Annotated in this window: 45 protein-coding genes, 1 tRNA gene and 1 pseudogene (1 of these 47 cut by a window edge); 16 read left to right on the forward strand and 31 right to left on the reverse strand. The window is 60.6% G+C overall.

From position 1 onward, the window contains the following. Positions 1-7: 7 nt before the first annotated feature. From QNH97_RS02750 to QNH97_RS02760, 3 genes are all read right to left on the reverse strand, one after another. On the reverse strand, positions 8-1,909 hold the full coding sequence (locus QNH97_RS02750; protein ID WP_283555497.1) for a PhoX family protein: 1,902 nt from the start codon (positions 1,907-1,909) through the stop codon (positions 8-10). Between the two features lie 66 nt (positions 1,910-1,975). Further along, positions 1,976-2,740, reverse strand: coding sequence for a TOBE domain-containing protein (locus QNH97_RS02755; RefSeq protein ID WP_283555498.1), 765 nt, complete (start codon positions 2,738-2,740; stop codon positions 1,976-1,978). Positions 2,741-2,796: 56 nt separating this feature from the next. Next, positions 2,797-3,537: a ComFC family protein gene (locus QNH97_RS02760; RefSeq protein ID WP_283555499.1), complete on the reverse strand. Its 741-nt coding sequence runs from the start codon at positions 3,535-3,537 to the stop codon at positions 2,797-2,799. Between the two features lie 90 nt (positions 3,538-3,627). Between QNH97_RS02760 and bioB the strand changes: the two genes are divergently transcribed. From bioB to QNH97_RS02815, 11 genes are all read left to right on the forward strand, one after another. Then, complete coding sequence (gene bioB / locus QNH97_RS02765; RefSeq protein WP_283555500.1) at positions 3,628-4,683, forward strand: biotin synthase BioB; 1,056 nt, start codon at positions 3,628-3,630, stop codon at positions 4,681-4,683. A 169-nt stretch (positions 4,684-4,852) separates the two neighbouring features. After that, a complete protein-coding gene (gene bioF, locus QNH97_RS02770; protein ID WP_283555501.1) occupies positions 4,853-6,031 on the forward strand; it encodes an 8-amino-7-oxononanoate synthase in 1,179 nt (392 codons plus the stop codon). After that, complete coding sequence (locus QNH97_RS02775) at positions 6,024-6,755, forward strand: alpha/beta fold hydrolase (protein ID WP_283555502.1); 732 nt, start codon at positions 6,024-6,026, stop codon at positions 6,753-6,755. Before bioF ends, QNH97_RS02775 begins: the two co-directional genes overlap by 8 nt. Beyond that, positions 6,748-7,560 carry a malonyl-ACP O-methyltransferase BioC gene (gene bioC, locus QNH97_RS02780; RefSeq protein WP_283555503.1) on the forward strand — a complete coding sequence of 271 codons (813 nt, stop codon included), beginning with the start codon at positions 6,748-6,750 and terminating at the stop codon, positions 7,558-7,560. Before QNH97_RS02775 ends, bioC begins: the two co-directional genes overlap by 8 nt. Continuing rightward, the gene (gene bioD / locus QNH97_RS02785) at positions 7,557-8,237 is read left to right on the forward strand and encodes a dethiobiotin synthase (protein ID WP_283555504.1); all 681 of its coding nucleotides are present in this window, start codon (positions 7,557-7,559) and stop codon (positions 8,235-8,237) included. The genes bioC and bioD overlap by 4 nt, the downstream gene beginning before the upstream one ends. Positions 8,238-8,358: 121 nt before the next feature. Further along, positions 8,359-8,655, forward strand: coding sequence for a pyrroloquinoline quinone biosynthesis protein PqqE (locus QNH97_RS02790; protein ID WP_283555505.1), 297 nt, complete (start codon positions 8,359-8,361; stop codon positions 8,653-8,655). A gap of 277 nt (positions 8,656-8,932) precedes the next feature. Beyond that, positions 8,933-10,738, forward strand: coding sequence for a phenylacyl-CoA dehydrogenase (locus QNH97_RS02795; RefSeq protein WP_283555506.1), 1,806 nt, complete (start codon positions 8,933-8,935; stop codon positions 10,736-10,738). Positions 10,739-11,068: 330 nt separating this feature from the next. Then, positions 11,069-12,358, forward strand: a complete 1,290-nt coding sequence (locus QNH97_RS02800; protein WP_283555507.1) for a GGDEF domain-containing protein — start codon at positions 11,069-11,071, stop codon at positions 12,356-12,358. A gap of 91 nt (positions 12,359-12,449) precedes the next feature. Beyond that, positions 12,450-14,246, forward strand: a complete 1,797-nt coding sequence (locus tag QNH97_RS02805) for an acyl-CoA dehydrogenase C-terminal domain-containing protein (protein ID WP_283555508.1) — start codon at positions 12,450-12,452, stop codon at positions 14,244-14,246. 247 nt (positions 14,247-14,493) lie between these two features. After that, entirely contained in the window at positions 14,494-16,272 is a 1,779-nt protein-coding gene (locus tag QNH97_RS02810; protein ID WP_283555509.1) for an acyl-CoA dehydrogenase C-terminal domain-containing protein, read from the forward strand. A 348-nt stretch (positions 16,273-16,620) separates the two neighbouring features. After that, a complete protein-coding gene (locus tag QNH97_RS02815) occupies positions 16,621-16,779 on the forward strand; it encodes a YqaE/Pmp3 family membrane protein (RefSeq protein WP_038436734.1) in 159 nt (52 codons plus the stop codon). Between the two features lie 141 nt (positions 16,780-16,920). Here the strand turns inward: QNH97_RS02815 and QNH97_RS02820 are convergent, their stop codons facing one another. The 9 genes from QNH97_RS02820 to QNH97_RS02860 all read right to left on the reverse strand — a co-directional run bounded on the left by QNH97_RS02820 (position 16,921) and on the right by QNH97_RS02860 (position 27,126). Beyond that, a complete protein-coding gene (locus QNH97_RS02820; RefSeq protein WP_283555510.1) occupies positions 16,921-18,750 on the reverse strand; it encodes a S9 family peptidase in 1,830 nt (609 codons plus the stop codon). Further along, positions 18,716-19,885: a pyrroloquinoline quinone biosynthesis protein PqqE gene (gene pqqE, locus QNH97_RS02825; protein ID WP_283555511.1), complete on the reverse strand. Its 1,170-nt coding sequence runs from the start codon at positions 19,883-19,885 to the stop codon at positions 18,716-18,718. The genes QNH97_RS02820 and pqqE overlap by 35 nt, the downstream gene beginning before the upstream one ends. After that, a complete protein-coding gene (gene pqqD / locus QNH97_RS02830) occupies positions 19,857-20,132 on the reverse strand; it encodes a pyrroloquinoline quinone biosynthesis peptide chaperone PqqD (protein ID WP_283555512.1) in 276 nt (91 codons plus the stop codon). Before pqqD ends, pqqE begins: the two co-directional genes overlap by 29 nt. After that, complete coding sequence (pqqC, locus tag QNH97_RS02835) at positions 20,129-20,881, reverse strand: pyrroloquinoline-quinone synthase PqqC (protein ID WP_283555513.1); 753 nt, start codon at positions 20,879-20,881, stop codon at positions 20,129-20,131. Before pqqC ends, pqqD begins: the two co-directional genes overlap by 4 nt. 11 nt (positions 20,882-20,892) lie before the next feature. After that, positions 20,893-21,804, reverse strand: coding sequence for a pyrroloquinoline quinone biosynthesis protein PqqB (gene pqqB / locus QNH97_RS02840; RefSeq protein WP_283555514.1), 912 nt, complete (start codon positions 21,802-21,804; stop codon positions 20,893-20,895). A gap of 80 nt (positions 21,805-21,884) precedes the next feature. After that, the gene (gene pqqA / locus QNH97_RS02845) at positions 21,885-21,959 is read right to left on the reverse strand and encodes a pyrroloquinoline quinone precursor peptide PqqA (RefSeq protein ID WP_003177660.1); all 75 of its coding nucleotides are present in this window, start codon (positions 21,957-21,959) and stop codon (positions 21,885-21,887) included. Between the two features lie 157 nt (positions 21,960-22,116). Then, entirely contained in the window at positions 22,117-24,546 is a 2,430-nt protein-coding gene (pqqF, locus tag QNH97_RS02850) for a pyrroloquinoline quinone biosynthesis protein PqqF (RefSeq protein WP_283555515.1), read from the reverse strand. Positions 24,547-24,636: 90 nt separating this feature from the next. Next, positions 24,637-25,431, reverse strand: coding sequence for a carbon-nitrogen hydrolase family protein (locus tag QNH97_RS02855; protein WP_283555516.1), 795 nt, complete (start codon positions 25,429-25,431; stop codon positions 24,637-24,639). Between the two features lie 12 nt (positions 25,432-25,443). Continuing rightward, positions 25,444-27,126, reverse strand: coding sequence for a flavin monoamine oxidase family protein (locus tag QNH97_RS02860; protein WP_283555517.1), 1,683 nt, complete (start codon positions 27,124-27,126; stop codon positions 25,444-25,446). 312 nt (positions 27,127-27,438) lie between these two features. Between QNH97_RS02860 and QNH97_RS02865 the strand changes: the two are divergent. Next, positions 27,439-27,754: pseudogene (locus QNH97_RS02865) on the forward strand (XRE family transcriptional regulator). Between the two features lie 56 nt (positions 27,755-27,810). Here QNH97_RS02865 and QNH97_RS02870 read toward each other — a convergent pair. Both QNH97_RS02870 and QNH97_RS02875 read right to left on the reverse strand, forming a co-directional pair. After that, on the reverse strand, positions 27,811-28,272 hold the full coding sequence (locus tag QNH97_RS02870) for an Lrp/AsnC family transcriptional regulator (protein ID WP_283555518.1): 462 nt from the start codon (positions 28,270-28,272) through the stop codon (positions 27,811-27,813). A gap of 35 nt (positions 28,273-28,307) precedes the next feature. Next, positions 28,308-30,755, reverse strand: coding sequence for a hypothetical protein (locus tag QNH97_RS02875; RefSeq protein WP_502944527.1), 2,448 nt, complete (start codon positions 30,753-30,755; stop codon positions 28,308-28,310). A 522-nt stretch (positions 30,756-31,277) separates the two neighbouring features. On the opposite strand from QNH97_RS02875, the gene QNH97_RS02880 reads away from it, so the two are divergent. Then, on the forward strand, positions 31,278-32,603 hold the full coding sequence (locus QNH97_RS02880) for an NAD(P)/FAD-dependent oxidoreductase (protein ID WP_283555520.1): 1,326 nt from the start codon (positions 31,278-31,280) through the stop codon (positions 32,601-32,603). A gap of 88 nt (positions 32,604-32,691) precedes the next feature. Here the strand turns inward: QNH97_RS02880 and QNH97_RS02885 are convergent. From QNH97_RS02885 to rpsU, 5 genes are all read right to left on the reverse strand, one after another. Then, positions 32,692-32,768 (reverse strand) — tRNA-Ile (locus QNH97_RS02885). 15 nt (positions 32,769-32,783) lie between these two features. Continuing rightward, positions 32,784-36,527: a bifunctional diguanylate cyclase/phosphodiesterase gene (locus QNH97_RS02890; RefSeq protein WP_283555521.1), complete on the reverse strand. Its 3,744-nt coding sequence runs from the start codon at positions 36,525-36,527 to the stop codon at positions 32,784-32,786. Positions 36,528-36,651: 124 nt separating this feature from the next. Continuing rightward, a complete protein-coding gene (rpoD, locus tag QNH97_RS02895; protein WP_283555522.1) occupies positions 36,652-38,499 on the reverse strand; it encodes an RNA polymerase sigma factor RpoD in 1,848 nt (615 codons plus the stop codon). A gap of 67 nt (positions 38,500-38,566) precedes the next feature. Beyond that, entirely contained in the window at positions 38,567-40,525 is a 1,959-nt protein-coding gene (gene dnaG, locus QNH97_RS02900; protein ID WP_283555523.1) for a DNA primase, read from the reverse strand. 472 nt (positions 40,526-40,997) lie between these two features. Next, positions 40,998-41,213 carry a 30S ribosomal protein S21 gene (gene rpsU, locus QNH97_RS02905; protein WP_002551877.1) on the reverse strand — a complete coding sequence of 72 codons (216 nt, stop codon included), beginning with the start codon at positions 41,211-41,213 and terminating at the stop codon, positions 40,998-41,000. A 199-nt stretch (positions 41,214-41,412) separates the two neighbouring features. Between rpsU and tsaD the strand changes: the two genes are divergently transcribed. Then, positions 41,413-42,438 (forward strand): tRNA (adenosine(37)-N6)-threonylcarbamoyltransferase complex transferase subunit TsaD, encoded by a 1,026-nt coding sequence (gene tsaD, locus QNH97_RS02910; protein WP_283555524.1) that lies wholly within the window; start codon positions 41,413-41,415, stop codon positions 42,436-42,438. Between the two features lie 8 nt (positions 42,439-42,446). Here the strand turns inward: tsaD and plsY are convergent, their stop codons facing one another. Beyond that, on the reverse strand, positions 42,447-43,016 hold the full coding sequence (gene plsY / locus QNH97_RS02915) for a glycerol-3-phosphate 1-O-acyltransferase PlsY (RefSeq protein ID WP_283555525.1): 570 nt from the start codon (positions 43,014-43,016) through the stop codon (positions 42,447-42,449). Between the two features lie 74 nt (positions 43,017-43,090). Here plsY and folB point away from each other — a divergent pair, with 74 nt between their 5' ends. Both folB and folK read left to right on the forward strand, forming a co-directional pair. Then, positions 43,091-43,444: a dihydroneopterin aldolase gene (gene folB / locus QNH97_RS02920; protein ID WP_283555526.1), complete on the forward strand. Its 354-nt coding sequence runs from the start codon at positions 43,091-43,093 to the stop codon at positions 43,442-43,444. Continuing rightward, positions 43,435-43,953: a 2-amino-4-hydroxy-6-hydroxymethyldihydropteridine diphosphokinase gene (gene folK, locus QNH97_RS02925; protein ID WP_283555527.1), complete on the forward strand. Its 519-nt coding sequence runs from the start codon at positions 43,435-43,437 to the stop codon at positions 43,951-43,953. Before folB ends, folK begins: the two co-directional genes overlap by 10 nt. A gap of 152 nt (positions 43,954-44,105) precedes the next feature. Here the strand turns inward: folK and QNH97_RS02930 are convergent, their stop codons facing one another. The 11 genes from QNH97_RS02930 to QNH97_RS02980 all read right to left on the reverse strand — a co-directional run. Further along, positions 44,106-45,332 (reverse strand): multifunctional CCA addition/repair protein, encoded by a 1,227-nt coding sequence (locus QNH97_RS02930; protein ID WP_283555528.1) that lies wholly within the window; start codon positions 45,330-45,332, stop codon positions 44,106-44,108. A gap of 63 nt (positions 45,333-45,395) precedes the next feature. Next, on the reverse strand, positions 45,396-46,961 hold the full coding sequence (locus tag QNH97_RS02935) for a SpoVR family protein (RefSeq protein ID WP_283555529.1): 1,566 nt from the start codon (positions 46,959-46,961) through the stop codon (positions 45,396-45,398). Beyond that, complete coding sequence (locus QNH97_RS02940; RefSeq protein WP_283555530.1) at positions 46,958-48,229, reverse strand: YeaH/YhbH family protein; 1,272 nt, start codon at positions 48,227-48,229, stop codon at positions 46,958-46,960. The genes QNH97_RS02935 and QNH97_RS02940 overlap by 4 nt, the downstream gene beginning before the upstream one ends. A gap of 119 nt (positions 48,230-48,348) precedes the next feature. Beyond that, entirely contained in the window at positions 48,349-50,271 is a 1,923-nt protein-coding gene (locus QNH97_RS02945; protein ID WP_283555531.1) for a PrkA family serine protein kinase, read from the reverse strand. A gap of 299 nt (positions 50,272-50,570) precedes the next feature. Next, a complete protein-coding gene (gene glpE / locus QNH97_RS02950; protein ID WP_283555532.1) occupies positions 50,571-50,900 on the reverse strand; it encodes a thiosulfate sulfurtransferase GlpE in 330 nt (109 codons plus the stop codon). Between the two features lie 33 nt (positions 50,901-50,933). Next, on the reverse strand, positions 50,934-51,809 hold the full coding sequence (locus tag QNH97_RS02955) for a symmetrical bis(5'-nucleosyl)-tetraphosphatase (RefSeq protein ID WP_283555533.1): 876 nt from the start codon (positions 51,807-51,809) through the stop codon (positions 50,934-50,936). Beyond that, complete coding sequence (gene apaG, locus QNH97_RS02960; protein ID WP_283555534.1) at positions 51,809-52,189, reverse strand: Co2+/Mg2+ efflux facilitator ApaG/CorD; 381 nt, start codon at positions 52,187-52,189, stop codon at positions 51,809-51,811. Before apaG ends, QNH97_RS02955 begins: the two co-directional genes overlap by 1 nt. Before the next feature lie 114 nt (positions 52,190-52,303). After that, complete coding sequence (rsmA, locus tag QNH97_RS02965) at positions 52,304-53,122, reverse strand: 16S rRNA (adenine(1518)-N(6)/adenine(1519)-N(6))-dimethyltransferase RsmA (protein ID WP_283555535.1); 819 nt, start codon at positions 53,120-53,122, stop codon at positions 52,304-52,306. After that, positions 53,119-54,108, reverse strand: a complete 990-nt coding sequence (gene pdxA, locus QNH97_RS02970) for a 4-hydroxythreonine-4-phosphate dehydrogenase PdxA (RefSeq protein WP_283555536.1) — start codon at positions 54,106-54,108, stop codon at positions 53,119-53,121. The genes rsmA and pdxA overlap by 4 nt, the downstream gene beginning before the upstream one ends. Next, positions 54,105-55,421, reverse strand: coding sequence for a peptidylprolyl isomerase SurA (surA, locus tag QNH97_RS02975; protein ID WP_283555537.1), 1,317 nt, complete (start codon positions 55,419-55,421; stop codon positions 54,105-54,107). Before surA ends, pdxA begins: the two co-directional genes overlap by 4 nt. Then, positions 55,402-57,671 carry the 3' portion of an LPS-assembly protein LptD gene (locus QNH97_RS02980; protein ID WP_283555538.1) on the reverse strand. Its footprint extends 529 nt past the window's final position, so the window shows 2,270 of its 2,799 coding nt (coding positions 530-2,799); the start codon falls outside the window, past its right edge; it ends in the stop codon at positions 55,402-55,404. The genes surA and QNH97_RS02980 overlap by 20 nt, the downstream gene beginning before the upstream one ends.

Genomic DNA, 57,671 nt, shown 5'->3' on the forward strand with positions numbered 1-57,671 from the left:
GGCCCTATCAGGCGCCGATGACCCCGCCATCGTCCCGGGTAATCACCATCACCGACGAGCGCGGCTTGCCGTTGGGCAGGTGCTCGGGGAAGGTCGAGCTGCCTTTATCCCCAGGATGCTGGATGCCGATGAACAGCGTCTTATAGTCCGGCGAGAAACTGATCCCCGTGACTTCGCAGCCCACCGGCCCGACCAGGAACCGGCGGATTTCGCCGCTGTTCGGGTCGGCGCAGAGCATCTGGTTGTTGCCCATGCCGGCGAAGTCCCCGGCGTTGCTCGAATCGCCGTCGGTCTGGATCCACAACCGTCCGTCCTTGTCGAAGCCCAGGCCATCGGGGCTGTTGAACATGTTCTGGGCGTTAATGTGGGACGAACCGGCTTTCGGCGTACCGGCGTGTACCGCCGGGTTGCCGGCGACCACGAACAGATCCCAGGCGAAGGTCTTGGAGGCGTGGTCGTCGCGCTCGGTGCGCCAGCGCAGGATCTGTCCGTAGACGTTCTTGGCCCGAGGGTTCGGCCCGCCCACCGGCTGGCCGTCTTCGCCGCGCTTGGCGTTGTTGGTCAGGGTGCAATAGACCTGGCCATCCTTCGGGCTGACCACGATCCATTCCGGGCGGTCCATGCGGGTGGCACCAACGACGCTGGCGGCCAGGCGCGCATGGATCAGCACTTGGGCCTGGTCGGCGAAGCCGCTGCTGGCGTCGAGGCCGTTTTTGCCGTGGGTCAGCTCGATCCACTGGCCCTGGCCTTTTGGATGGTCCGGGTTGCCGTCACCGGCATCGAAGCGGGCGACATACAAAGTACCGTGGTCCAGAAGGTTGCGATTGGCCTTGGGGCTTTTGTGGTCGATTTTGTCCCGGCTGACGAACTTGTAAATAAATTCACCGCGCTCGTCGTCGCCCATGTACACCACGGCATGACCGTCGTTGGTCTGGGCCAGGGCAGCGTTTTCGTGTTTGAAACGGCCGAGGGCAGTGCGTTTTACCGGGGTGGATTGCGGATCGAACGGGTCGATTTCCACCACCCAGCCATGGCGATTGAGTTCGTTGGGGTTCTTCGCCAGGTCAAAACGCGGGTCGTACAGGTGCCAGTCGATCTCGCTGCTGGTGACGGTGGCGCCGTAGCGCTTCTGCGCAGCATCGAACTGCAAATCCGCCCTGCTGCTGCCGAAGCAGTCAGTGAAGTTTTCTTCGCAGGTCAGGTAAGTGCCCCATGGCGTCATGCCGTTGGCGCAGTTCTGGAAAGTCCCCAGCACTTTCTTGCCGCTTTGGTCGGCGCTGGTTTTCATCAGGTCATGGCCGGCGGCCGGGCCACTGAGTTCAATCGGCGTGTTGCCGTGGATTCTGCGGTTGTAGCGTGATTCCTGAACGAATTGCCACTGCCCGCCCTGACGCTTTATTTCAATCACCGAGACACCTTCGCTGGCCTGGGCCTTGCGCACATCCTCGGCCGACTGCGGCTGGCCGCCGTGGGCAAAGAGGTAGCGATAGTTGGTGTATTCGTTGTTGATCGCCATCAGCGCCCGATCGTTGTCGCCAGGGAACGGGAACAGGCTCATGCCGTCGTTGTTGTCGCCGAACTGCACTTCCTGTGCCTGGGCGGTGCCGTTGCCGCTGGGGTCGAATGCCGGTGCATTTTTCTGCAGCGGCTGGCCCCAACTGATCAGTACTGAGGATTTGTAGCCTGGCGGCAGTGTGAGGGTGTCCGTCGTGGCGGCGGCAATGCTGTCAAAGCCCAGCAACTTGCTGTTGCCTTCGCTCACGGCGGCGGCCAGGGCGCTGCGACTCAGCAGGTTGCCGCCCAAAAACATCGCCGCGCCGCATAGGGCGCCAGCGCCGATGAAGCCGCGTCGGCTCAGGCCGACGATTTTTTCAAGGTCGGTGGATTGGTGTTCTTCTAATAAGCTCATCTCAGGCTCCCCGCTGGTTTTGGCAGTCACCTTAATGCGGGTCGATGAAGCTTTTGTTTCAGCGCGTTATAACGGCGTGCCGAGCAGCACGTTTGTCGGTGAAAACGCCACCTGTACCGGCGAGCCGGCTTCCAGGTTCTGATCGCGCAGTCGGAGCGGATCAGCCAGGGCGCACAGCGTCTGGCCGTTGGGCAGGCCGATGCGCACTTCACTGGGACCATCTTCGGCGGCGTCGACCTGTTCGATCACGCCGCGCAATGTATTGATTCGTGATTGTTCGGCTGGCTCGACAGCGCGCAATTCCAGCCAGCCGGCCTTGATCAGGGCCACCACTTCGGTGCCGATCTCCAGCTCCAGGCGCAACGTGCTGTCGTGGGTGATCTGTGCCTCGATGACCAGGCCCCGGGCCAGCTCCAGGCGCACCCGGTCGTTGTGGCCCTGGGCCTCGATCCCCAGGACCTTGCCATGCAGTTGATTGCGGGCGCTGGTGCGCAGCATCAGGCGACTCAATAGGCCCAGATCCCCGGCGTCTTCGCTGGCTTCCAGCAATTGCGCCTGCAAGGCTTGCAGCCGTTGATACAAGCGCAACACGCGTTGGCCTTCATCCGACAGCTTGGCGCCGCCACCGCCCTTGCCGCCGACGCTGCGTTCCACCAACGGTTGGTCCGCCAGGTTGTTCAACTCGTCAATGGCATCCCAGGCCGCCTTGTAGCTCAGCCCCGCGCTCTTGGCGGCGCGGGTGATCGAGCCTTGTTCGGCGATGTGCTGCAACAGCGCGATGCGCTGTGGGCGTCGAACGATGTGCTGGGTCAGAAGTGTGGGCAATGACATGACGGACAACTGCGGCAAGGGTCGATGTTGGACGTTGGCGCCTGAGACGCGGCGCGTCAAGCTGGCTCAGCGGGTTTCGGTGTGCGGGCCAGGCAATACACATCGACCCGTGCAGCGCCAGCATCGAGCAGCAAGCGAGCGAGCGCCTGGGCGGTGGCGCCGGTGGTGAGCACATCGTCCACCAGCGCCAGGTGACGGTTGCTCAATGCCGCGCCGGGCGCCAGGGCAAAGGCCTGGCGCAGGTTTCGCCGTCGGGCCTTGGCGTCGAGTGCCTGTTGGGCGGGGGTATCCTGGATGCGCCGCAGCAGATTTTCTTCGCAAGGAATCTGCAACGGCCCGCTGAGCCAGCGGGCGAGCAAAGTCGCCTGATTGAACCCCCGTTGGCGCAAACGCCGGGCAGCCAGGGGGACCGGCACCAGCGCGTCGGGCCGCTCCACGCCTTCATCGAAATGATGCTGCAGCGACTGCGCAAGCAGATCGCCCATCAGTCGACCAAGCGGCCATTTCGCCTGGTGCTTGAAACGGGTGATCAAGCTGTCCACCGGAAAGTCGTAGGCCCAGGGTGCCAGTACCCGCTCGAAAGCGGGTGGCTGCGCGGCGCATTGTCCACAACGCAGCCCGGCCATGGGCAGCGGCAGGGCGCAAACGTCGCATTGGTCGCCAAGCCAAGGCAACTCGCTTTCGCAGGGTGTGCAGATAGGTTGGGGTGTATCAGTGGCTTCGCCACACAACAAACAGAGTTGGTTGTTTTTTGACCAGATGTAAACCGGTCCTTCGTATCGTGGTTGACAGCGCATGGCTCTTCCTTAAATATGCCGAACATCCGTGTCGCGCCTGTGGGTATTCCGTGCCCCAGGTGCCAGCCAAGCATAATCAAGGAAATGCCCATGAGCGCCAGCACCACTGCCAACCTGCGTCATGACTGGTCTTTGGCCGAAGTCAAAGCACTCTTCGTCCAGCCATTCAATGACCTGCTGTTCCAGGCGCAGACCGTGCACCGCGCGCACTTCGACGCCAACCGTGTCCAGGTTTCCACGCTGCTGTCGATCAAGACCGGCGCCTGCCCGGAAGATTGCAAATATTGTCCGCAGTCCGGCCACTACAACACCGGGCTGGAAAAGGAAAAGTTGCTGGAAGTGCAGAAGGTCCTCGAAGAGGCCGCGCGTGCCAAGGCCATTGGTTCGACCCGTTTCTGCATGGGCGCGGCCTGGAAGCATCCGTCGGCCAAGGACATGCCTTATGTGCTGGAGATGGTCAAAGGTGTGAAGGCCATGGGCCTGGAAACCTGCATGACCCTGGGTCGCCTAGACCAGGAGCAGACCGCCGCACTGGCCCAGGCCGGCCTGGACTACTACAACCACAACCTCGACACCTCGCCGGAGTTCTACGGCAGCATCATCACCACCCGTACCTACGGCGAGCGTTTGCAAACCCTGGCCTACGTGCGTGATTCGGGGATGAAAATCTGCTCCGGGGGCATCCTGGGCATGGGCGAGTCCCTGGACGACCGCGCCAACCTGCTGATCCAGCTGGCGAACCTGCCGGAGCATCCGGAGTCGGTGCCGATCAACATGTTGGTCAAGGTCGCCGGCACGCCGCTGGAGAATGCCGAAGACATCGATCCGTTCGATTTCATCCGCATGCTCGCCGTGGCGCGGATCCTGATGCCCCAGTCCCACGTGCGCCTGTCCGCCGGTCGCGAAGCGATGAACGAACAGATGCAGGCCTTGGCATTCTTTGCCGGTGCCAACTCGATTTTCTACGGTGACAAGCTGCTGACCACCGCCAACCCGCAAGCCGACAAGGATATGCAACTGTTCGCACGCCTGGGTATCCAGCCAGAAGCTCGTGAAGAACATGCCGACGAAGTGCATCAGGCGGCGATTGAACAGGCGCTGGTGGAGCAGAAGAGTAGCGAGCAGTTTTATAACGCCGCTGTTTGACCACTCACCGATTCCCCGGATTGGAATGCAAGACCCTGTGGGAGCGAGCTTGCTCGCGATGGCGGTATAACAGCCGACAGAGATGTTGAATGTAATGGCCTCATCGCGAGCAAGCTCGCTCCCACAGGAGATCTCACTCCGTCCCTAAACGGTTCACCCCGAGGCCTGCATGCCCTTCGATCTCGCCGCACGCCTGGCTGCCCGTCGTGCCGAAAACCTCTACCGCCAGCGCCCGTTGCTCGAAAGCCCGCAGGGGCCGGAAGTGGTGGTGGACGGCCAGCCGTTGCTGGCGTTCTGCAACAACGATTACCTGGGCCTGGCCAATCATCCGCAAGTGATCGAAGCCTGGCGCGCCGGCGCGGTGCGGTGGGGCGTCGGTGGCGGCGCGTCCCATCTGGTGATCGGCCACAGCAGTCCTCATCACGCCCTGGAAGAAGCCTTGGCCGACCTGACTGATCGTCCACGGGCGTTGCTGTTCACCACCGGTTACATGGCCAACCTCGGCGCTGTCACCGCGCTGGTAGGGCAGGGCGACACAGTGCTGGAAGACCGGCTCAATCACGCCTCGTTGCTCGACGCCGGACTGTTGTCCGGTGCGCGTTTCAACCGTTATCTGCATAACGACGCCCAGAGCTTGGCCAACCGCCTGGAGAAAGCCACCGGCAATACCCTGGTGGTCACCGATGGCGTGTTCAGCATGGACGGCGATATCGCCGATCTGCCGGCCCTGGCCCGTGCCGCCAAGGCCAAGGGCGCCTGGCTGATGGTCGATGATGCCCACGGTTTCGGCCCGCTGGGGGCCAATGGCGGCGGTATCGTCGAGCATTTCGGCTTGAGCCAGGATGACGTGCCGGTATTGGTCGGCACCCTGGGCAAGGCCTTCGGCACCGCCGGGGCCTTTGTGGCCGGCAGTGAAGAACTGATCGAGAGCCTGATCCAGTTCGCCCGTCCCTACATCTATACCACCAGCCAACCGCCGGCCCTGGCCTGCGCGACCCTCAAGAGTCTTGAACTGCTGCGCAGCGAACATTGGCGACGTGAGCATTTGCAGGTGCTGATTCGTCAGTTCCGCCAGGGCGCCGAGCAGATTGGCCTGCACTTGATGGACAGCTTCACGCCGATCCAGCCGATCCTGATCGGCGATGCGGGGCGGGCGATGCGCTTGTCGCAGATGTTGCGCGAGCGCGGACTGATGGTCACCGCGATCCGTCCGCCGACGGTGCCGGCCGGCAGCGCCCGGTTGCGCGTCACCCTGACCGCCGCCCACAGCGAAGCCCAAGTGCAACGATTGTTAAGTACGCTGGCGGAGTGTTTTGCCCAACTGGGACCGGAGCCAAGCCATGCGTGATCGACTGATATTGTTGCCTGGTTGGGGCTTGGGCGTGTCGCCACTGGAGCCGCTGGCGGCAGCGCTGCAAGGCCTCGACGAACACCTGCGGGTGGAAATCGAGCCGTTGCCGGCGTTGGCATCGAGTGATCCCAATGAATGGCTCGAAGAGTTGGACGCCTCCGTGCCTCAGGACGCCTGGCTGGGTGGCTGGTCCCTGGGCGGCATGCTGGCCTCGGCGCTGGCGGCGCGGCGGGGCGAGCGTTGCTGCGGTCTGCTGACCCTGGCGAGCAATCCGTCCTTCGTCGCCCATGAGCAATGGCCGAGCGCGATGGCCGGCGAAACCTTCGAAGGCTTTCTCGCCGGATGCGCTGGCGATCCACGCCAGACCCTCAAGCGTTTCAGTTTGTTGTGCGCCCAGGGCTGCAGCGATCCGCGGGGGTTGTCGCGGTTGCTGCTGGCCGGTGCGCCGAATACTTCGCCGGAGGTGTTGATGGCCGGGCTCGAGGTGCTGGCGCAACTGGACACCCGCCAGGCGTTGCAGAGTTTTCGTGGCCCGCAACTGCATCTGTTTGCCGGGCTCGATGCCCTGGTACCGGCTGAAGCCGCGGGTGAGTTGCTGGTATTGCTGCCAGATGTCGAAATCGGCCTGATCGAACAGGCCAGTCATGGATTTCTTCTGGAAGATCCCCACGGTGTGGCGGGGGCGATCCAGGCTTTTTTGCATGAGTCCGGTGATGACTGATCTATCCCTGCCCAAATTGCCCGGCGCCTTGCCCGACAAGCGCCAGGTGGCGGCCTCGTTTTCCCGGGCCGCGGCCAGCTATGACAGCGTGGCCGAGCTGCAACGCGATGTAGGCCAGCAATTGCTGGCGCGCTTGCCTGTCTCACCTGTTCCGGGGCGATGGATGGACCTGGGCTGCGGCACCGGTTATTTCACCCGGGCGTTGGGCGCGCGCTTTGGCGAGGCGACCGGCCTGGCGCTGGATATCGCCGAAGGCATGCTCAACCACGCTCGTCCCCAGGGCGGAGCGGCGCATTTCGTCGCCGGCGATGCCGAGCGCTTGCCCATGCAAGCGTCGAGCTGCGACCTGGTGTTCTCCAGCCTGGCGGTGCAGTGGTGTGCAGACTTCACTTCGGTGTTAAGCGAGGCCCATCGTGTATTGAAACCAGGTGGCGTATTTGCCTTTACCAGCCTTTGCGTCGGCACGTTGTACGAGTTGCGTGACAGCTGGCGCCAGGTGGACGGCCTGGTGCACGTCAACCGTTTCCGCCCGTTCGAGACTTACCAACAACTGTGTGCGAACAGTGGGTTGAAGGTTGTCAGCCTGGAAAATTGTCCCCATGTGTTGCATTACCCCGATGTGCGCGGGCTGACCCACGAACTGAAAGCCCTGGGCGCCCACAATCTGAATCCCGGGCGGCCCGGCGGGTTGACGGGCAGGGCGCGGATCCTGGCGTTGGTTCAAGCCTACGAACAGTTCCGGCAGGCGCAGGGGCTGCCCGCGACCTATCAGGTGGTCTACGCCGTCTTGGAGAAACCGCTATGAACCAGGCCTATTTCATTACCGGCACTGACACCGACGTGGGCAAGACCACCGTTGCGGCCGGTCTATTGCACGCTGCGCGCCAGGCCGGCATGAGCACCGCTGCCGGCAAGCCTGTGGCTTCTGGTTGCGAGGTGACGCCCAAGGGCCTGCGCAATGCCGATGCATTGGCGCTGCTGGCCGAGTGCTCGGTGCCGCTTGAGTACGCGCAGGTCAATCCAGTCGCGTTCGAGCCGGCCATCGCGCCTCACTTGGCCGCTCGGGAAGCTGGCGTGGCGCTGACGGTGCAGTCGTTGCTGGGCCCGATGCGTGGCGTGTTGGCCCTGAAGGCTGATTTCACCCTGATCGAGGGCGCGGGCGGCTGGCGCGTGCCGCTGGCCGATCAGGCCAATCTCTCTGACCTGGCCATGGCCCTGGGCCTGCCGGTGATCCTGGTGGTGGGTGTACGCCTGGGCTGCATCAGCCACGCGCTGCTGACCGCCGAGGCCATTGCCCGGGACGGCTTGCAGCTCGCTGGTTGGGTGGCGAACATCATTGATCCCAAGACATCGCGCCTGGAAGAAAACCTCGCCACCCTGGCCGAGCGCCTCCCTGCGCCGTGTCTGGGGCGCGTGCCGAGAATCAAAAACGTGGCCGCCGACATCGTGGCCGAGCATCTGCACCTGGATTTACTGGACTAATATCCCGGGCGAAGGTTTTCACTATGACCAGGCACTGTGCCATTAGTGTTTTTGTCGGGTCTTTTCCCCTGGCTTCTGATTCAATGGCCACTGTCGACCCTTCAAGAAGACGAGCTCTGCCATGGAAATCTCAGGAAACACCGCGTTCTATGCCGGTCTGAGCACTATTCAGACAGGGCAGAACCGCGTCGATCAAGCGTCCAGCCAGATCGCCAACACCACGCTCGAGCGCTCGGTGACCAGCCAGTCGTCCGAAGTTCAGGTCGATCGCCTGCGTTCTGTGGACCGTAGCCAGCAATCGGACCTGTCCAGCAACATGGTCGATATGGCCCAAGGCAAGTTCCAGGTGCAGTTGGGCGTCAACGTCGCCAAGGCAGCCGACGAAATGCTCGGGACGTTGATTGATACCTTTGCCTGATCAGTATTTTCCAGACTTGCAAAAACGCCGCGATTATTCGCGGCGTTTTTGTCTCTAACGTCTTCTTGCTCAACTAATCTTTTCCTACGCGCATTGCGGATCCTTCACCGTAGTGGATTTCCTGTGTCCGACATTTTTTGCCGACTGATGACGAACGGCAAAAGATCGGCCCTTGACAAGATTTGAGCGTAAACGTATGTTTCAAACAACTGTTTGATCGCTACAACAAATCCACGCGGTCGCTCATTCCCGGTTACATCAGCAGAGGTTTATCGCTATGCCTGACTACAAGGCCCCCTTGCGTGATATTCGCTTCGTTCGTGACGAACTGCTCGGTTACGAGGCGCATTATCAGAGCCTTCCGGCTTGCCAGGACGCAACGCCAGACATGGTTGACGCCATTCTCGAAGAAGGCGCCAAGTTTTGTGAGCAGGTGCTGGCGCCGCTGAACCGCGTGGGCGACATCGAGGGGTGCACCTGGAGCGAGTCCGGCGTGAAAACCCCGACCGGTTTCAAGGAAGCCTACAAGCAATTCGTCGAAGGCGGCTGGCCAAGCCTGGCCCATGACGTCGAGCACGGCGGTCAAGGCCTGCCGGAGTCCCTGGGCCTGGCCGTCAGCGAGATGGTCGGCGAAGCCAACTGGTCGTGGGGCATGTACCCGGGCCTGTCCCATGGCGCGATGAACACCATTTCCGAACACGGAACGCCTGAGCAGCAAGAGGCTTACCTGACCAAGCTGGTGTCCGGCGAATGGACCGGCACCATGTGCCTGACCGAACCGCACTGCGGCACTGACCTGGGCATGCTGCGCACCAAGGCCGAGCCTCAGGCCGACGGTTCCTACAAGGTTTCCGGCACCAAGATTTTCATTTCGGCCGGCGAACACGACATGGCCGACAACATCGTCCATATCGTCCTGGCACGCCTGCCGGACGCACCGGCCGGTACCAAGGGCATTTCGCTGTTCATCGTTCCAAAGTTCCTGCCTAACGCCGACGGCTCCATCGACCAGCGTAACGCAGTGAGCTGCGGTTCCCTGGAACACAAGATGGGCATCCACGGCAACGCGACCTGTGTGATGAACTTCGACGCGGCCACCGGTTTCCTGATCGGCCCGGCGAACAAAGGCCTGAACTGCATGTTCACCTTCATGAACACCGCACGCCTGGGCACCGCGCTGCAAGGCTTGGCCCACGCCGAAATCGGTTTCCAGGGTGGCCTGAAATACGCCCGCGACCGCCTGCAAATGCGTTCCCTGACCGGCCCGAAAGCACCGGAAAAGGCCGCCGACCCAATCATCGTGCACCCAGACGTGCGTCGCATGCTGCTGACCATGAAGGCCTTCGCCGAAGGTAACCGGGCGATGGTCTACTTCACCGCCAAGCAGGTCGACATCGTCAAATACGGTGTGGACGAAGAAGAGAAGAAAAAAGCCGATGCGCTGCTGGCGTTCATGACGCCAATCGCCAAGGCGTTCATGACCGAAGTCGGCTTCGAATCGGCCAACCATGGCGTACAGATCTACGGCGGCCACGGCTTCATCGCCGAGTGGGGCATGGAGCAGAACGTTCGCGACAGCCGTATCTCGATGCTGTACGAAGGCACCACCGGCATCCAGGCCCTCGACCTGCTGGGCCGCAAAGTGCTGATGACCCAGGGCGAGGCACTCAAGGGCTTCACCAAGATCGTCCACAAGTTCTGCCAGGGCAACGAAGGCAACGAAGCGGTCAAGGAGTTCGTAGAACCCCTGGCTGCGCTGAACAAGGAATGGGGCGAGCTGACCATGAAGGTCGGTATGGCGGCCATGAAAGATCGCGAGGAAGTCGGCGCGGCGTCGGTGGACTACCTGATGTACTCCGGTTACGCCTGCCTGGCCTATTTCTGGGCTGACATGGCGCGCCTGGCAGCGGAAAAACTCGCCGCCGGCACCACCGAGGAGGCGTTCTACACCGCCAAGCTGCAGACCGCGCGCTTCTACTTCCAGCGCATCCTGCCGCGCACGCGTACCCACGTGGCAACCATGCTGTCGGGCGCCAACAACCTGATGGACATGAAAGAAGAGAACTTCGCACTGGGCTACTAAGCCTTAAGCGGTTCTTCACAAGCCGCTGCTTCCCTCGGGAGCAGCGGCTTTTTTCATGTCCGCACACCCCCCCTGTGGGAGCGAGCTTGCTCGCGATGACGGCGGTACATTCGGCATTACTGTCAGCAGAAGTACCGCTATCGCGAGCAAGCTCGCTCCCACAGGAGTGCTCGAAGTTCGTGAAACAACATTCATCCAACAAAGCACTAAGAAAACATCCCCTCCTGCCGTTACAGGGATGGCAGTGTGACATCGGTCACATCTCCAGTGCCTAACGCCTCAATAGCAGGCACAATGCCATCTTTGCTTGCCCGGTCGGAGCTTTTACCCTTGCCGCGTTCTTCCGCTGTACGTTTCAGCCATTTCCTACCGTCATTGTTGCTGTTGCTGGCAGGGCTCGCGGCTGCCTACGTCAAGGATCTCAACGTTTTCTTCACTTCGCTGTTCAACGTTCTTCCTACGCTGGTGTTGCTGCTGGGCGGTGCGTATTGCGCGGTCTATCGTCGACAACGTGAACTGTTCCTGATGGTCACGGTGTACATCGCCTACTTTTTGCTGGACACCCAGACCGACTTCTATCGCGACAACGGCAAGGTGCGTGAAGATGCGGCGGTGGTGTTCCACCTTGTCTGCCTGCTGCTGCCGCTGCTGTTCGGGCTGTTCGCGGCGTGGCAGGAGCGCACCCACCTGTTCCAGGACATGGTGGCGCGCTTCGCGGTGTTGCTGGCCTTTGGCAGTGTGGCGCTGGCCCTGGAGCAGAGTTTCCCCCAGGCGCTGCTGTTGTGGCTCTCGGAGATCCGCTGGCCGGCGTTGCATGGCGCCTGGATGAGCCTGATTCAACTGTCCTACCCGGTATTCATCGCAGTGTTTGTATTGCTGGCCTGGCAATACTGGCGCAATCCCCGCCCCTTGCACGCCGCGCAATTGGTGGGGTTACTGGGGGTGTTCTGGATGCTGCCGAAAACCTTCATCCTGCCGTTCACCCTGAACATCATGTGCAGCCAGGTGATGCTGATGATCGCCACTGCGGTCGCCCATGAGGCCTATCAAATGGCCTTCCGTGACGAGTTGACCGGTCTGCCGGGGCGGCGGGCGCTGAATGAACGCATGCAGCGCCTGGGCCGCAATTATGTGTTGGCGATGAGCGACGTGGACCACTTCAAGAAATTCAACGACACCCACGGCCACGACGTGGGCGACCAGGTGTTGCGCCTGGTCGCCAGCAAACTGTCGAAGATCGGCGGTGGCGGTAGGGCGTATCGCTACGGCGGTGAGGAATTCGCGCTGGTGTTTGCCGGCAAAACCATCGATGAGTGCATGCCCCATCTGGAAGTCATCCGCCAATCCATCGAGACGTACAGCATTCAGTTGCGCAATCCCGACAATCGTCCCCAGGATGATCAGCAAGGCCGCCAGCGTCGCGCCGGGGCCGGTGCGTCCAGTGTCTCGGTGACGGTCAGCATCGGCGTCGCGGAACGCCTCGAGCAACGCACTCCCGAAGAAGTGCTCAAGTCCGCCGACCAGGCGCTCTATAACGCCAAGGGCGCGGGGCGTAACTGTGTGATTGCCTTTGGGCAGCACCGCCGTGGCGCGGTGCGCATGGACGCCGCCGCGGGTTGAGTGATGACGGCGCATTCAGCGGCTGGACTGTGATTGTGGGCCTCGGTAGCCGGCAGTAGGTTGGAACGATCTGCTACCGGAGAAAACCACCATGCCCGAGTACAAAGCCCCGCTGCGCGACATGCGCTTTCTGATCGATCACGTCTTCGATTTCCATGGCCGCTATGCCGAGCTGGGCGCCAACGATGCCAGCCCGGACATGGTCAGCGCGATCCTCGAGGAAGGCGCCAAACTCTGTGAGAACGTGCTGGCGCCGCTCAATCGCCCCGGTGACGAAGAAGGTTGCCATTTCGACAACGGCGTCGTCACCACACCTTCAGGTTTCAAGCAGGCTTTCGCTCAATACGTGGAGGGCGGCTGGCACGGGTTGGCGGCGGATCCGGCCTATGGTGGCCAGGGCCTGCCCAGCTCCCTGGGCCTGGTCATCAGCGAGATGATCGGCTCCAGCAACACGTCCTGGGGCATGTACCCGGGCCTGACCCACGGCGCCATGTCGGCCATTCATGCCCATGGCACCGACGCGCAGAAACAGACCTACCTGAGCAAACTCACCGCCGGTCAGTGGACCGGCACCATGTGCCTGACCGAAGCCCACTGCGGCACCGACCTGGGCATCATCAAGACCCGCGCCGTGCCCCAGGCCGATGGCAGCTACGCGATCTCCGGCAGCAAGATCTTCATTTCCGCCGGCGAGCACGACATGAGCGACAACATCATCCACCTGGTGCTGGCCAAGCTGCCGGACGCCCCCGCCGGGACCAAAGGTATTTCGCTGTTCATCGTGCCCAAGTTCCTGCCCGACACCAGTGGCGAGGCGGGGGCGCGCAATGGCGTTGCTTGCGGTTCGATCGAACACAAAATGGGCATCAAGGCATCGGCCACCTGTGTGCTGAATTTTGATGACGCCAAGGGCTTTCTGATCGGCGAGCCGAACAAGGGCTTGAACTGCATGTTCACCATGATGAACCACGCCCGTCTCGGCACCGGCATGCAGGGCCTGTGTCTGGGGGAGGCGAGCTTCCAAGGCGCCATCAAATACGCCAATGACCGTTTGCAGATGCGCGCGTTGACCGGCCCCAAGGCGCCTGAAAAGGCCGCCGACCCGATCATCGTCCATCCCGATGTACGCAGGATGCTGTTGACCATGAAAGCCTTCAACGAAGGCAATCGGGCGCTGACGTATTTCACCGCGCAACTGCTGGACACTGCGCACCTGAGCCCGGACGAAACCGCCCGCCAAGAGGCTGAAGACCTGCTGGCGTTCCTCACCCCGATCTGCAAGGCCTTCATGACCGACACCGGGCTGGAGGTGACCAACCACGGCATGCAGGTGTTCGGCGGACACGGGTTTATCCGCGAATGGGGCATGGAGCAACTGGTGCGCGATTGCCGCATCGCGCCGATCTATGAAGGCACCAACGGCATCCAGGCCTTGGATTTACTAGGGCGCAAGGTGCTGGGCAGCCAGGGCAAGTTGCTGCGGGGTTTCACCAAAATCGTCCATAAATTCTGCGCTGCGAATGCCGGACATCCGCAGCTCAAGGATTACGTTGCGCAACTCAACGAACTCAACCAGCAATGGGGCGAGCTGACCACTCGGGTGGGCATGGCCGCCATGAAGAATCCGGATGAAGTCGGTGCCGCCTCCGTGGATTATTTGATGTACAGCGGTTACATCATCCTGGCCTACCTGTGGCTGCGCATGGCCTTGGTGGCCCAGTCGCAACTCGACAGCGATGACGGTGATGCAGATTTCTGCAGGGCTAAACTCGCGACCTGTGAGTTCTACTTCAAGCGCCTGCTGCCACGTACGACCGCCCATCGTGCCGCTGTCGAGGCTGGGAGCGACTGCCTGATGAAGCTGCCGGCAGCGTTGTTTGCCCTCTGACTGAGCCGGTGGAGAGGGAGCTTGCTCCCGCTGGGCTGCGTAGCAGCCCTCTTTTTGTGAGTGCTGCGCACTCAAGCGGGAGCAAGCTCCCTCGCCACGGCTAATCTCTATAACATTGGCGGTGACTAAAAATAACAAAACGGTCATGGGTTGACCCTATGTGTCGCAAAAGTTGTTGAGGTACACTCCGACCCATGCAAAAACCGTTTTCTTACGAACCAACTGTTTAGATCCTGCGAGGTTTGCCATGGCTGACTACAAAGCGCCCCTGCGCGATATGCGCTTCGTCCTCAATGAAGTGTTCGAGGTCACGAAACTCTGGGCCCAATTGCCGGCGTTGGCCGACACCGTAGACGCTGAAACTGTCGAAGCGATCCTTGAAGAAGCCGGCAAAGTCACCGGCAAAAGCATTGCCCCCCTCAGTCGTGCGGCTGATGAAGAAGGGTGTCACTGGGCCGACGGCGCTGTCACCACGCCGGCAGGTTTCCCACAGGCCTACCAGACTTACGCTGAAGGCGGCTGGGTCGGTGTCGGTGGCGATCCGGTTTACGGCGGAATGGGCATGCCCAAGGCCGTTTCAGCCCAGGTCGAGGAAATGGTCAACTCCGCCAGCCTGTCCTTTGGCCTGTACCCGATGCTGACCGCCGGGGCTTGCCTGTCGATCAATGCCCACGCCAGCGAAGAGCTGAAAGCCGCGTACCTGCCGAACATGTACGCCGGTGTCTGGGCAGGCTCCATGTGCCTGACCGAGCCGCATGCCGGTACAGACCTGGGAATCATCCGCACCAAGGCCGAACCCCAGGCCGACGGTTCCTACAAAGTCAGCGGCACCAAGATCTTCATCACCGGCGGCGAGCACGATCTCACCGAGAACATCATCCACCTGGTGTTGGCGAAGCTACCGGACGCGCCAGCAGGGCCGAAGGGCATTTCGCTGTTCCTGGTGCCCAAGTTCATGGTCAATGCCGACGGCAGCCTGGGCGCGCGTAATCCGGCCAACTGCGGCTCGATTGAACACAAGATGGGGATCCAGGCGTCCGCCACTTGCGTGATGAACTTCGATGAAGCCGTGGGTTACCTGGTCGGCGAGCCGAACAAAGGCCTGGCGGCGATGTTCACCATGATGAACTACGAGCGCCTGGGCGTCGGTATCCAAGGCCTGGCCTCCGGTGAGCGTTCCTACCAGAACGCCATCGAATACGCCCGCGACCGGCTGCAAAGCCGCTCGCCAACCGGTGCGCAGAACAAGGATAAGGTGGCCGACCCGATCATCGTCCATCCGGACGTGCGCCGGATGTTGTTGACCATGAAAGCCTCGAACGAGGGCGGCCGGGCATTCTCCACCTACGTGGCGATGCAACTGGACACCGCCAAGTTCAGTGAAGATCCGACCACCCGCAAGCGCGCCGAAGACCTGGTGGCATTGCTGACCCCGGTGGCGAAGGCTTTCCTGACCGACCTGGGCCTGGAAACCACGGTCCACGGCCAGCAGATTTTCGGTGGCCACGGCTACATCCGTGAATGGGGCCAGGAGCAACTGGTCCGTGATGTGCGCATCACCCAAATCTACGAAGGCACTAACGGCATCCAGGCGCTGGACCTGGTGGGGCGCAAGATCGTCGGTACCGGCGGTGCGTTCTACAAGCTGTTTGCCGATGAGATTCGCCACTTCACGGCCACCGCAAGCAGCGAGCTGGCGGAGTTCACCAAACCGCTGAACGATGCGGTCGGTACGCTGGATGAACTGACTGAGTGGCTGCTGGACCGGGCGAAGAACAACCCCAATGAAATTGGCGCGGCTTCGGTGGAGTACCTTCAGGCATTCGGTTACACCGCTTACGCCTACATGTGGGCGTTGATGGCCAAGGCGGCCTTTGGCAAAGAAAACCAGGATGATTTCTACGCGAGCAAACTGGGCACGGCACGGTTCTACTTTGCCCGCCTGCTGCCGCGCATCCACTCCCTGAGTGCTTCGGTGAGAGCGGGCAGCGAGTCGCTGTTCCTGTTGGAGCCAGGGCAGTTCTAAAAGCTGACATTGTGTAAGCAAACGCTTACACAATGTGCTGGCGATTTCCCTCTATCGGCAGATTGGATCCAGGGCTAATCTACTTCACATGGACGCCGCGCAGGACGCGCAAAGTAACAACACGGACACGTAGGATTCTGCCAGGAAGGCGGAGTGAAATGGATGTCAGGGAAACAGTCTGCAAAGCCCCGCTTCGGCGGGGTTTTCTTTTGCCTGCGTTTTTTGTCGTTGCGCAAGCTCGGGCCGTTCGGGCCATCCTTCTTGATTGATTTTCACTGAACCCTGACGAGCGGTCGGAGGTCAATGAGCTGTATGGCAACGTAGCCATCGCCAATCAGGGAGTCATCCATGGATATCATTCGAATCATCATCGCCATTCTGCTACCGCCATTGGGTGTGTTTCTGCAGGTCGGTTTTGGCGGGGCTTTCTGGCTGAATATCCTGCTGACACTGCTGGGTTATATCCCGGGCATCGTGCATGCGGTGTACATCATCGCCAAGCGCTGAGGTTCTGGCGCGAATTTGATTACAGGGTCTAACCCCCCTGTGGGAGCGAGCTTGCTCGCGATAGCGGTATATCAGCCATAGAGATGCTGACTGACCCACCGCTATCGCGAGCAAGCTCGCTCCCACAGTTTTTTCCTCTACCTACAGGCTGTCCTCGATCACCCTGCGATAAAACAACCACTCATGCTCCAGCGCATGAGCCTGGTTCACCGCCTTGCGAAAGCCATGACGCTCATCGGGGTAGTAGTGTGCTTCGACCGTAACGCCGTTCGCCTCTAAAGCGCTGACCATATCCCGCGTCTGCTGCGGCACGACCACGGCGTCCAACTCGCCTTGAAAGAAAATCATCGGTACGCGAATACGCTCGGCATGCAGCAGCGGCGTCCGTGCGCGGTAGCGCTCGGCATCCTGTTGCGGGTCGCCGATCAGCCAGTCCAGGTAATCCCCTTCGAACTTGTGCGTAGCGCGGGCCAGGGCGACGGGGTCGCTGACGCCATACAGGCTGGCACCGGCCCGGAACACGTCATGGAACGCCAGGGCGCACAGGGTGGTATACCCGCCGGCACTGCCGCCACGAATGAACGCACAGCGACCATCGATCAGGCCTTGCCCGTCCAGGTAGGCGACCACCGCGCAAGCATCCTCGACATCCACAACCCCCCAGTTCAAATGCAGCGCTTGTCGATAAGCCCGGCCATAGCCGGTGCTGCCACGGTAGTTGAGGTCGGCGACGGCGAAACCACGCTGGGTCCAGTACTGGATGCGTGGATCAAAGATGGGGTAGCAGGCAGAGGTGGGGCCGCCGTGGATAAACACCACCAGCGGTGGTTTCTCGGCAGCATTCATGGCCGGGTAAAAGAACCCGTGGGCTTCGCCTGAGCTCGAGGGGTAGCGCAGGGTGCGAGGGCGGCTGATCTGCTCGACGGGCAGCGGCGTGCCGCCACCGGCCAGCTCCGTTACTTCGTGGCTGTTCCGTTCAATCGCAATGACCGCCGACGGGTTGGTCGGGGAAGCAGCGATGGCATAGATGAACTGCTCATCCAGCGCCAGGCTGCGAAAGCGAGTGTAAGTGCCAGTAAAGTCCTCGTTCGCATCGCCGCTGCGGCGCAGACCTAGCCGCCCGAACCCCGCTTCGGTCCAACTCGCCAGGTAAGCCTGCTCATCCAGCGGCAGCCAGGTGCAGCCACCCAGTTGCCACGGCGCGGGCGCGTGATCGGCTTCGGTGGCAGGCAGCGGCTCCAGGCCGCGGGCCGACTCAACCCAGGGCTGCCAGTAACCACCGCGATCAGTCAGGCAATAAAGACGATTGGCGTCATCGAAGCGCGGTTGCTGGATGGACTCCTCTGCGGCGTTGCCCGCCACACAGCGTGGTTCAGCCCACCCCGAAGCATTGCGCTCAGCCAGCATCAAGCGCGTGGCCGTCCACGGCTGATGCGGACGACTCCATTCAATCCACGCGAGCCGCTGTCCATCCGGGCTCATGGTCGGCGAAGCATAGAAGTCCGCGCCTTCGGCCAGCAGATACTGTTGATGATCCGTCAGTCTGATCGACACCAGGCGATGCTGATTGGCCTGTTCCTCCACCGCCAACACCTGACCATCGGCGAAGCCAAGATCTCCATATCGACAGTCACCCGCGGTCAGCGCCACGGGGCGCTCATCGGTCAGCGACTGCCGGTACACCTGCTGGTCGGTCTCATTGACGAACAGCACGCCGTCATCGCTCAGGCAGAACGCGCCACCGCCATATTCATAGACCCGGCTACTTGCGCTGAACCCATCTGGCGTCAGGCAGCGTGCCTTGTCGGCTTGCCAATGCCAGATCCGGCAGGCGCCGTCTTCGGGACGGTATTCATTCCAGAACAGCCCAAGGCGGCCGAGCCGCAGTTCGGCGAAGTCGGTGCCGGCGGCAACGGCCTGGGCGGCGCTGAACGGATCAGCCTTTAACGATGAGGCGCGAGTTTCGTTCATTGCGGAAGGCCAGTTCTTCAATGGTTTGCGTGGCGTGCTCGGCGTCTTCGCGAGCCTGCAGGATTATCCCGTGATGTGCGGATTTGCTACACACCGGATCAGCATTGCTGGCGTCACCGGTGAGCATGAACGCCTGGCAACGACAGCCGCCGAAGTCCTTTTCTTTTTCATCGCAGGAACGACACGGCTCGGGCATCCAATCATAGCCGCGAAAGCGGTTGAAGCCGAACGAGTCGTACCAGATGTGCTGCATGCTGTGGTCGCGCACGTTGGGAAATTGCACCGGCAGCTGCCGGGCGCCGTGACAGGGCAATGCGGTGCCGTCCGGCGTGACGGTGAGGAAAATGCTGCCCCAGCCGTTCATGCAGCCCTTGGGGCGTTCTTCATAGTAGTCCGGCGTGACGAAGATCAGCTTGCACGGATTACCTTCGGCCTCCAGCTTGGCGCGATATTCGTTGGTGACGCGCTCGGCTCGCACCAACTGCTCCCGGGTGGGTAGCAGGCCGACGCGGTTGAGCTGCGCCCAGCCGTAGAACTGACAGGTAGCGAGTTCTACAAAGTCGGCTTCCAGGGCGATGCACAGCTCGATGATGCGGTCGATCTTGTCGATGTTGTGCCGATGGGTCACGAAGTTCAGCACCATCGGATAGCCGTGGGCTTTTACTGCCCGGGCCATTTCCAGTTTTTGCGCGAAGGCTTTCTTCGAGCCGGCCAGCAGGTTGTTCACCTGTTCGTCGCTGGCCTGGAAGCTGATCTGGATGTGGTCCAGGCCGGCTTTTTTGAAGTCGCTGATTTTCTGTTCGGTCAAGCCGATGCCGGAGGTGATCAGGTTGGTATAGAACCCCAGCCGGCGCGCCTCGCCGATCAGCTCGGCGAGGTCCTGGCGCACCAACGGCTCGCCGCCGGAAAAACCCAGTTGCGCGGCACCCATCTCCCGGGCCTCGCGAAAGACCTTGAACCACTGCTCGGTGCTCAGCTCCTTGCCCTGTTCGGCAAAGTCCAGCGGGTTGGAGCAGTACGGGCATTGCAGCGGGCAACGGTAGGTCAGTTCGGCCAGCAGCCACAGCGGCAGGCCGACTTCAGGTTTGGGCGGCAGCCCGGCGGGCTCAAGCAAGTTCGATCCAGTGCTGTGCACGGGCGACCTCCATGAATTGCTCGATGTCGTCACCGAGTTCCGGCACGTCGGGAAACTGCTTCGCCAACTCGCCGATGATGGCTGCGACATCCCGTTCACCGTCGATCATGCCGCCGATCAGCGCAGCGCTGTCGTTCAGCTTGATCATGCCTTCAGGATAGAGCAGCACGTGGCCTTTCTGTGCCGGTTCGTACTGGAAGCGATAGCCGGGGCGCCAGCGCGGGGTTTTGCTGCGGTCGAAACTCATAAGCTGATCCCTTTGTGCCACACCCGCTGCCCGGTCACGCTGTGGTAGGGCGGGCGGTTCAATTCGTAGGCCATGGTCATGGCGTCGAGCATGCTCCAGAGGATGTCCAGTTTGAACTGGAGAATCTCCAGCATGCGCTCCTGCCCTGCGCGGGTGGTGTAATGCTGCAAGGTGATCGCCAGGCCATGCTCCACATCACGTCGGGCCTGGCCCAGGCGGGTGCGGAAGTATTCGTAGCCGGCCGGGTCAATCCATGGGTAATGCTGCGGCCAGCTGTCCAGGCGTGACTGGTGGATCTGCGGCGCGAACATTTCGGTCAGCGAGCTGCTGGCGGCTTCCTGCCAGCAGGCCCGACGGGCAAAGTTGACGTAGGCGTCCACCGCAAAACGCACTCCTGGCAGCACCAACTCCTGGGAGCGCAGTTGATCAGGGTCCAGGCCCACCGCCTGGCCAAGCCGCAGCCAGGCTTCGATGCCACCGTCTTCGCCGGGGGCGCCGTCATGGTCGAGCAGGCGCTGGATCCACTCGCGGCGGATCTCCCGGTCCGGGCAGTTGGCCAGGATCGCCGCGTCCTTGAGTGGAATGTTCACCTGGTAGTAAAACCGGTTCGCGACCCAGCCCTGGATCTGCTCGCGAGTGGCGCGGCCTTCATACATCGCCACGTGGTAAGGGTGATGGATGTGGTAATAAGCGCCCTTGGCACGCAGGGCCGCTTCGAACTCGGCGGGCGTCAGCGGGGTGTCAGTCATTTCGGTTGCTCCTACAGTTCAATACTCATGCCGTCGTAAGCCACTTCGACATTGCGCCGCACCAGCTCGGCCCGTTCGGCGGAGTCTTCATCGAGGATCGGGTTGGTGTTGTTGATATGGATAAGGACTTTGCGCTGATTGGGCAGTTGCGCCAGCACTTCGAGCATGCCGCCGGGGCCGTTTTGTGAGAGATGCCCCATCTCCCGACCGGTGCGGGTGCCGACGCCACGGCGCTGCATTTCATCGTCGTCCCACATCGTGCCGTCCACCAGCAGGCAATCGCTGCCGGCCATGATCTCCAGCAACGGCTCGTCGACCTTGCCCAGGCCCGGGGCGTAGAACAGTTTGCCGCCGGTGCGCAGGTCTTCGACGATCAGGCCAATGTTGTCACCGGGGTGCGGATCGAAACGGTGCGGTGAATAGGGTGGCGCTGCGCTGCGCAGTGGCAACGGCGTGAAGCGCAGGTTCGGGCAGGCTGCAATGGTGAAACTCTGGTCGAGTTCGATGCGGTTCCAGCTCAGCCCGCCGTTCCAGTGGGTCAGCATGTTGAACAGCGGGAAACCGGTGCTCAGGTCTTCATGGACCATGTCGGTGCACCAGACCTGATGCGGGCAACCTTCCCGCAGGCTGAGCAGGCCAGTGGTGTGGTCGATCTGGCTGTCCATCAGGATGATCGCGCCAATGCCGGTGTCCCGCAGGGCCCGGCCCGGTTGCATCGGGGCGAAACCCTGGAGCTGGGCGCGAATGTCCGGAGAGGCGTTGCACAGCACCCAGTTCACACCGTCATCGGAAATCGCGATGGACGATTGGGTGCGCGCCTGGGCCCGCAGGCTGCCGTTGCGAAAACCTGCGCAGTTGGCGCAGTTGCAGTTCCACTGGGGGAAACCGCCACCGGCGGCAGAACCTAGAATCTGGACAAACATGGCTGCTCCATCTGCAAACCGAAATAAAAACGCCCCGGCTGACCGAGGCGTTGTGCTGCGTGTTCAAGTACCTGCAGCAATCAACGGCTGGCGAAGTACATGGTGACTTCGAAACCGATACGCAGGTCGATATATGCGGGTTTGGACCAGGACATGGGAATACTCCTTTGGTTGGGGTGAGACGGTTTGGATCTATACATATAGTCCACCTCCGTTCGGAGATGTTCAGATGCTTAGGCGGCTATGTTACTAAATCTGACAAATTCGTTCGCCGCGATTCTCGAAGAAAGCTCATTGCAGCCGCTGTAATGATCAATCTGCCGCTAGCCAGGGCGATCCTGGGCAGGCCCCGCTGGCCAGGCAATACCGGCCACCTTCAGCGTTAATCAACTGTCGGGCTGCGGCCAGTAACTGTTCGCGACCCACAAGCACGATGGTATCGGCCAACCTCTGGAGATAATCCGACGGGAGGCCAGCCAGTTTCGCGTGCCAGAGCAGTTCGGCCGCCTGGGCACTGGGCAGGGTGTCGATCTGAAGCTGTGTGGCGAGGGCATGCTGCTGGCGGGTCAGGGTCGAATCGTCAATCTGTTGGATCAGCTCCGGTAACCCGTTGAGGAATTGTTCGATGTGGTCGATCAGCTGCTCCGCCGAGGCCGCGGGCGATTGCACGCCAAACAACACACCGGTTTGCCCATTGATCTGTTTTAGACCGCAGAACACTGCATAGCCCAACTGCAATTCAACCCGCAGGCGCTGATAAAACGGGGTCTGGCACAGCTGCGCCAATAGTCGCCACGCCGCTTCGTCGGCCAATGCCTGGGTGGGCGAGGGGCAGAACAGCAAGACGGCCTGTTCATCGCCAGGGGTTTGGAGCCCACGCCAGATACGCTGCCGGAAAGGGGGTATCGGTTCGATTTCCTGGTCGGTCATCCCGGGCACCCGGGCCAGGGCTGGCCCCATGGCGCCCTGGGTGGCCACCGACAGGCCGATGGCCAAGCCGTCCCACTGGGCAGTCGCCCACACGCTGTCGGACAGTGGCAACGCCGGAGGCTGCACGCTCTGCTGACCATACTTCGGCAATTCCTTGAGCAGGTGTCGAATCGGCATCAGCGGCGCTTCGACCCTGGACTGGGCCGTCGGCAGTGGTTGGCCCAGTTTGGTCAGAATATGTTCGAGCACCAACGGCATAGGGGCCTGCAAGCCGACCAGCTTCAACAGCCATTGATTGCCTGCGGGCTCGAAGGTGACGTCCACGCCGGCCTGACGAGCGTCCTCGCGCAGGTCCTGTAGATGCCGGTCGAGCCTGGCTTGAAGATCGAGCGGTGCCTGGCTCGCCAACCGCCAACGCAGATACACCGCGCCTTCTCGGGTGTTGTCTGCCAGCGCCTGGCTGAATTGCATCGGTGAGCGCTCCCGGCGGCCCCGGGAGCGATCCTGGGCGAAGGTGCGCAAACCACGATGGGCGCTGGTCTGGCCGCGTATCAGCCCGGCGCGAGGTGGCTCGCTTGCCGATTGCAGGAACGGGTTGGGCGCGGGCAACTGCCATTGCTCGGTGACGGTATTGGCAGGGTGCAATTGCTTGACGATTGCCCTGAGCCTTACGAGGTCGTTTTCCGCCAGCGGCCCTTCGCGCTGTTCACTGTCCCAACGAGCCTGTTGAAGCGCGGTGCCGGTCTCTTGTCGACGCAGCAGCAGCGCGGTGAATTCCGCGCGCAACGTTGCCCAGTCGTCCTGGGCTGCAAAAAAGCCCAGCCAATCGTGCAGCAACGGCTGGATTTCGCTCGCCGCTTGATGGTTGTCGAGCTTGAACTCGATGTGCAACAGGGCCTGACCGGCAAACTCGTACAGCGGCGTGGCCTTGAGACTGTCGGCCAGGCCGCGCTGGCGCAACGTGGCGAGCAGGCCGTCCGGTTTGCTGGAATTCAGCCAATTACAGAGAAAGTCCATGGCTTGAGGCGAGGCGGCCGGTAGATCTTCGAAGGTGAACAGCAGATCCAGACAATCTTTTCGGGCCTGTTGATAATCGCCCTGGGACGACTCCATCAGCTCCGGTGGCGATAACCTGGCAACCGCTTCGCCCGCCGGCAGATTGTCGCCGAACTGTTCGGCCAGTGCTTTCAACGCCTCGACACTCTGCGGGCCGGCCAGGCTCAGGGTCATTTGGCCGCTCTGGTAGAACGTTCGATAGAAATCGTGCAATGCCGCTTGGAATTCAGGCTGCGACACGGCAAGGGTGTCGCGATTGCCGGCATGGAAACCGCGCAGCGGATGAGCCGCCGACAGTCCGTCATGCAGCGCCAGTTGTCGCTGGGCTGCCGCGTCCTGGGACCAGGCGATGAATTCTGCGTGCAACACTTCCCGTTCCCGCAACTGATCGGCTTCATCCAGGCGCGGATGAGCGAGCATGTCCCACAGCCGTTCCAGCCCGTCGGCGAAGGCGGCGGGTGGCAATTCGAAGAAGAAATCCGTGGTCCGTTCGCTGGTGCGGGCGTTGATCTGACCACCGTGCCGCTGCACGTAGGCCATCAGGTTTTCCCCAGTGGGAAACCGCTCGGTGCCCAGGAAGAAAAGATGCTCGAGAAAGTGCGCCAATCCCGGCCAGGCGAGGGGCACATCATGGCTGCCGGCCGCCACCCGAAGTACTGCAGCGCTGCGCTTGAGGCCGGGCACATGGCGCAATGTCACCTGCAAGCCGTTGGCCAGGGTTTCAGTGTGAGGACGAAGAAAATCGGGGGCCGGCATGAGCGCTTCCAGAACAGAGATGCGCTCATGCTAGCGGATTAGGGGACGTTCTCAATGAGTTTCCCCATCGCGTCGTGTTTCGAAACAGGGTCAACGCTTGTGCAGGTCGCCGTAGAGATCGGGACGACGGTCGTGCAGATAGTTATAGGCCGCTCGGGAGGTTTCCATCAACTGCCGGTCCAGCTCGCCGACGATCAAGGCCTCATCCAGCCCGGCCAGCGCGGGACGGCTGCCATCCGGTGCGGCGATGCTGCTTTGGCCGCAATACTGCAATTCGCCTTCGTGGCCGCAGTAATTGGCGTACGCCACGAAACACTGGTTCTCGATGGCCCGGGCGCGCACGGTGACATCGGCGATGAATTCGTAGGGCTGCATGTTGGCGGTCGGTACCAGGATCAGTTCGGCACCGGCCAGGGCCAGGCGCCGGGCATTTTCCGGGAACTCCAGGTCATAGCAGATCAGGAAGCCGAGCTTCCAGCCGTTCAGTTCGATGATCGGTAGCGCCGAGTCGCCAGGGCTGAACATGGCGTGATCGAGATCACCGAACAGGTGGCTCTTGCGGTAATTGGCCAGGCGCTCGCCCTGGGCATCGATCAGTTGCACCGCGTTGTAGATCTGCCCGTCTTCGTCGCGTTCAGGATAGCCATAGACAATCGCCAGGCCGGCCGCCTTGGCGATGCGGCCGATCTGCTGCGCCCATTCGCCGTTGTAGACCTCGGCCAATACATTCACCGCGTCGACGCCGATGTTGTAGCCGGTCATGAACATCTCCGGCAGCACCAGCACATCGGCGCCCCTGGCCTCCAACGCCACTTGATGCAGGCGTTGCAGGTTGCCGGCCGGATCCAGTGGCAACGGTGGGCATTGGTAAAGGGCTACACGCATCAAGAACTCCTTTTATTCGGGCAGGGCGATCGGACCGATCTCGTGGAACACATCACCTGGACCCGGGTTCTCGGCGTGAGTTTCACCGCCGAAGTGCTTCATGATTCCCCACACGGCATTGAGCGAGGTCTGTACCGCGCCTTCGACCCAGGCCGGTGTCCATGAGACGTCATCGCCGGCGATAAAGATCCCGCGTTGTTCGGCCGGCATGTCGTCCTGCATGAAATGCGCGTACATGCGCTGGTTGTATCGATAGTGCCCGGGCAGGGCACCCTTGAATGCGCCGAGGAAATGCGGGTCGGCCTCCCAGGACACGGTGATCGGATCGCCGATGATCCGCGCGGCGATGTCCACCTTGGGGTAGATTTTCTTCAGGGCATCGAGGGCCAGTTTCACGCGTTTTTCTACCGGATGCGGCAGCATCTTCAACGCATCGCTCATCCAGGAATACGACAGGCAGATCACGCCTGGCTTGTCATCGCCGTTGTCGAAAAGGTACGTGCCACGGGTGAGTCGATCCGTGAGGGTCATGCTCATCAGGTCGCGGCCGGTTTCCGGGTCCTTGTCCTTCCAGAATGGCCGGTCGACCATCACGAAGGTCTTCGACGATTGCATGTAACGGGTGCGGTCCAGGGCCATCCACATTTTTTGCGAGAACAGTGCCTCTTCACATTCGATCTGGGTGGTCAGCAACCAGCTCTGGCAGGTGACCAGCACCGCGGCGTACTCGCGGGTGTTATCCCAGACGTCGGTCACACTGAAGCGGCCATCGGCGGCGCGGGCGATGCGCTTCACACCGCTGCGGGGCGCGCCCAAGTGCAATGAACTCAGGCTGGTGCCCTCCGGCCAGTGCACGCAGCGTTCCGGCACGTGGCTCCAGATACCGTGGGGCACCTGCTCGACGCCACCAACTACCAGGTGCTGGTGGTCGTCGCAATTGGTCATCACGACGCGGAAGATTTCCAACATCGAATTGGGGAAGTCCGAATCCCAGCCACCGGTGCCGAAGCCGACCTGGCCGAACACTTCGCGGTGCTGGAACGAGAGTTTGGCGAACGCCTTGGACGTGGCGACGAAGTCGTAGAACGTGCGGTCGTCCCACAGTGGCACCAGGGTGTTCCACAGTGCCTTGAGACGTGGTACGTCTCGGTCGCGAATCGCCTGCTGGATCTCACCGAAGCGCGAACCGTCTTCCAGTGCATCGGCCCAGGCGTCGGCGACTTCCTGGAACAGGGCAGGAAGGTCGGCCAGTTTCTGTGCGTAGTAGGTCTGGCCTTCCAGATCGATGACGGTACTGCCTGAGGCCGGGGTTAGCGGGTTGGGGAACGGTTTTGTCTCCAGGCCCAGCTTGTCGACGTAGTGGTAGAACGCCGTGGACGACACCGGAAAGCGCATGCCGCCCAACTCGGCGATCACGCCTTCGGCGCCGTTGAACGCTTGTGAGCGCAGGCGCCCGCCCATTTTCGATGCTTCGTAGACCACCGGCTTGAGGCCCAGCTTCATCAACTCGTATGCCGCCACCAAACCAGCGATACCGGCCCCGACAATCGCCACTTCCGCACCGTGGTTGTGCGCCGGAATACTGCCCAGGCCGGCCGGATGTTCGATCCAGTCGTCAAAGGCGAAAGGAAAGTCCGGCCCGAAAATGGTGATGGGCTTCTTACCGTCTGCGGGGTGGCGATTGTTCTTGTTCATGGCGGACCTTGATGGACGACTCGACGCGGTGTTCGCGTCTGAGTATAGGAAAGATGCCAGCCATTCTAGGGAGGGTGAAATACGTTAATAAGACACAATGTGTCGTCGTTTTGAGCATAATCCAGTCGTTTTGGTCTATCCGTCAATCATAATGACGAACGCTGTCCCGTGTGGGAGCGAGCTTGCTCGCGATAGCGTCGGTTCAGTCAGCACTTTCATGGACTGACAGACCGCTATCGCGAGCAAGCGCGCTCCCACGGAAACGCCTCTATGACGAGCATTTGGAAGTATTGAAGAGAGAGGGCTTTGACAATGGCTAAGAAATTTTCCGACTTGATGGCGCGTCGGTCGCCTGACTCCCAGGCTCGTGCACAGGCTCTGTATCAGACGTTGCGTGCAGAAATGCCGTTGCACGAATTACGCCAGGCGCAGGAGTTGAGCCAGGAGGCCTTGGCCAAGGCACTGCATATCAACCAGGCGGCAGTCTCGAAAATGGAGCGCCGGACGGATATGTACATCAGCACGTTGCGAAATTACATCCGAGCCATGGGGGGGGGAATTGGAGATTATCGCGACCTTTCCAGAGGGGCAGGTCAGGATCGAAAATTTCTCCCATCCAACACCGTAACTGGCGATATTCCCTGTGGGAGCTTGTTCCCACAAGGTAAGTTGCATGTGTCGGCGCTAAACCGGCTGCCCCCGATCAATCTTGCTGCTGAGAATGATCGAGGTGGTGGTCTTCTCCACACCCTCCACGCTACCGATCTGGTCCAGCAGCTGATCCAGTTGCTCCGGCGAATCGGTGCGCAGCCAGGCCACGTAATCGAACTCGCCACTCACCGCACACAACTGCTGGACTTGGGCCATGGCGCTCAAGCGTCGCAGCACATCCTTGCCGGAACGCGGCTGCACCTTGATGCCTACGTAAGCCTGCAAACCACCATCAATCACCCGTTGTCCCAGCCGCACGCCGTATCCGGTAATGACTTTGGTTTTTTCCAGCCGCGCCAGGCGTGAGGTTACGGTCGTCCGGGCGATGCCCAACTGCCGGGCCAGCATGGCGACGCTTTCCCGGGCATTGATTTGCAGGGCCGCGATCAGTTGGCGGTCGATTTCGTCGAGGACGGGAGGGCGAATGTCAGGCAAGGCGGGCTCCAGCGTGGGCATCGGTGGCGAGCATGTTACAGGCTCTCGCGTTCGAAATAGCCAATGGCGGGCAAAGTCAGCGCTCGCCAGGCAGGGGCGAGGTGGATCTGCGAGGACCTGAGCCAGAAACCGTCCTGGCACACCAGCTGTTCAGCGGGCGCTTGCAGCAACAGGGTCAGTGGCAATGACTGTAGTGAACCTTGGTCGTCATCGTCTTCAGCTTCCCAATCGCGTTCAAAACACCGTACGCGCACCTGATCGTCGTCGAAGCCTTCAAACAGGGGCCGGTTACCCAGCCATTGCGGATGCACCCGCAACGTGTGCGCCTGGACATCCAGGAGCAACAACTGCCAGCCTCGATAGTTGCCACACAGCTCGGTCACGTCGGTAGCCATACAGGTCAGGGCCAGATAGCGGCCATCCGCCGACCAGATCATCGAGGGTGCCAGGTCGGTCAACGCGCAGCCTGATGCTGTCAGCAGGTACCCGCCAAGCCGGGGCGTCTGGGCACGCACCCAACTGTCGGCATATTCCGTCTCGCTGCCGAACAGCCAGGCGGCATCCTGCTGGTCGGGCGCGGGCAGGATGAAGTCACCGTCAGCGGTGGCTGCTTGCGGACGATCCACCAGGCGCCAAGGGGTAACGCTGTGCAGTTGTGAGTCGGTCACCTGCAGCTCCACGGTGTTGTAGAACAGCCGGGATTGTTCGTCGGGTTGAAAGAACGAAGGATTGCTGTCGATCTGCGGCGTGGGGGTGTTGAAACGTTGCAGCGCATTGCTGTCCAGGCCTTGATCCAGGCGACCGGCAACCACCGCCAGGCTCAGCCGGCCCTCACGAAAATCGAGGAGGCGAGCCACCCACATGTCAGGCCCTGCCAGCAGGCGTCGCTCCTTCAAGTCTGCAATCACCCCATGGGTCGCCACCGTCGTCGAACCTTCAAAGGGCAGCAGCGCCAGGTAGCGTCCGCAATCGGAAACCCGATGATCCAGCAACCAACTGCCTGGCAGGTGCCAGTCACCGATCTGGCAGCGATAGCCCCCGAGTCCATCGCGGTTATCGGCAAGCCAAATCAACCGGGCACACACGCCGTCCTGCATCGGTTGCGTCTCGATGTACGCGTCGCCGCGCAGGCCTCGGCTGTCCAACGGCATTGCAATGGCCGTGCGGGTCAATTTGAATTCGGCGACCTGCACGCGGCCTTGGGCGTCGTGACCGGCCTGGGTTTCGGTATCGCTGTGGATACTGTCCAGGCGGTAGCCAAAACGACCGGAGTCCGGTCGCGGATAGTCGAGGTACGAGCCGATATGCACATGGCTGGCGTCGAGGCTGAGTAACTCATGCCAATAGAAGGACGGTTCCGAGTCACTCTTCACCCAAGGCGAGGGCAATGCGCGCCAGCCCTTGTCGATCTGCCACAGCCAGTATTGGTCTCCATCTGCATGAGGGGCTTGCGCCTGGGCCAGGCACACCAGGGCGCGTTGATCGCTGCTCCATACCAACGGCGCATCGGCCGCCATCAGCAGGCCAGACGGTTGCCCGTTGGCGCTGATGGTATAGCGCGGCGAAAGCAGCGGTTCCAGCGGCTGGGCCAGGTCGCGAAAGGTCGCGGGCAAGACAATGTCGCCCCGCAGACATTGCTGGCCATCGGCGGAGCGCCGTTCGAACGTCTGCTGAACACCCGCAGGATGCCAGTCGGGTTCCAGCCACAAGTCGGCGACGGGCACCAGGCTGGTCACGCTGGCCGTTTTCAACAGCTCATCCAGACGGGTTTTGCGAACGCTGTTGTCCACCAACGGACTATGGCGGCCGCTCAACAGGTCGAGGTCAAACGTGTCCAACTCCCAGAGCTCGCTGTCGGCACAGCGGTACAGCTGGCGCTGTTGACGATCGAGGACGACCAGTCCCCAGTTCTGTCGGGACGGCACCGTCGCCGCAAAATAGCGTCCGTCGCGGGAAAACAGTGATGAAGAACCCAGGCCTTGCAGGAGCACACCATCGGGGAACAGATAGTCGCAATAAGTGGGGCCACCCATGGCGATTTCACCGTGGTTGAACACCCGGATCGGCTCGCCTTCAGGCGTCAGTTGCGGCTCGCTTCCACCCCAGGCACTGGCGCCCTTGCCGGAAACGGGCGCCAAACCCAGGCGCCGCTCCCAAGTGCTGACGCACGCCAGCCCACCGCCGATGCTGGCGATGGCTGCCAGGATGCCCCACCACTCAGGCAAGGCCCGGCCCACGCTGAAACCCAGGCCGAACACGGCGCCGACGATCAATCTGCCACAGACTCGCCCGACCGACAAAAAGCCGAATCTCGCGGCGAGTCCCATCAGCAGGCCGAAGAACAACACCGCCAGCAGCGCCAGCGGCGGAGGCAATATCGTGACGAAAAAAGCCGGCAGCAGCAGGATGCCAAGTTGCCAGAACAGTTCAAGAAACAGTCGGGAGAGGCTGGGGCTGGCGATGATGGTTATCTCATTGGGGATTCAAGGGGCAGGCTGGGTATGGGGAATCAGGTGCTGATTCATGACTGTATCCGCACGCGCCGTTTGTTTCAGGGCGCTAATGGACAATGTTGCACTACTGTTGGCTCGCTGACCTCATCTTTCAGGATCGCCGTCGTTCTAAATGCGCTCGTAACAGCTTTGGACTCAAGTTTTTTCCGAGTTGTAAAACACTGCCAGCTTCATCGGCAAAGTCTGCCGAGGTCGGCCTGTTAAACGGTGATTTGTATCGGATAGCCCGTACTTTTAACCGTTTATGCATGGCTTCATGGTGTTGTAATAAATCTACGATGCCCGATGCCTCAGCGCTGAGTAGCTGCTTGCTCCGTATGACCTCAACACTCATTGAGGACTGCATTCATGAGCGGCCTGGCGGACTTGGTCGGGCTTTAATCCCAGGACATTTTTCAAGGCAAAAGGAACCAGGCCGGATTGAGGCGAATCCGGTGTTGCCCGATGTGCTGCCGCCTACTCCATTACCGACCCGCGACGGATACCCAGAACATGCCAGCACCATTAATCCCCGTAGAAACCTCTCCCGATCTGCCGACGGACGCTGATGTAGTCGTGATTGGCGGCGGCATCATTGGCGCGTTTACGGCCTATTACCTGGCCAGGCGCGGCATGAAGGTTGCGCTGGTCGAAAAGGGCCGTATAGGCGCTGAGCAATCGAGTCGCAACTGGGGCTGGTGCCGTCAGCAAAATCGCGATGCGCGTGAGCTGCCGATGGCCACCAAAAGCCTGGAGTTGTGGGAGCAGTTCGGCGCGCAAACGGGTGAGCAGACAGGGTTTACGCGGTGTGGCTTGCTCTACCTGAGCAACAATGAAAAGGAAATCGCAGGTTGGGCGCGTTGGGGTGAGTTTGCCCGCACCGTCAATATCGAGACCTACATGCTCACTGCGCAGCAGGCTGCTGAGCGGGGTAGGGCGACCGGCAAGCAATGGAAAGGCGGGGTTTTTTCACCCTCCGATGGCATTGCGGACCCGTCCCGCGCAGCCCCGGCGGTCGCTCGCGCCATCATGGCCCTTGGCGGTACCGTGCATCAGGGCTGCGCCGTCCGAGGCATCGAGACCCAGGCCGGGCGACTGTCGGCCGTCGTAACCGAAAAAGGCACCATCTCCACCCGGCTCGCGGTTCTCGCGGCAGGCGCCTGGGCGTCCTCGTTCTGTCGGCAATACGGCATTCGCTTTCCTCAGGCCACGATTCGTCAGACCGTGCTCTCTGTCTCTCCCCCAAACCATGAGATACCGAGTGCGCTGCACACGCCTGGTGTGTCCATGACGCGCCGTTTTGATGGCAGCTACACCCTGGCGATCAGTGGCAGAGGGCGTGTTGACCTGACCCCCCAACTGCTCGGTTTCGCCCCGCAATTCCTGCCGATGTTCCAGCGCCGGTGGCGCAACCTGGCGCCCGGCGGGCTTGAGGGCCTGCGCTCGGGCCACGAGAGCTGGAAGCGCTGGCGCCTGGATCAGCCGACGCCGATGGAGAGGATGAGGATCCTCGACCCTAGTGCTGACGCCGCGGCTGTTGAGCTGACTTACAAGCGTGCGGTGGAGCTCATCCCATTGCTGAAAGAGTCTTCCATCACGGCGTCTTGGGCGGGTTATGTGGACAGTACGCCTGACGGCGTTCCTGGCATCGGCGAGATGGCCAGCCTACCAGGTTTGGTATTGGCGGCCGGGTTCAGTGGACATGGCTTCGGTATTGGTCCGGGCGCCGGTCATTTGATTGCCGACATTGTCAGTGGCGTCGCGCCCATCGTCGATCCGCGACCGTATCACCCCGACCGCTTTCAGTCATCGGCCTGGGGCAAGGTTGCGGACTTCTGAACGTCTGCCGTCCATTTACGGACCCAAGGACTGTGTCTGTGGTGGTTGAGCGAAAACGCAAAAGCCGCGCAATGCGCGGCTTTTTGTATGGTGGGCCCACACGGACTCGAACCGTGGACCAAAGGATTATGAGTCCTCTGCTCTAACCAACTGAGCTATAGGCCCTCAGTAGGTCGCGGATTATAGCGACGGTTTCGCGGCTGTGCTATCCGAAAAATCCGATACGGTCATATGAAGAAACGTAGCCGCAAATTCATCCGCGCACAGCGGCAGGCTGACGATGTAGCCCTGGATCTGTTCGCAACCTTCTTCGGCCAGGAACTGTTGTTGGGCCAGGGTTTCGACACCCTCGGCGATGATGGTGAATTGCATGCTGCGCCCCAGGGCGATGATTGCCCGTACGATGGCCACATCGTGAGGGTCATCGGGCAGGCCGCGGACGAAAGACTGGTCGATCTTGAGGATGTCCAGCGGCAGGCGCTTGAGGTAGCTCAGGGATGAGTAACCCGTACCGAAGTCATCGATGGCCAGTTGCACGCCGAGTTTTTTCAGCTGGTGGAGTACCGTCAGGGCCTCTTCGGCCTGGCTCATGATGAAGTTTTCGGTAATTTCCAGTTGTAATAAACCAGGCTTGAGACCGTTCTCGCGCAACAGTTGTTCGATACGCCCCAACAGGTTCGGTTGGCGTAGTTGCGCGCCGGCCAGGTTGACCGACAACGGACCGAGGCTGTGGTAGGTGTCGTTCCATTCGCTCAGTTGCCGGCAGGCACGCTCCAGTACCCAGTCGCCGATTTGCAGGATCATCCCGTTTTCTTCCGCCAGGGGGATGAAGTGTTCCGGCGGCACGTCGCCAAACGTTGGGTGGGTCCAGCGAATCAGTGCCTCGGCACCCACCAGCCGGTTGCCGGCGAGGCTGATTTTGGGTTGGAAGGACAATGACAACTCGTTGCGCTCAATCGCCCTGCGCAGCTCATGCTCCAAGGCCACCCGCTCGCTGGCCTGGGCGGTCAGGTCGCGGGTGTAGCTTTCCACCCGATTGCGCCCCTTGGCCTTGGAGCGGTACATCGCCGCGTCGGCATTCTTGACCAGCGTGGCGACATCGCAGCCGTCCTGCGGGTAGAGACTGGTGCCGATGCTGGCGCTGATGAAGAACTCGTGCTCGCCGGCCTGGAACGGCGCGGTAAAGCAGTTCAACAGTTTCTGGGCGATGTGCTCGGCATCGCTGGGCTGCTGCAGACCCGGCAGCAGGATGATGAACTCGTCACCGCCCAGGCGCGCGACGGTGTCGATGTCGCGCAGTTGCTCGCGCAGGCGCACGGCAATGCCTTTGAGCAGCAGGTCGCCGACCGGGTGCCCGAGGCTGTCATTGATGTGCTTGAAGCGGTCCAGGTCCAGGAACAGCACCGCCCCCTGGCCGCCATTTTCCTGCTGGCTGTTCAGGGCTGTCAGCAAGCGGCTTTCGAACAGTGTGCGATTCGGCAAGCCGGTGAGCGGATCGTGGTGAGCCTGGTAGTCGAGCCTGGCCTGGGCGTGTTTGAGGCTGGAAATGTCGGCGAAAACGGCGACGAAATGGGTGATTTGCTGGTCCCGATTGCGCACCGCGCTAATGGTCAGCCAGCTGGGGTACAGCTCGCCGTTCTTGCGCCGATTGGAAATCTCTCCCTGCCAGTGCCCCTCTGCCGTCAGTTGATGCCACATCGCGGCATAAAACGCGCTGTCGTGCAGGCCGGAAGCCAGCAATCGAGGCGTATGGCCCAAGGCTTCGGTTTCGCTGTAGCCGGTGATTTCAGTAAAGGCCCGGTTAACAGCGCTGATGTGCTGCTGCGTATCGGTGATCAACACGCCTTCGGCGGTGCTTTCGAACACGGTGGCGGCCTGTTGCAGTTTTTCCTGCATCAGATGGCGTTCAGTGATGTCTCGGGCAATGGTCAACATACAGTCTTCGTTGCCGATGGGCAGCGGCCGGCTGGACACTTCGCAGAGCCGTATCTGCCCGTCGTTACGGCGGATATGGCAGCTGAAATCCCTCACGAAACCGTCCCGTTTCAGCAGGTCGAGCATCTGTTTGCGTTCGTTGAGATTGACCCAGATGCCCAAGTCCAGGGTCGAGCGGTCCACCGACAGGGCGCTGTTGAATCCGGTAATGCGGCTGAAGCCATCGTTGACTTCAATCAGCAAGCCGTCGCTTTGCCGGGATAACAGCAGGCCGTCGGGGGACGCGTGGAAAGCCTTGGCGAATTTTTCTTCCGACGTCTGCAGCTGCTGCTGGGTTTCCTTGAGCTGGCTGATGTCCCGCACCACTACGACCAGGGCAGGCGTCGTGTCGAGGTCGAAGGGTTCGGCGGAGATCAGCCCGGTGAACACCTGGCCGTTGTTACGGCGGAAGGGCATTTCCAGATTGCGGATGCTGCCGGCCTGCAAGCGTTGCAACAGACCCGGACCAACGCCCTGGATACCCCAGATATTCAGTTCGGTCGCATTGCGACCTACCACTTCTGCGGCGCTCAGGCCGATCTGCTCCTCGAAGGCCTTGTTGACCTCCAGCAGGCAGCCATCCAGCAGGCGTGCAATCACTAGGATGTCCGGGCACTGGCGGAAGACCGAGGCAAATTTCTGTTCCGAGAGGCGCAATGCTTCTTCGGTGCGCTTGGCTTCGCTGATGTCGATCATCAGCCCACGCATCACCGGTTCGTGGCCATGCTCGATCAGGCTGACGATGTCGCGCACCCAAAGGCAGCGGCCATCGGCGGTGATCACGCGGTAATCGATGCAGTGGTCGCGACCCGCCAGCACTTCGTGATCGCAATAAGTCTGCGCGCGTATCAGGTCGGCCGGGTGGATGATGTTGCGCCAGAAGCCCGGGATCAGCCAGTGGGAAAGGGGATAGCCCAATAGATCTTCGGCGTGGGGCGAGACATAGCTGTAGGTGAAATCACTGACCCTGGCTTCCCAGGCAATCGCCGAGAGGCTTTCTACCAGCCCACGGTAATGGTATTCGCTACTGCGCAGTTCCTGCTCCAGTTCGACCCGTCGGGCGATCTCTGAGCTGAGCCGGCGGTTGATGCGAATCACCACGGCCAGTATGCCGATAAAGAGGATCAGCGCAGGCACGCCATACAGCAACAGGTCGGACCAGAGCTGGCGGTAATCGTGCACGTTGCCGACCCACTTTTGCTGGATTTCGCCGATCTCGGCCGGGGTCATGTCCGCCAGGACCTTGTCCAGGATGCTCACCAATATCTTGTTGTCGCGAGGGACGGCCATTGCCAGTTGATAGCGATAAGGCGTCTCGCCGCTGACGTAAAGCCCTTCGAGCTTGAGTTGGCGCAGGCTCCAGACACTGGAAGCCAGGTCGCCCACCACGGCGTCTACTTCATCGGTTGCCAGCGCTTGCAGGGCTGAGCTGACGTTGGGCAGCGCCACCAGATTCAGGTCGGGATGGTGGTTGCGCAGCAGTTCGTGGGGCGCGTAGTTCTCCACCACGGCGATTTTCAGTCCGTACAGCTCTTTAAGGTTGTGAGGCTGGGCGGCGCCACGATGGGCCAGGATGACGATGGGGAAGTCGAGATAAGGTCGGGTAAACGCCAGGTAATTCTGACGTTCAGGGGTGGACATGATGCCTGGTAAAAGGTCGATCTTGCCCTGTGCGACCTGTTCCAGCACGGCGCTCCAACTGGCCGGCTCGATGGGTGAGAGCCTGACGGCCAGCCGCTCACGGATGATGTCGACGTAATCGGCGGCCAGGCCCTGATAGCGGCCTTGGTCGTCGCGAAACTCAAATGGCGGCCATGAAGCATCGACACCCAGGCGCAGGTCAGGGTGGTCCTTGAGCCAGCGGAGCTCCTCTTCGGTAAGCGTCAACGCGCCAGCTGTTGCGGTCCAGGTGATCAAGGACAGCAAAAGCGCGGCCGTCAGTCTGGGCATCAGTGTCTCGTCATGGCTTGGGGAGGATGTTTCGAGTGTAGACGGGCAATGGGGCGGGGGGACATAGCGGGGGGGATTTTATCTGTAGATAACAAAACCCCCGGCAGGGCCGGGGGTTTGAAGGTCACTCGTCGAGGAAGGAGCGCAGATGCTCGCTTCGCGTCGGGTGGCGCAGTTTGCGCAACGCCTTGGCTTCGATCTGACGAATCCGCTCACGGGTGACATCGAACTGCTTACCAACCTCCTCAAGGGTGTGGTCGGTATTCATGTCGATGCCAAAGCGCATGCGCAATACCTTGGCTTCACGCGCTGTGAGGCCGGAGAGTACTTCGCGAGTCGCTTCCTTGAGGCTCTCAACGGTGGCGACGTCGATCGGAGACTGCATGGTGGAGTCTTCGATGAAGTCACCCAGATGGGAGTCTTCGTCATCACCGATCGGGGTTTCCATGGAGATCGGCTCTTTGGCGATCTTCAATACCTTGCGGATCTTGTCCTCAGGCATTTCCATGCGTTCGCCCAGCTCTTCCGGAGTCGGTTCACGACCCATTTCCTGCAACATCTGCCGGGAAATACGGTTGAGCTTGTTGATTGTCTCGATCATGTGCACCGGAATACGGATGGTGCGGGCCTGGTCGGCGATCGAGCGAGTGATCGCCTGACGGATCCACCAGGTGGCATAAGTCGAGAACTTGTAGCCGCGACGGTATTCGAACTTGTCCACCGCTTTCATCAGGCCGATGTTGCCTTCCTGGATCAGATCGAGGAATTGCAGGCCGCGGTTGGTGTACTTCTTGGCGATGGAGATCACCAGGCGCAAGTTCGCTTCAACCATCTCTTTCTTCGCGCGGCGGGCCTTGGCCTCACCGATCGACATGCGACGGTTGATGTCCTTGATCTCGGCGATGGTCAGGCCGGTTTCGGCCTCCAGCGCGCTCAGTTTCTGCTGGCAACGAATGATGTCCGGTTGCAGGCGACCAATGGCTTCAGCGTATTTGCTTTTGCCTTTGGCCAATGCATCGGTCCAGCTTTCGTCGATTTCGTGGCCAGGGAACTGACGCAGGAAATCGGCACGCGGCATGCGGGCATCACGTACGCAAAGTTGCATGATCGCGCGCTCTTGCTGACGCAGACGATCCAAGGCACTGCGCACACGCTCTACCAGGCCTTCGAACTGCTTGGGCACCAGTTTGATCGGCATGAACAGCTCGGCCAGCGCCAACAGCTCGGCAATCGCCTGCTTGTTGTTGCGACCGTGCTTTTTCAGCGCCTTGCGGGTGATTTCCATCTGGTCGGACACGGCGCCGAAACGCTGTGCAGCGATGACCGGATCCGGACCGCTTTCGGCTTCTTCCTCGTCGTCGCTGGCTTCGGCGTCGTCGTCATCGGTTTCATCGTCGGCCTTGACGGCTTTCGGATCGATGGGCGGCGGCACTTCGGCGGCAGGCGGCGCAATACCGTCGTCCGGGTCGATGTAACCACTCAGGACGTCGGACAGGCGGCCACCTTCGGTGGTGACGCGGGTGTACTCGGAGAGAATATGGTCAACCGTGCCAGGGAAGTGCGCGATTGCGCCCATCACTTCACGGATGCCTTCTTCAATACGCTTGGCGATTTCGATTTCGCCTTCACGTGTGAGGAGCTCTACCGTACCCATTTCACGCATGTACATGCGCACGGGGTCCGTGGTGCGACCAATGTCGGTCTCGACCGCTGCCAACGCTGCGGCCGCTTCTTCAGCGGCCGCCTCGTCGGTATCGGCGTCGGCCAGCATAAGGGCATCCTTATCTGGAGCAACCTCGAATACGTTGATCCCCATGTCGTTGATCATGCGGATGATGTCTTCCACCTGTTCCGGATCTGAAATATCCTCCGGCAGGTGGTCGTTGACCTCCGCGTAAGTCAGGTAGCCCTGCTCACGACCCAATAGGATCAACTCTTTGATACGAGACTGCTGTTGCGCTTTTCCGGACATAACACCCTATCCACTGAAGGTCTTGGCGGGCAAAAAACAAGCCGAGGATTATACCTGAGCTGTGACCTCACGCGCCAGTTGAGGTCGGGTTTGATGCGCAAACATTGCGGCTGAGTAAGTCGCGCAATTGGTTTTTCTCTTCGCTGGTCAACTCGCTCTGGCGAGCTTTTCGCAGAAGTTGTTCCAGATTTCGCTCGCGTTGGCGGGCGGACAAGCTAGTAATGGTGTCGAAAAACTGTTGTTCAAGGTTGTCTCCTTCAATCAGCCATTCCTTCTCGGCCAGGGCTTTCAACAGGCGCCCCTGCTCAGTGCCGTGCCACCGTGCAATCAACTGGAAAGAGTTTAGCTTGGGGTTCTTCTGCACGGCTTCAAGGAGTGCGACCAGCAATTGTGTATTGCTGTGGTCCTCGGCGGCGAAGTGTCCTGCGTCCTCGACTTTCTCAGCCAGTTGCGGGTGATGCAGCAAGGTGCGCAGGGCGGCCAGTGTTGGTGGTTCGACGGCGGCCGGCACGCGCGGGGCACGTGGCGCGTCGCGATCACCGCGTTTGCCATTCTTGTCCCAGGGTTTTTTGTCCCATTTCTTGCCGCCGCTACCGGGCTTTTTCGGCGTCCATTCCTGTTGCGGCGCGTAATCCTGCTGAGGTTGATGATAGTCGGCGAAGTCCGGCATCGCGTCGTAATCGATGCCCGGATCGTAAGCCGGCGGCGCTTCCTGGGGGGCGCTATGGACCAGTTGATTGACCGCTTCGCTGTTGAGGCCGGTGATTTCGGTCAGGCGCTGACGCATCAGTGTGCGCAGGTTGGCGCCGGGCACCTTGTCGATCAGCGGTGCTGCGAGCGTGGCCATGTGGGCCTTGCCTTCGAGGGAGCGCGGGTCGGCTTCTTCGGTCAATTGCTGGAAAAAATAATCGGCCAATGGTTGTGCATGCTGATTGATCCGCGCGCGGAACGCATCGGTGCCTTCGGAGCGAACCAGAGTGTCGGGGTCCTCGCCCTCGGGCAGGAACAGAAACCGTGCCCGACGCCCGTCCTGCAGGCACGGCAAGGTGGCTTCCAGTGCGCGCCAGGCGGCGTTGCGACCGGCCTGGTCACCGTCGAAGCAAAACAGCACGTTGGGCACGACGCGAAACAGGCGCTTCATGTGCTCTTCGCTGGTGGCTGTGCCCAGGGTCGCAACGGCATTACGCAAGCCTTGCTGGGCCAGGGCAATCACGTCCATGTAGCCTTCGACGACAATGATCTCGTCGAGGTTGCGGTTGTTTTTGCGCGCTTCGTACAGGCCGTAGAGTTCCTGGCCCTTATGGAATACCGGGGTTTCCGGGGAGTTCAGGTATTTGGGTTTGTCGTCGCCCAGCACCCGGCCACCGAAAGCAATGATCCGTCCGCGCGAGTCGCGGATCGGGAACATCACCCGGTCGCGGAAGCGGTCGTAGCGCTTGCCGGTTTCGGCATTCTCGATCAGTAGGCCAGCATCGATCATGGCGCGTTGCTGCAACGTGTCGCTGCTCAGGTGCTTATAGAGATTGTCCCAGCCGGGCGGGGCGAATCCGAGGCCGAAGTCGCGGGCGATTTCGCCGGTCAAGCCACGGCCCTTGAGGTAGTCGACCGCCGCCTTGCGTGCCGGATGGCTTTTGAGGGCCTGGCGATAAAAGTCGGCGGCCGCGGTCAGCAGCGGATAGAGCGGCGAGTCGGTCGGTTGACGCGGCTTGTGCTGTCGACCGCTCTCCTCGCGGGGAATTTCCATGCCGGCGGCTTTGGCCAGTTCTTCGACGGCCTGGGGGAAGTCCAGGTTGTCGTGGTCCATGATGAAGCCGAGGGCGTTACCGCCAGCGCCGCAGCCGAAGCAGTAGTAGAACTGCTTGTCGGGGCTGACGCTGAAGGAGGGGGTTTTTTCTTTGTGGAACGGACAGCAGGCCGTGTAGTTCTTGCCCGCTTTCTTCATTTGCAGGCGAGAGCTGACCACATCGACGATGTCGGTGCGGTTCAGGAGGTCGTCAATAAAGCTCTGGGGAATCAGCCCGGCCATGGCGTTCTCATCATCACTGCGCGAAATATGGACCCGAAATCAGCAGGCGTAACCGTTGAGGCACGGTAAATCGGTGGCTCGACCGGGGCGTCTGCATCATTACTGTCGGGAAGTGTATCTGCCGATAATCCACTGACGTTAATAACTATCAGTATTCGACTGTTTGAATGTGTTGCGCTGAGTCCGGTAACGGCCGGTCAGGCCTCGGATAGCTCATGAAGCGGGCACGCAAGCGGGTGCCTTGGGCTGATCGTCGTTAGAGGAATCAGGGGTGTGCTCGTCAGTAGCCTTGGTAGGCTCGTCAGAAGAGACGTGCACCGCTGGCAACAAAGCCAGGTCTGACGTGGGTGAAGCAGGTTGTCGTGGTCGCGTCTGCGACTTTGACGGTGAAGCATCAAGCGTTATTCCGCAAATGCCATAAGCCCGGCTTGAGGGCCGGGCTTGGCAGAAGCTTGCTACGGACGTCTGTGTATTAGTACAGGCGTACGGCGCGGCGCTGTTCGCGCTGAACTTTCTTGGCGTGACGCTTAACAGCGGCTGCTGCTTTACGCTTACGCTCAGAAGTCGGCTTCTCGTAGAATTCGCGGCTACGAACTTCAGCCAGAACACCGGCTTTTTCGCAGGAGCGCTTGAAACGACGCAGAGCTACGTCGAAGGGTTCGTTCTCTTTTACTTTGACGGCTGGCATCCAGAGCTACCTTCATTCATTACCGGGGTCAACATCCTCGTGGCAAAAGAGCACTTGAAGACGTCGGTTTTTAAGGGTTGCGGATGTTAACCCCTCATCGCTCGGAATGCAAAGCCTCTGATCGAAAACCGCTGGTCGGGGCACAACGTGGCGACTATTATGCGCGCCTTCGAATTCAGCCTCAACAAGGCGCAAACCCATGCTAGTACTGGGATTAGAAACCTCCTGCGACGAAACCGGCGTTGCACTCTACGACAGTGAGCGCGGCCTGCTGGCCGATGCGCTGTTCAGTCAGATCGACCTGCACCGTGCCTACGGCGGCGTGGTGCCCGAGCTTGCGTCCCGCGATCACGTCAAGCGCATGCTGCCCTTGATCCGTCAGGTCCTGGCCGAAGCCGACAGTGTGCCGACCGAGATCGATGCCATCGCCTACACCGCCGGGCCGGGCCTGGTGGGCGCGCTGCTGGTAGGTGCGTCCTGTGCCCAGGCGCTGGCGTTTGCCTGGGGCATCCCGGCCCTTGGCGTGCATCACATGGAGGGCCACCTGCTGGCACCGATGTTGGAGCCGCAGCCGCCGCAATTTCCGTTCGTCGCTTTGTTGGTGTCGGGCGGTCATACGCAGTTGGTCCGGGTCGATGGAATCGGCCAATACGCGCTATTGGGCGAAACCCTTGACGACGCCGCCGGCGAAGCTTTCGACAAAACCGCGAAAATGATGGGCCTCAATTATCCTGGCGGGCCGGAAATCGCGCGGCTTGCCGCCCGTGGCATTGAAGGGCGTTTCGTCTTTCCGCGTCCGATGTGCGACCGGCCAGGGCTGGATTTCAGTTTCAGCGGCCTGAAAACCTTTGCCCTGAACACTTGGCAGCAATGCGTTAGAGCCGGGGACGACAGTGAGCAAGCCCGTTGCGACATCTCGCTGGCGTTCCAGCAGGCCGTGGTGGAGACTTTGACCATCAAGTGCAAGCGCGCCCTGAAGCAGGCCGGGCTCAAGCGCCTGGTGATCGCCGGCGGGGTGAGTGCGAACAAGGCCTTGCGGGTATCGCTGGAGAAAATTCTCGGTGACATGAAGGGCGACGTTTACTACGCCAGGCCGGAGTTCTGTACCGATAACGGCGCGATGATTGCCTTTGCTGGCTGTCAGCGCCTGCAGGCTGGCCAGCATGAAAGCCTGGCGATCAGTGTGCAGGCTCGCTGGCCGATGGAGCAGTTGTCGCCACTGTGACGGGGCATTTAAAAATGCCGTTCGCGCCCGGCGAACAGGTCGCGTAGATTGCCCCGGTGGCGCCAGACGATCAATGCGACGAGTGCGCTCATCGGCAGCAAGGCCGCTGGTTCCTGCCAGGCCAGTAGCGGCAGGGTCAGCGGTGTGGCGATCAGCGCCGCCAGTGAGCTGGTGCGGGTCAGGTAGAACGTCAGCAGCCAGGCGCAAACCGCCAGCAGGGCGGCGGGCGGGTACAGGCCCAGCAGCATGCCGGCAGCGGTGGCGACACCCTTGCCACCGCGAAAGCGAAAGTAAAGTGGGAACAGATGACCGATGACGGCGCAGACGCCGATCCAGGCCTGTTGCTGCAACGAGAGCCCTGCAAGGCTGGCGATCAATACCGGGAAAAGGCCTTTGCAGAGGTCGCCAAGCAGGGTCAGGATGGCGAGTTTGCGTCCGGCCAGGCGCAGCATGTTGGTGGCACCGGCATTGCCCGAGCCACTCATTCGCGGGTCCGGGCGACCGGTCAGGCGGCTGAGCAAAATGGCAAAGGACAGCGAGCCGAGCAGGTAGGCGAGAATCGCCAGTAACCAAAACATGCTAACTATTCCGGGCGAGGACGCCCTGATTCTAACGGCGCATTGCGCCCTTGTCGTGCTGCGGAGAAGAGTGCTTGGACAGAGTGTTTATCGAGGGCCTGGAAGTCGACACGGTAATCGGTGCCTACGACTGGGAACGAGGCATCCGACAGTGTCTGCGGCTTGATCTGAGTTTCGCTTGGGACAACCGCCCGGCCGCCGCGGACGATGACCTGACCCTGGCGCTCGACTACGCCAGCGTATCGTCGCGCATCCAGTCGTTTGCCGGGCAGGCGCAGTTCCAACTGGTTGAAACCTTCGCCGAACGACTGGCCCAAGAGCTGATGGACGAGTTCAATATCACCTGGCTGCGTCTGAAGGTGACCAAGCCCGGCGCCGTACCGGCGGCCAGCGGTGTTGGCGTGGAGATCGAGCGCGGATGTCGCTGACTCAGGTTTTTCTCGGGCTCGGCAGCAATATCGAGCGCGAAACCCATTTGTGCGCCGGTCTTGAAGCCCTGGCCGGCTTCCTGGTGGACATACGCTGTTCGGCTGTGTTCGAGAGCCAGCCGGTGGGAATCAAAAGCGGGCCGTTCTTCAACTTCGTCGTGTCGGCCTTCACGGATCTGCCGCTGATGGAGCTGGATCGTCGCCTCAAGTTCATCGAGGCGGACAACGGGCGTTATGCGCCGGATCGCAAGGGGCTGCCGCTGGATATCGATGTGCTGTTGTATGGCGAGCGGGTCGGCAACTTCGACGGGCTCATCCTGCCGCGCGCCGAGATCCTCAAGAACGCTTTTGTTCTGTGGCCTTTGTCATTGATCGCGCCGGATCGAATTCATCCTGGCGTAGGCAAAAGCTTCGCCACTTTGTGGGATGAGTCGCAGATTGATCAGGTGTTGGCGCCGGTGGCCTTTGAGTGGCGGGGCCAGCCGCTCACGCCGTCGAATATGCTGTGAGGCGCCTGCCGTCATCGCGAGCAGGCTCGCTCCCACAGTAGATTTCAGTCGAACGCAAGACATGTGTTCGCTGAAAGTCCATGTGGGAGCGAGCTTGCTCGCGATGACGGCGGCACATCCACTGCTAATGCCAAGCTGACGCGAAGCTCCCGTCAGCTCGCTGCTTCCTTGTAGGCCTTCAATGCCTTGAGCCGCTCGCGCTTTATCGCCTCGCCCAGTTCCGGCCCCTTGAAGCCCTTCTCCAACAAAGGCTGCACCGCCACCCCGCGTGCCGCTGCTGCCGCACCGCGCAGATAATCAGCCTGTGGATAACTTCTATCTTCAAGCCCCTTGCGTCCCCGCGCATCCATCTCACAGGCCGCGATGAATTCCTCGAAGCGCTGGGGACGGCGGTACACATCAAAACTCTGCAACAGCTCAAGCAAGGTAGAAGCCTTCAGCTCAAGCGCGCGATGCCCATGGGTGTGGTACTGGCCGACCAGCAACGCCAACTCCTGACAGTCGCGGGGCGCCTTGAAGCGCTCGCTGACCGCTTTGATCAGCTTCAATCCTTTGTGCTCATGGGCGATGTGGCGTGGCCATTCATGTTCAGGTGTCAGACCTTTCCCCAGGTCGTGTAGCAGGCACGCCCAGCGGACTGTAAGAGGCTGCCGGTGCAACGCTGCCTGTTCCAGCACGCTCAGGGTGTGCAGGCCAGTGTCGATTTCCGGGTGATGGGCCTCAGGCTGTGGCACGCCAAACAGTGCGTCGACCTCGGGCATCAAGACCTTGAGGGCGTCGCAGTCGCGCAGGACCTGAATAAAGACGTGCGGCTGGTTTTCCATGAGGGCGCGGGAAATTTCTTTCCAGCTGCGCTCGGCGGTCAACGCTTCCAGTTCGCCGGAATCGCTGAGCTGGCGCATCAGCTCAAGGGTCTCGTTGGCCACCTTGAAGCCTTGGGGAGCATAGCGTGCGGCGAAGCGAGCAACCCGCAGGACTCGGAGGGGATCTTCGGCAAATGCGGGGGAAACGTGGCGAAGAATGCGGGCTTCGAGATCGCGCTGGCCGTGGTACGGATCAGTCAGATGGCCGTTGTCGTCTTCAGCCATTGCGTTGATCGTAAGGTCTCTACGGATAAGGTCTTCTTCGAGGGTCACTTCAGGGCTGGCGTGGAAAACAAAGCCGCCATAGCCCCGACCGCTTTTGCGCTCGGTGCGGGCGAGGGCGTATTCCTCGCCGGTTTTTGGGTCGAGGAACACGGGGAAATCAGCCCCCACGGGGCGAAATCCCTTGGCAAGCATTTCCTCGGCGGTGGCACCCACCACAACTCGATCAATGTCAGTGACGGGGATGCCCAGCAGGCGATCGCGAACGGCGCCGCCGACTTTATAGATCTGCATAAAAAACCTCCGTTGGTCCGACAGGATAACCTTTGCGCCGGACGTTCGGAGGCGAAAACGGAATCAAAGATGAATGACGGCCAGGTCCAAGCGGCCATAGTCTCCTTCGGTTTGCTCGGTTCGGGGCGGTACGTGATGGGTCTTCATCACTTGGTCGCCCTGCAGGGTTTCCAGATGGATGTCGAAACCCCAGAGACGGTGCAAGTGCTTGAGCACTTCATCGGTGGAGTCACCCAGCGGTTTGCGGTCATGCGCCTGGTGGCGCAGGGTCAGTGAGCGGTCGCCTCGGCGGTCGATGCTGTAGATTTGCACGTTGGGCTCGCGATTGCCCAGGTTGTATTGGGCCGCCAGGGTTTCGCGGATGATGCGATAACCGCCTTCGTCATGAATGGCTGGCACCAACAGGTCATCTTTCTGGTCGTCGTCGAGGATGCTGAACAGTTTCAGGTCGCGGATCACCTTGGGCGAGAGGTACTGCAGGATGAAGCTCTCGTCCTTGAAACTGCTCATGGCGAACTTGATGGCAGACAACCAGTCCGAGCCGGCGATATCGGGGAACCAGTGGCGATCCTCATCGGTGGGGTGTTCGCACATGCGGCGGATGTCCCGGTACATGGCAAAGCCCAGTGCGTAAGGGTTGATGCCGCTGTAGTACGGGCTGTCAAAGCCGGGCTGGAACACCACGCTGGTATGGGACGTCAGGAACTCCATCATGAAGCCGTCGGTGACCAAGCCCTCGTCGTACAGGTCGTTCATCAGCGTGTAGTGCCAGAAGGTGGCCCAGCCCTCGTTCATGACCTGGGTCTGGCGCTGTGGATAAAAATACTGGGCGATCTTGCGCACGATGCGCACGATTTCCCGTTGCCATGGCTCCAGCAGCGGCGCATGTTTTTCAATGAAATAGAGGATGTTTTCCTGCGGTTCGGCAGGGAAGCGCGCGTTGTCTTTTTCGCTGTACTTGTCAGCGCCTTTGGGAATGGTGCGCCACAAATCGTTGATTTGCTTTTGCAAATGCTCCTCACGGTCCTTTTGGCGCCGGCGCTCTTCTTCGGCAGAAATCGGATACGGCCGTTTGTAGCGGTCCACGCCGTAGTTCATCAAGGCGTGGCAGGAATCCAGCAGATCCTCCACCGCGTCGATGCCATGGCGCTCTTCGCATTGCATGATGTACTGCTTGGCGAACACCAGGTAATCAATGATCGAGCTGGCGTCGGTCCAGGTACGGAACAGGTAGTTGCCCTTGAAGAAGCTGTTGTGACCGTAGCAGGCATGCGCCACCACCAAAGCCTGCATGCAGATGGTGTTTTCTTCCATCAGGTAGGCAATGCACGGGTCGGAGTTGATCACGATCTCGTAGGCCAGTCCCATCTGGCCCCGGCTGTAGGACTTCTCGGTACTGAGGAAGTGTTTGCCGTAGGACCAGTGGTGGTAACCCAGCGGCATACCGACCGACGCGTAGGCGTCCATCATCTGCTCGGCGGTGATCACCTCGATCTGGTTCGGGTACGTATCCAGGGCATAACGGTCCGCGATACGGCTGATTTCGCGGTCGTAGGCCTGGATCAGCTCGAACGTCCATTCGGAGCCGGTGGAAATGGGCTTGCGCTTCTGCTCTTTTTTGGCGGTCATGTCACTAACCTGCGCTGGAAGAGTTCACGGAAGACCGGGTAGATATCCCCGGCCGAGACCAGTTGCTGTTGGGCAAATGTGTCGGAAAAAGCTTCGGCAATGCGTTCGTATTCGTACCACAACGCCTGATGTTCCCGTGGAGTAATTTCCACATAGGTGTAGTACTGGACGAACGGCATGATCTGGTTGATCAGGATGTCACGGCAGATCGGTGAGTCGTCGTTCCAGTTGTCGCCGTCGGACGCTTGGGCTGCATAGATATTCCACTCATTGGCGGGGTAGCGCTCCGCCATGATTTCCTGCATCAGTTTCAGGGCGCTGGAAACGATAGTGCCGCCGGTTTCCCTGGAGTAGAAAAACTCTTCCTCGTCCACTTCCCGGGCGCTGGTGTGGTGGCGGATGAACACCACATCGATCTTGTCGTAGTTCCGCTTGAGGAACAGGTACAGCAGGATGAAGAAGCGCTTGGCGATGTCCTTGGTCGCTTGGGTCATGGAGCCGGACACGTCCATCAGGCAGAACATCACGGCCTTGGAGCTGGGATTGGGCTGTTTCACCAGCAGGTTGTACTTGAGGTCGAACGTATCGAGGAACGGTACGCGATGGATGCGTGCGCTGAGTTTCTCGATTTCCGCCTCAAGGTCCTGAATGTCGCCGAAATTGTCAGGTTCTTCGCGCTTTAGGCGAGCGAGTTCTTCCTTGGCTTCCCTTAGCTTGGCCCGACTGCTACCTGACAGTGCAATACGCCGGGCATGGGCTGAACGAAGCGTTCGGATGATATTGATGCGTGAAGGATTGCCTTCGCTGCTGATACCGGCACGTACGGTCTTGAAGGTGTCGGTGCCTGTCAGGTTGCGCTTGACCAGGTTTGGCAGCTCCAGGTCCTCGAACATGAACTCCAGGAATTCCTCCTGGGTGATCTGGAACACGAACTCATCCATGCCCTCGCCGGAGTTACCGGCCTTGCCGGGCCCCTTGCCGCCGGCTCCACCCTGCGGACGAGGGATGTGCTCGCCACTGGTGAACTCCTTGTTGCCGGGATGCACCACGGTTTGTTTACCGCCGCGACCATGGTGAAGCACCGGCTCGTCGATGTCGCGGCCGGGAATGCTGATTTGCTCGCCATGTTCCATGTCGGTAATGGAGCGCCGGCTGACCGCCTCTTCGACGGCCTTCTTGATGTGGTCACGGTAACGCCGCAGGAAACGCTGGCGGTTCACCGTGCTCTTGTTCTTGCCATTAAGGCGTCGGTCGATCACATAGCTCATAGGTGGCCCTCCGGGCAGCTTCAAGTGGTGAGCTACAAGCTGCAAGTAGAAGCGGTTACCCGGATACCAGGTTCACCTGCTTTTTTCTTGCAGCTTGTCGCTTATAGCTTGCCGCTGCTTCACTGCGATTTCCGGACCCGCAGGTACCACTCGGAGAGCAGCCGTACCTGTTTGTCGGTGTAGCCACGTTCGACCATGCGTGTGACGAAGTCGTTGTGTTTTTGCTGGTCCTCCTTGCTGGCCTTGGCATTGAAGCTGATGACGGGCAGCAGGTCTTCGGTGTTGGAGAACATTTTCTTCTCGATCACCACCCGCAGCTTTTCATAGCTGAGCCAGGTTGGATTCTTGCCGTTGTTATTGGCGCGGGCCCGCAACACGAAGTTGACGATTTCGTTACGGAAATCTTTCGGATTGCTGATGCCAGCCGGTTTCTCGATTTTTTCCAGCTCCTCGTTTAGCGCTACGCGGTTGAGGATTTCGCCGGTTTCCGGATCGCGGTATTCCTGGTCCTGGATCCAGAAGTCTGCGTACAGCACGTAGCGGTCGAAGATGTTCTGGCCGTATTCGCTGTAGGACTCCAGGTAGGCGGTCTGGATTTCCTTGCCGATGAACTCGATGTAGCGCGGGGCCAGGTATTCCTTGAGGAATCGCAAGTAACGCTCGCGGGTTTCCGCCTGGAACTGTTCTTGTTCGATCTGCTGTTCCAGCACGTACAGCAGATGAACCGGGTTGGCGGCGATCTCATGGGGGTCGAAGTTGAAGACCTTGGAGAGGATCTTGAACGCGAAACGTGTAGACAGGCCGTTCATGCCTTCATCGACCCCTGCGTTGTCGCGGTACTCCTGGATCGATTTGGCCTTCGGATCGGTGTCCTTGAGGTTTTCACCGTCATACACCCGCATCTTCGAATAGATATTGGAGTTTTCCGGCTCCTTGAGGCGCGACAGCACGGTGAACTGGGCGAGCATCTTCAGCGTGTCGGGGGCGCAGTGGGCCTTGGACAGTGAGCTGTTGAACAGCAGCTTGTCGTAGATCTTCACCTCGTCGGTCACGCGCAGGCAGTACGGTACCTTGACGATGTAGATCCGGTCGATGAAGGCTTCGTTGTTTTTGTTGTTGCGGAAGGTATGCCATTCCGACTCGTTGGAGTGGGCCAGCAGGATCCCGGTGAACGGAATGGCCCCCAGGCCCTCGGTGCTGTTGTAGTTGCCTTCCTGGGTTGCGGTCAGCAGGGGGTGCAGCACCTTGATGGGCGCCTTGAACATCTCGACGAATTCCATCAGGCCCTGGTTGGCCCGGCACAGTGCGCCAGAATAGCTGTAGGCGTCGGCGTCGTTCTGTGGGAATTCTTCCAGTTTGCGGATATCGACTTTACCCACCAGGGCGGAAATGTCCTGGTTGTTTTCGTCCCCCGGTTCAGTCTTGGCCACCGCGATCTGGTTGAGGATCGAAGGGTAGAGCTTGACCACCCGGAACTGACTGATGTCGCCGCCGAACTCGGAAAGGCGCTTGGTGGCCCATGGCGACATGATGGTACTGAGGTAGCGGCGTGGAATACCGAAGTCTTCTTCGAGGATCGCGCCGTCCTCGGTGGCGTTGAACAACCCCAGGGGCGATTCGAACACCGGTGAGCCCTTGATCGCATAGAAGGGCACTTTCTCGATCAGTTGCTTGAGCTTTTCGGCCAGGGACGATTTACCGCCACCTACGGGGCCGAGCAGATAGAGGATTTGCTTCTTCTCTTCCAGGCCTTGGGCGGCGTGGCGGAAATAGGACACGATCTGGTCGATGCATTCTTCCATCCCGTGGAAGTCCTCAAAGGCCGGATAGCGGCGAATCACCTTGTTGGAGAAGATCCGCGAGAGCCTCGAGTTGGCCGAGGTATCCAGCAGTTCCGGTTCTCCGATTGCCAGCAACAGACGCTCCGCCGCGGATGCATAGGCACTGCGGTCCTGCTTGCAGAGTTCGAGGTATTCCTGCAGCGAGTATTCCTCCTGCCGCGTGGACTCGAAACGTTGCTGGAAGTGGCTAAAAATGCTCATGACGTCACCTCGCTCGATACGTGGAGCCGGTGGCGGATCAATCAGTCGATGCTGGTCGGCCGCTGGGAACCCAGCTGCCGCTTACCCCCCAGAATGCTTCCAGGAATACAGACTCCTGAACGCTTACTCCCGATGACCCGTGCGCCGGTGTACCGGCTCTCCCCTGTTTTGGATGGCCTGTGGCTAAGGATAGTTCGGAATCGGAGAGGTAAAGGTGGAATGCGTAATTAGTTATGGCAGACCGTTCGTCTGCCAGCGTCCAAGCCCACGGTTCACGTGGGCTTGGACGGCATAAAAAATTATTCCTGATTGCCTTGAGCTGTTTCTGAAGGATAAATCGTGCGCCACAGCTCAAAACCGCCGTCCAGGCTGTAGACGTCGCTGAAGCCTTGGCTGATCAGATAGCCGGCTGCGCTCTGGCTGGAGTTGCCGTGATAGCAGACCACGACGGTAGGCGCATCGAGATCGGCGGCGCGGATGAAATCGGCGATTGAAAGATTATCCAGGTGTTTCGAGCCCGGGATATGGTTAGCCGCGTAAGTCTGAGGGTCGCGCACATCGACGACGACAGCGCCTTGTTCACGCAGAGCCTGGGCCTGTTCCGGGGGAATACGCTTGAATTCGGTCATATAAAGCTCCTGTAGCCTGAAACGCGGCGCCGATTAAACGGTGGTGGTCGCCGCCAATGGTGCGGTGGTCGGGTGATGGGGTTTGGCGTGACCCTGCTCGTCGCAATCGCAACGCAGTTGCTCACCGGTGTCGACGTTCATCAGCGTCATCGCGCTGCCCCAGACGCAGCCGGTATCCAGGGCGAAAACCCCGGGTTCGTCGCTTTGGCCTTCGAGCGCCGCCCAGTGACCGAAAATGATTTTCAAGTGACGGGTCTTGCGTTCCTTGTGCTTGAACCAGGGCGCATAGCCAGGCGGGGCCGTTTCGATGCCTTCCTTGCTCTTGAGATCAAGCTTGCCATCGCGAGTGCAGAAGCGCATGCGGGTGAAATAATTGGTAATGACTCGAAGGCGCGCGGCGCCCGTTAGGTCGCTGTCCCATTTGACTGGCTCGTTGCCATACATGCCATCCAGATAGGGCGCGAACAGGTTGTCGTCACGCAACGCCTGTTCAACCTCGGCGGCACACTTGAGCGCCTTGCGCACGGACCATTGGGGTGGGATGCCGGCATGAACCAGCGCCAGGTTACGTTGCTCGTCGTAGTGCATGAGTTTTTGCTGGCGCAGCCATTCCAGCAGTTCAACGCAATCGGGGGCGTTGAGAATTTCGCTCAGAGTATCGGATTTTTTCAGGCGCTCGATGTTCTGCCAGGCAGCCAGCAGGTGCAGGTCGTGGTTGCCGAGCACGCAGACCAGCGACTGGCGGATGCCATAGAGAAAACGCAAGGTCTCAAGCGATTGCGGGCCACGGTTGACCAGATCACCCACCAGCCACAGCGTATCTTTTTGCGGATCGAAGGCGACCCGTTCCAGCAGGCACTTGAGTGGATCGAGGCAGCCTTGCAGGTCGCCGACCGCATACGTGGCCATCAGTGCAAAGCTCCGGGCACCGCCAGGCGAAAGGGCTTGATGATGGCGTCGAAGCGTTTGCCGTCCTCGGCCAGCATCTGGTAGGTGCCCTGCATGGTGCCGACCTTGGTCGTCATCACCGTGCCGCTGCTATAGCTGTGGCTTTTACCGACGTCGATCAACGGTTGCTGACCGACGACCCCTTCGCCGCGCACTTCTTCGACATGCCCATCGCCGTCTGTGATGACCCAGTGCCGCGACAGCAGCCTGGCTGGCAAAGAGCCGTTATTGCGCACAGTAATGTTGTAGGCAAAGGCGAAACGGTTATGTTCGGGTTGCGATTGTTCTGCCAGAAAGCGGGTGGTGACGCTGACGTCGACCTGATAACGAGGATCAGACATGCAAGAAGGCCTTAAAAGCGAAGCGGGACGCGGGCGTAGCTGACGAAGTCAGTCTAGGCCAAGTATCGGGTAGTAGACCAGAGTAGCGTCCCACCCGATAGGGATCATCGTCCGTCAGCTGGCGTCGGCTTGCGGCGCAACCTGTTCGCTGAGCTTGTCGGCCAGGCGCACGAAAGCCGCCAGGTCCAATTGCTCGGGGCGCAGGCTGCCGTCGACGCCAGTGGCTTCGATTTCGGCGCTGCTGAGCAGTAGTTTCAAGGTGTTGCGCAGGGTTTTGCGACGCTGGTTGAACGCTTCGCGTACCACGCGCTCCAGCAGCCGGTGATCCTTGGCCGGGTGCGGCAGGACCGCATGGGGCACCAGGCGGACGATGGCCGAATCGACTTTCGGCGGTGGGTTGAACGCACCTGGACCAACATTGAACAGGTGTTCGACCCGGCAATGGTACTGGACCATGATCGACAGGCGGCCCCAATCACCACCACCAGGGCCGGCGGCGAGACGCTCGACCACTTCCTTCTGCAACATGAAATGCATGTCGCGGATCAGGCCTGCGTTGCTCAGCAGGTGGAAGATCAGGGGCGTGGAGATGTTGTACGGCAGGTTCCCGACCACTCGCAGGCTGTTCGGCGCGGCGTTCAGGCTGTTGAAATCGAACTTCAGCGCATCGCCCTGGTGCAGGTTGAAATTGCTCTTGCCGGCGAATTGTTGGTTAAGGATCGGGACCAGATCCTTGTCCAGTTCCACTACGTCCAGTTGCGCGCCGCTGTCGAGCAAGCCTTCGGTCAGGGCACCCTGGCCCGGCCCGATTTCCAGCAGGCGATCAGTGGGTTTGGCATTGATGGAGCGCAGGATGTGATCGATCACGCCAGGGTCATGCAGGAAGTTCTGGCCAAAGCGCTTGCGCGCGCGGTGTTGGTATTGCTCGGTCATAAACGGGTCTCGGCCATCTGGTAGGCGGTTTCCAGGGCGACTTGCAGGCTGCCGGTATCGATTCTGCCGCTGCCGGCCAGATCCAGGGCGGTGCCATGGTCCACCGACGTGCGGATGATCGGCAGGCCCAGCGTCACGTTGACGGCCGCGCCGAAGCCTTTGTACTTCAGCACGGGCAGGCCCTGGTCGTGATACATCGCCAGCACCGCGTCGCAGTGCTCCAGGTATTTGGGGGTAAACAGAGTGTCGGCGGGCAGCGGGCCACGAAGGTCCATGCCCTCGCTGCGCAAGCGCTCCAATGTAGGTTCTATGATGTCGATTTCTTCGCGGCCCAAGTGTCCGCCTTCACCGGCATGGGGGTTGAGCCCGCACACCAGGATACGGGGCCGGGCGATGCCGAACTTTTCCCGCAGGTCGGCATGCAGGATCCGTGTGACCCGCTCCAGGCGTTCCGGGGTGATGGCGTCGGCGATGTCCCGCAAGGGCAGGTGAGTGGTCACCAGGGCCACGCGCAGGCCGCGAGTGGCGAGCATCATCACCACTTGTGCGGTGTGGGTCAGGTCTGCCAGGAACTCGGTATGCCCAGAGAAGGCAATCCCGGACTCGTTGATCACGCCTTTGTGCACCGGCGCGGTGATCATGCCGGCGAAAGCCCCGTCCAGGCAGCCCTGGCCAGCGCGGGTCAGGGTATCGAGGACGAATCTCGCGTTGGCCTTGTCCAATTGCCCGGTAACCACCGGAGCGCCCAAAGGTGTATCCCAGACATACAGGCTGTTAGCGGGCGCCGGGATGTCCGGCCAGGCGTTCGGCAAGACCGGTAGCAGGTTGACGACCACCCCCAGCTGCGCGGCCCGCTCAAGGAGCAGGTCGCGGCTGGTGATAGCAATCAGGGGATGTGGCTGGGGTTGCGAGGCGAGCAGCAGGCACAGGTCGGGACCAATGCCAGCGGGCTCGCCGGGTGTCAGCGCGAAACGCTTGGGTTTCACTGTGCTGCCTGGTCTGCACCAGGGAGTTTGATTTCAACGTAGGCTTCGTCGCGAATCTGACGCAGCCAGGTTTGCAGCTCTTCGTCGTATTTGCGGTTACGCAGTACGGTCATCGCCTGTTGTTCGCGAGCCTGGGTGGTGCTGTCGGTGGCGCGACGGCCAAGGACTTCCAGCACGTGCCAGCCATAAGGGCTCTTGAACGGCTTGGACAGCTGGCCTTGCGGCGTGTCGGCCATGACCTGGCGGAACTCGGGTACCAGAGCGTTTGGATCAACCCAATTCAGGTCGCCGCCGTTGAGCGCCGAACCCGGGTCTTCCGAGAAGCTCTTCGCCAGTTCGGCGAAGTCTTCGCCCGCTTCGATGCGCTCGTAGAGTTTCTCCGCCAGGCGCTTGGTTTCAGCTTCGCTGCGGATTTCACTTGGCTTGATCAGGATGTGGCGAACATGCACTTCGTCACGTACCTGGCTGCCACCACCACGCTTTTCCAGCACTTTGAGGATGATGAAACCGCCGGGCGTACGCGCTGGCTGGGTGATGTCACCTACCGCCATGGTGCTCAGTTCGCGGTCGAACGGCGGCGGCAGTTGGGCGGGTTTACGCCAGCCCATGTCGCCGCCTTCCAGGGCGTTGTCGCTGCCAGACTTGGCGATGGCCATCTGAGCGAAGTCGGCGCCTTGCTTGAGCTGTTGGTAGATGTCCATCGCCTGGCGGTAAGCCGTCTGGATCGCTTCGGAGTTGGCGCTTTCAGGTGTGGGGACCAGAATGTTCGCCAGGTGCAGCTCTTCGGAAAGCTGCATCTTGCCCAGGTCGGAGGCGAGGAAGTTTTTCACTTCCTGCTCGGACACCTGAATGCGTTCGGCTACACGACGCTGGCGCACACGGCTGATGACCATCTCGCGGCGGATCTGATCGCGGGCGTCCTCATAAGAAAGGCCGTCGCGAGCCAGGGCGGCGCGGAACTGGTCGATGCTCATGTTATTGCGCTGGGCAATGGTGCCGACGGCCTGGTTCAGCTCTTCATCGGTGATGCGAATGCCGGAGCGTTCGCCGATCTGCAACTGCAGGTTTTCGACGATCAGGCGCTCGAGCACTTGTTGGCCCAGCACGCCCGGCGGCGGCAAGCCACCGCCGCGCTTGGCGATGGTTTGCTGCACCTCATGGACGCGTTGATCCAGCTGGCTCTGCATGACCACGTCGTTGTCGACGATGGCCACCACTCTATCGATGGACTGTACTGCGGCGTTGGCCGCAGTACCCAGGAACAGCGCGCCCAGCATCAGCGGGCGCAGACAATCAGAAAGCTTGATCTTCACGTTCACGATAACCTTGGATGCCTTTGTCGAGGAAGCTCTCTACCTTGGCGCCGGTGAGGCCGCCGAGTCCCTTCAAAACAATTTGGAGGAAGATGCCGTGGTCGCCTTTTTCGTTTTCCGGGGCGGCTTGACTGAATTCTTCATAGTCGACCCAGTAACGGTTGATCAGGCGCAGTTTCCAGCAGCAGTTGTCGTATTCGAAACCACCGAAGGCTTCTAGGGTACGGTTGCGGTTGTAGTCATACTGCCAGCGGCTGATCACGTTCCACTGCGGCACGACTGGCCAGATGACCGAGAAGTCGTGCTGCTGGATCTTGTAGTAGTCCTTCACATAGCCCGGCGTGCCCGGCGTGCCGTAGTCGCCGCCACCCACAGACCATTGGCCGGTGGTCTGGTCGTAACGGACCTGGTCGTTGCGATAGCGATAACCAGCGTTGATGACCTTGTTCGGGTTGTCTTCAGGCTGGTAGTGGAACATCGCACTGCCCGAACGGGGGCTGCGGGTATCCGGATCCCAGTTGTAGGTCGCGGTGGTGCGCCAGTCGCGGTTCCAGCGGAATTCATATTCCAGGGCATAAGGCGACACGTCCGACTTGGCGTCTTCGCGGGTCTTGAAGTCAATACCCGGCAACTGGACTTCGCGATCCTTGAAGTACAAAGCCTGACCGACGCTGATGCGTTGGCGTTCGAAGCCATTTTCTTCGATCCAACGGCTGGTTACACCCAGGGATAGCTTGTTCTCGTCGCCGACACGGTCGGAACCCGAAAAGCGATTGTCACGGAACAGCGAAGAGTAGCTAAAGGTGTATTCGCCGGTGTCAAAAACCGGGATGTCGCTCTGATCTTTCTCCGGAACGTAGAGGTAGAACAGGCGCGGCTCCAGGGTTTGACGGTAGTTACTGCCAAACCACTGGGTATCCCGGTCGAAGTACAGGCCGCTGTCGATGCTGGCAATTGGAACACCGCGGCTCTGGCTGCCGCTGTAGGTGCCTTTGAGGCGGTCCTGCTCGGCGGTTTGCGCGGCAACTTGCGATTTGCCTCGGCCATCAAGATCCAGATCGTATTGAGTGTACTTGTACTTGAGCGACGGCTTGATGTAGCCGTAGCTCGCATTCATTGGCAGGCTAACAACCGGCGCCAGATTCAGCCGGTTGCCGTTAGCCCTTGCCAAGCCTGATACGCGAGTATCAAGGAACGGTTCAGAGTTACCGTCTTCATCTGTGTAATCGCCAGTCCGCAGATTCCGATCAAACCGCACCAGCTCCGTTTTGTAAGCGAAATCCAGGCCATACGGATGCTCGGGCAGCGAGCCATTAAAGGTGATCTGGGGCAGACGGTTATAAGGCGTGATCTTCGAAATCGTCGCCATCTGATAAGCCTGGGCATTCAAGCGGGCAACGTAATTGTCGCCCCGATAGCTGACGACCCCTTGCTGGTTCACATACTCCTTGGACTCGACACCGATCTGATCGGTCTGCAAATCCTGGAAATAGTAAGGGTCGCTGATCTTGGTGTAGTCGACTTCCGTCAGCACGCGCGAATCCAGCCCGCCCTTGTGCTGCCAGTTGTACATGTAGCGGGTCTTGTCGTAATCGGTCTGCCCGCTACGCTCGTCGTCTTCATCGTTGAGGTACGCGGCGCCGAACTGACCTTCGCTGGACTTGGTCAGGTAGCGGAACTCGCCTTCCATCAGCATGCCGCGCTTGCTCATGTAGCGCGGGTACAACGTGGCATCGTAGTTGGGCGCCAGGTTGAAGTAGTACGGGGTGACCAGCAGGAAGCCGGTGTCGCTGCCGCTGCCGATGGTCGGCGGCAGGAAGCCGGATTGGCGACGGTCGTCGATCGGGAAGTAGATGTACGGCGTGTACAGGACCGGAATGTCCTTGACCCGCAGTGTCACGTTGGTCGCGGTACCGAAGCCGGTGGCCGGGTTCAGGGTGATGTTGTTGCCCTTGAGCGTCCACGCGTTGCTGTTCGGTTCGCACGTGGTGTACGTACCGTCCTTGAGGCGGATGATCGCGTTCTCGGCACGCTTGGCGTACAGCGCGTTACCGCGGATGCGCGACTTGTGCATCACGTATTCGGCGTTGTCGACCTTGGCTTCGCCGGTGTCCAGCTGTACATCGGCGTGGTCGCCGACGATCAGGGCGCCGTTGTCGCGAACCCGCACGTTGCCGCTCAGTTCGCCACGGTTCTCGGCCTGGTACAGGCTGGCCTCGTCGGCCTCGACCTGCATGCTGCCCTGACGCA

The sequence above is a fragment of the Pseudomonas sp. G2-4 genome (genome assembly GCF_030064125.1).
GTDB lineage: Bacteria > Pseudomonadota > Gammaproteobacteria > Pseudomonadales > Pseudomonadaceae > Aquipseudomonas.

What these genes read in the sequence shown, in the direction of transcription:
- QNH97_RS02750 (WP_283555497.1), bottom strand. Translation starts at nt 1,909, where the DNA reads ATGAGCTTATTAGAAGAACACCAATCCACCGACCTTGAAAAAATCGTC.
- QNH97_RS02755 (WP_283555498.1), bottom strand. Translation starts at nt 2,740, where the DNA reads ATGTCATTGCCCACACTTCTGACCCAGCACATCGTTCGACGCCCACAG.
- QNH97_RS02760 (WP_283555499.1), bottom strand. Translation starts at nt 3,537, where the DNA reads ATGCGCTGTCAACCACGATACGAAGGACCGGTTTACATCTGGTCAAAA.
- bioB (WP_283555500.1), top strand. Translation starts at nt 3,628, where the DNA reads ATGAGCGCCAGCACCACTGCCAACCTGCGTCATGACTGGTCTTTGGCC.
- bioF (WP_283555501.1), top strand. Translation starts at nt 4,853, where the DNA reads ATGCCCTTCGATCTCGCCGCACGCCTGGCTGCCCGTCGTGCCGAAAAC.
- QNH97_RS02775 (WP_283555502.1), top strand. Translation starts at nt 6,024, where the DNA reads ATGCGTGATCGACTGATATTGTTGCCTGGTTGGGGCTTGGGCGTGTCG.
- bioC (WP_283555503.1), top strand. Translation starts at nt 6,748, where the DNA reads ATGACTGATCTATCCCTGCCCAAATTGCCCGGCGCCTTGCCCGACAAG.
- bioD (WP_283555504.1), top strand. Translation starts at nt 7,557, where the DNA reads ATGAACCAGGCCTATTTCATTACCGGCACTGACACCGACGTGGGCAAG.
- QNH97_RS02790 (WP_283555505.1), top strand. Translation starts at nt 8,359, where the DNA reads ATGGAAATCTCAGGAAACACCGCGTTCTATGCCGGTCTGAGCACTATT.
- QNH97_RS02795 (WP_283555506.1), top strand. Translation starts at nt 8,933, where the DNA reads ATGCCTGACTACAAGGCCCCCTTGCGTGATATTCGCTTCGTTCGTGAC.
- QNH97_RS02805 (WP_283555508.1), top strand. Translation starts at nt 12,450, where the DNA reads ATGCCCGAGTACAAAGCCCCGCTGCGCGACATGCGCTTTCTGATCGAT.
- QNH97_RS02810 (WP_283555509.1), top strand. Translation starts at nt 14,494, where the DNA reads ATGGCTGACTACAAAGCGCCCCTGCGCGATATGCGCTTCGTCCTCAAT.
- QNH97_RS02815 (WP_038436734.1), top strand. Translation starts at nt 16,621, where the DNA reads ATGGATATCATTCGAATCATCATCGCCATTCTGCTACCGCCATTGGGT.
- QNH97_RS02820 (WP_283555510.1), bottom strand. Translation starts at nt 18,750, where the DNA reads ATGAACGAAACTCGCGCCTCATCGTTAAAGGCTGATCCGTTCAGCGCC.
- pqqD (WP_283555512.1), bottom strand. Translation starts at nt 20,132, where the DNA reads ATGAGTTTCGACCGCAGCAAAACCCCGCGCTGGCGCCCCGGCTATCGC.
- pqqC (WP_283555513.1), bottom strand. Translation starts at nt 20,881, where the DNA reads ATGACTGACACCCCGCTGACGCCCGCCGAGTTCGAAGCGGCCCTGCGT.
- pqqB (WP_283555514.1), bottom strand. Translation starts at nt 21,804, where the DNA reads ATGTTTGTCCAGATTCTAGGTTCTGCCGCCGGTGGCGGTTTCCCCCAG.
- pqqF (WP_283555515.1), bottom strand. Translation starts at nt 24,546, where the DNA reads ATGCCGGCCCCCGATTTTCTTCGTCCTCACACTGAAACCCTGGCCAAC.
- QNH97_RS02855 (WP_283555516.1), bottom strand. Translation starts at nt 25,431, where the DNA reads ATGCGTGTAGCCCTTTACCAATGCCCACCGTTGCCACTGGATCCGGCC.
- QNH97_RS02860 (WP_283555517.1), bottom strand. Translation starts at nt 27,126, where the DNA reads ATGAACAAGAACAATCGCCACCCCGCAGACGGTAAGAAGCCCATCACC.
- QNH97_RS02880 (WP_283555520.1), top strand. Translation starts at nt 31,278, where the DNA reads ATGCCAGCACCATTAATCCCCGTAGAAACCTCTCCCGATCTGCCGACG.
- QNH97_RS02890 (WP_283555521.1), bottom strand. Translation starts at nt 36,527, where the DNA reads ATGCCCAGACTGACGGCCGCGCTTTTGCTGTCCTTGATCACCTGGACC.
- rpoD (WP_283555522.1), bottom strand. Translation starts at nt 38,499, where the DNA reads ATGTCCGGAAAAGCGCAACAGCAGTCTCGTATCAAAGAGTTGATCCTA.
- dnaG (WP_283555523.1), bottom strand. Translation starts at nt 40,525, where the DNA reads ATGGCCGGGCTGATTCCCCAGAGCTTTATTGACGACCTCCTGAACCGC.
- rpsU (WP_002551877.1), bottom strand. Translation starts at nt 41,213, where the DNA reads ATGCCAGCCGTCAAAGTAAAAGAGAACGAACCCTTCGACGTAGCTCTG.
- tsaD (WP_283555524.1), top strand. Translation starts at nt 41,413, where the DNA reads ATGCTAGTACTGGGATTAGAAACCTCCTGCGACGAAACCGGCGTTGCA.
- plsY (WP_283555525.1), bottom strand. Translation starts at nt 43,016, where the DNA reads ATGTTTTGGTTACTGGCGATTCTCGCCTACCTGCTCGGCTCGCTGTCC.
- folK (WP_283555527.1), top strand. Translation starts at nt 43,435, where the DNA reads ATGTCGCTGACTCAGGTTTTTCTCGGGCTCGGCAGCAATATCGAGCGC.
- QNH97_RS02930 (WP_283555528.1), bottom strand. Translation starts at nt 45,332, where the DNA reads ATGCAGATCTATAAAGTCGGCGGCGCCGTTCGCGATCGCCTGCTGGGC.
- QNH97_RS02935 (WP_283555529.1), bottom strand. Translation starts at nt 46,961, where the DNA reads ATGACCGCCAAAAAAGAGCAGAAGCGCAAGCCCATTTCCACCGGCTCC.
- QNH97_RS02940 (WP_283555530.1), bottom strand. Translation starts at nt 48,229, where the DNA reads ATGAGCTATGTGATCGACCGACGCCTTAATGGCAAGAACAAGAGCACG.
- QNH97_RS02945 (WP_283555531.1), bottom strand. Translation starts at nt 50,271, where the DNA reads ATGAGCATTTTTAGCCACTTCCAGCAACGTTTCGAGTCCACGCGGCAG.
- glpE (WP_283555532.1), bottom strand. Translation starts at nt 50,900, where the DNA reads ATGACCGAATTCAAGCGTATTCCCCCGGAACAGGCCCAGGCTCTGCGT.
- QNH97_RS02955 (WP_283555533.1), bottom strand. Translation starts at nt 51,809, where the DNA reads ATGGCCACGTATGCGGTCGGCGACCTGCAAGGCTGCCTCGATCCACTC.
- apaG (WP_283555534.1), bottom strand. Translation starts at nt 52,189, where the DNA reads ATGTCTGATCCTCGTTATCAGGTCGACGTCAGCGTCACCACCCGCTTT.
- rsmA (WP_283555535.1), bottom strand. Translation starts at nt 53,122, where the DNA reads ATGACCGAGCAATACCAACACCGCGCGCGCAAGCGCTTTGGCCAGAAC.